Source organism: Nonomuraea sp. NPDC050786 (assembly GCF_040654115.1).
GTDB lineage: Bacteria > Actinomycetota > Actinomycetes > Streptosporangiales > Streptosporangiaceae > Nonomuraea.
This window is the reverse complement of the sequence record NZ_JBFAHJ010000022.1, coordinates 56,446-112,510: the sequence shown is the minus strand read 5'-3', so window position 1 is coordinate 112,510 and position 56,065 is coordinate 56,446. Positions and strand designations below refer to the sequence as shown.

The window sequence follows — 56,065 nt, the reverse complement described above, 5'->3', positions numbered from 1 at the left end:
TGGGGAAGGTCGCACGTGCTGCTGGTGGTGGTCGCGGTCTCCTTCACGCCCCAGTCGATGCCGATCACTCGGCACGTGTCGGGCAGAGGCTCGGATCGGGCAAGGACGACGAAGGATGCGTACCAGTGGCCGAGGCTGTCGCGGTACACCCGCACCGACGACGGCTCGCCGGGCAGATCCCGCGACCACACCACAGTCACCACAATGCCGCCGGCCAACTGCAGACGGCCGTCCTTGAAGCGGAAGCCGCGCTTGGTGTAGTTGAGGCTCGGGCCGGCCAGGTCCTTCTTCTTAAAACGGGGCATCCCGGCCCGCTGCCGCACCGGCAGGCGTTCAATGATGTCCTTCACCGCCTTGGCCCGGGACTTGCCGAAGTCCCGGATGATCTGCTGCTACGGCACGCAGGAACCCGCGCGCAGCCACGGCGTGATCCGGCGGGCCTCGGTCAGCATCTTGTCGAGCTGGGCCGGGCCACAGGTCCGCTTGTCGCCGGGGTCGGCCTTGTTGTGCAGGTAGGTCTGCTGGGACTTGGCGACGCACTCGTTCCAGACCCACCGGCAGCGGTCCCACTCGGCCAGCAGCGCCGTCCGGGCGGTAGACGACACGCGAAGCCGGTAGGCGTACCGGGCGCTCCCGGACCCCTCCCACCCTCCTCCAGCGTCATCACGGCGGAACCGTACCACTACACCCGGTGACATGGATAAAGAAGTGCGCATCACCCTCAGACTCCCAGCGGACCTGCACAAACGCCTGACCACCGAAGCCCGCACCGACGGCGCTCCCTCAACTCCCATCTCCTCCACCCGATCGAGACCAGCCTCGCAACTCCCACGACAGACGACGAACCACCCTGACGGCGATCCGTCTCTTCCTGCCCTACTCCGCAGGAATCCGAATCCTCCCCGGCGCCTCTTCAAAGGACCTTTCACAGCGCCTGGGCCAGGGCCGCGCCGCAGTAGGCCGCGCCGAGCCCGGCCACCACGCTGGCGGCGGCGTTGGCCACCGCGTGGAAGCGCGCGCCCTCCTCCATCAGCCGCACCGTCTCGTACCCGAGCGTCGAGTACGTCGTCAGCGCCCCGCAGAACCCGGTGCCCGCCAGCGCCATGAACCCGCCCTCCGCGGGCAGCGCGACCAGGAAGCCGAGCAGCGCCGACCCGGCCACGTTCACCGCCAGCGTCCCCCACGGGAACACCGTGTCGTGCCGCGCCTGCACCGCCCGGTCGGCCAGATAACGCAGCGGCGCCCCGGCCGCCGCGCCCAGAACGATCAGCAGCACCGTCATCGAACGCCCCCCACGACGGCGGTCAGCACCGTCATCGAACGCCCGCCGGTCTCCCGGCGATCCGCCGGGTCAGCCACATGCCCGCGGTCACGGCCACGAGCGCCGCGGCCATCGTGGCCGCCAGGTAGACCAGGCCCGTCAGCGGCGCGCCCGCCGCGACCGCCCGCTGCACGTCCACCGCGTACGTCGAGAAGGTCGTGTACCCGCCCAGCACCCCCACACCCAGGAACGGCCGTACGAGCCGGTGCGCCTGCCGCACCTCCGTGATCACCACCATCAGCACCCCGATCAGCAGGCAGCCCGACACGTTGACCAGGAAGGTCGCCCACGGGAAGTCCGCCGGCCCGGCGGGCAGCGCCGACTGCAGGCCGTAACGTGCCAGGGCGCCCAGCGCGCCACCCGCCGCGATGGCCGCGAGCACGGGCCAGTGCAGCTCGGTACGCTGCGCCGGGACGTGGAGATCGACGTCCGGGTCGATCGGGCGATCAGTCACACAACCCTCCCCGTGTCAAAACATGGGATGCCGGGAATTCTCTAGACAACCTTGGATGCGCGGAGGCCTGCTTGAGCACGAAGGACGCCATTGCCCTTCTAGCGGGAGCCATCATCGTCGTTTCCCTCGTCGGCACTTCCAAGACCCATCCGGCCACCGCGGCGAGCCCGCTCGGCAACGCCAGCGGCACGCTGCCCGGCCTGGCACCCATCATCTCCGACGCCGACAAGGCCAGAGCACGCGCCCTCATCAAGCGCCTGCGCGTCAAGGGCTTAGGCCCCAACACCGGCTACGAGCGCACCCGCTACGGCGCGAACTGGGCCGACAGCGCGATCGGCGTACCGTACGCGCGCAACGGCTGCCGCACCCGCGACGACCTGCTGGCCCGCGACGGGCAGAACGTGAAGTACCGGGCGGGCTCCAGTTGCGAGGTCGTCTCCATGGAGCTGACCGACCCCTACACCGGCAGGACCATCTACTGGCGCAAGGCCAATGCCGACGAGGTGCAGGTCGATCACGTGGTGCCGCTGAACTACGCCTGGCGCATGGGCGCGCCGCGCTGGCCGATGTCCAAGCGGCTGGACTTCGCCAACGACCCCCTGAACCTGCTGCCCGTGGACGGGGAGGCCAACGAGCAGAAGGACGCCTCGGGGCCGGCCGGCTGGCTGCCGCCGCAGCGGCGCATCCGGTGCGCGTACGTCACCCGCTTCGCGCAGGTCGCCCTCAAGTACGACGTGCCGGTCCGGGCGGCCGACAAGCGGATGATGCTCGACCAGTGCCGTTAGCGGGGGTCGATCCAGGTGAAGCCGTGCTCGAACGTGAGCTTCGCCAGGATCTGCTGTCCGGCCGTGTTCGGGTGGAAGTAGTCCCACTTGCTGACGTGGTCGAGCGTGAACGGGAACGAGAACACGGCCCCGCCGTCGGTGTGGCAGGCGGCGCCGAAGGCGGAGCACGCCTCGGCCGCCTCGTGGTTGTAGGCCATCACCCGCGCCCGCACCCGGTCGCGGCGCTGGGCGTCGGCCTGCTTGATCGAGTCGGGCCTGGCGAGCATGGTCTGGCAGATGCGGCCCACCGTCCAGAACGTCCGCGCCAGCGCGCTGGCCTTGCCGACCTTCCACAGCCGCCGCAGGTCGGGGATGCTGGCGATGAGCACCCTGACCTCGGGAAGCCCGGCGCGCAGCTCGGCCAGCGCCGTGTCCAGCCGCTGCCGGTACGTCGCGACGGGCGTCATGGCCTGCTCGGTGCGGGTGCACGCGTCCTGCGCGCCCACCATGATCGTCACGTAGTCGGCCTTGGCCTCGACCGCCTTGCGGACCTGGCCCAGCAGGTCGGCGCTGGTCGATCCGGGGACGGCGAAGTTGAGGTTGTGCTTCTGGAGCGTTCCAGACATCTTGGACAGGCGCAGGTAGTGGCTGGCCACCAGCTCGTTGTCGCCGGTCGACCACGAGCGCGCGGTGCAGGAGACGTACAGGCCGCAGGCGTTGAAGCCGGTGGAGATCGAGTCGCCGAGCGCGGCCATCACCGCGGGCACGGCCTCACCCGTCGCGGCCTGGGCCGGACCGGTGGAGGAGACGAGAATCACTGCGGCGAGCACGGAGCCCAGGCGACGGATCATGGACCCAAGGTAGGAAGTGGATCATCGTCCGGCTATGGCGTTCCGGCAAGGTCTGTGATTTCAGGACCGACTTCATATCGCCGCTTGACAGGCCGGACGCGATCAGGTCGGGGCGAATCCGGGTCCGGCACCCGCGCTTTTCCGGGTTGTTGTCCGTAACCTCGCATTCACGGGGGTCCGAGTCGAACGTGTTCAGTTCCCGCATAGAGTGTCTTGGGTGAGTGTCGCGCTCGGAACAACCCGCCCGCTGCCGGTTCGCACCACCCCCGTAGGTGACCCGGGCGACCTGCTGGCATCCCTGCCCAGGACGGCGCCCTACGCCTGGGTCAGGAACGGCGAGGGCCTCGTCGGCTGGGGACAGGCCGCACGGGTGACCGTACCCCCAGGCCCCGGCAGGTTCGCCTGGGCCCGCCAGTGGCTGGCCACGGTGTTCGGCGACGCCCACGTGGACGACGCCGTGCGCACGCCCGGCTCCGGCCCGGTCGCCTTCGGCAGCTTCACCTTCGACGAGGACGCTCACGGCTCCGTCCTGGTCGTCCCGCGCGCCGTGCTGGCCCGCCGCGGCGGCCACGCCTGGCTCACCACGATCGGCGACGCGCCGCTGGAGACGTTCTCCCCCATCCGCGACCCCGGCCGCATCCGCTACGGCGACGGCAGCCTGACCGCGCCGGAGTGGGAGGAGGTCGTGGCCAGGGCCGCCAAGCGCATCCGTGAAGGAGAGCTGGAGAAGGTCGTGCTCGCCCGCGACCTGGTCGCCACCGCAGAGCGGCCCATCGACGTGCGGCTGCTGCTCACGCGGCTGGCCCAGCGCTATCCCGAGTGCTACACCTTCTCCGTCGCCGGGCTGGTCGGGGCGACGCCCGAGCTGCTGATCCGGCGTACCGGCCAGGAGATCGAGTCGCTCGTGCTGGCCGGCACCACCGCCCGCGGCACCGGCCCGGCCGACGACTTCGCGCGCGGCGCCGCGCTGCTCGCCTCGGCCAAGGACCGCCACGAGCACGAGTGCGCGATCGCCTCGGTCCGCCAGACCCTCGCCCCGCTCTGCTCCCGGCTGGAGACGCCGGACGAGCCGGAGCTGCTGGTGCTGCCCAACGTGCAGCACCTGGCCAGCCACGTCAGCGGGCGGCTGGCCGACGGGGCGTCCGTCCTCGACGTGGTCGCGGCCATGCACCCCACGGCCGCCGTCGGCGGCACCCCGACCCGCACTGCGATCGAGGTCATCCGGGAGCTGGAGGGCATGGACCGGGCCGGGTACGCCGGCCCCGTCGGGTGGATCGACGCCCACGGCGACGGCGAGTGGGGCATCGCGCTGCGCTCGGGGCTCATCCAGGGCCGCCGGGCCCGCCTGTTCGCGGGCGGCGGCATCATGGGCGACTCCGACCCGGCCGCCGAGCTGGCCGAGGCCCAGGCCAAGTTCCGCGTGATGCAGTACGCCCTGGAGGGCTGATCAGGCGGGCCGATCAGGCCGGCCGATCAGGTGGGGACGTGGATGTCGTCGCCCACGTCCACGCGGGCCCGGCCGGCCGTCAGCGTGGCCACCCAGTCGGCGAACGGCGCCACCTCGTCTGCGCCCACCGCGACGGCGAAGGTGACCTCGCCCGCGTACGTCACGTCGCGCACCGGGTGGCGGGAGGCCCGCAGGTCGTTCTCCACCCGCCCGGCCTGGTCGTGCGCCACCGCGACGCGGACCAGCTTGGCCGGCACCATCCGCACCGGCTCGGCCCGGTCGAGGGTCTCGGTCACGGCGGAGCCGTACGCGCGTACCAGGCCGCCCGCCCCCAGCAGCGTGCCGCCGAAGTAGCGGGTCACCACGGCGACCACGTCGCTGAACCCCCTGCCCACCAGGGCCTGCACCATCGGCGTGCCCGCGGTGCCGCCCGGCTCACCGTCGTCGTCGCCCTTCTGTATGCGCTGCCCGATGACGTAGGCGGTGCAGTTGTGGTTGGCGCCGGGATGCTTCTGCCGCCGCTCGCCGATGAACGCGACCGCCTCCTCGACGCTGCGCGCGGGCGCCACGGCACAGATGAAGCGCGAGCGCTTGGCCTCCGTCTCGTGCTCGACGACGGTGGCGAGGGTGAGGTACGGCGCGGGCACATCCGACAGCGTATTGGGCGGTGCCGGCGGCGAGGGCACCGCCCGCATCCTGTGACGCCCGCCTGCCGCGTGGCATGCTCGTAGTCACACGCGAACTCACCCGAAGGTAGGCCCGCTTGTCCGGACAAGGCGAGAGCAGGTTGCTGGCCATCAGTGACCTGCACGTCGGCTACGCGGAGAACCGCGCCATCGTGCAGGAGCTGAAACCGGCCGGCCCCGGGGACTGGCTGCTGGTCGCGGGCGACGTCGGCGAGCGGCTGGCCGACATCGCCTGGGCGCTGGGGCTGCTGGCGGGCCGGTTCGAGCGGGTCGTGTGGGTGCCGGGCAACCACGAGCTGTGGACCCCGCCGGACGACTCGCCGGACCTGCGCGGCGCCGCCCGCTACGAGCACCTGGTCGCCATGTGCCGGGAGCTCGGCGTGCTGACCCCGGAGGACGACTACCCCGTGTGGGAGGGGGCGGGCGGGCCGGTCCGGATCGTGCCGCTCTTCCTGCTCTACGACTACACGTTCCGGCCGCCCGGCCACCACACCAAGGAGAGCGCGCTCGCCTACGCCCACAGCACCGGCATCGTCTGCACCGACGAGTACCTCCTGCACCCCGACCCGTACCCGAGCCGTGAGGCGTGGTGCCGGGCCAGGGTGGCGGCGACCGAGCGGCGGCTGGCCGGGCTCGACGACGTGCCGCTGGTCTTCGTGAACCACTATCCCCTGGTCCGCGAGCCGACCGACATCCTGCGCTATCCGGAGTTCGCCCAGTGGTGCGGCACGACGGCCACCGGAGACTGGCACACCCGCCACCCGACCGCCGCCATGATCTACGGCCACCTCCACATCCCCCGCGTCACCTGGTACGACGGCGTGCGTTTCGAGGAGGTGTCGCTCGGCTACCCGAGGGAGTGGCGGCGCCGGCCGGGCGGTCCCAAGCTGCTGCGCGAGGTCCTTCAGTAACCTCTGGTGATCCTCACCCCCGGCCCGATCTTCCGTGGCACCCCGATGCCGTCGATCAGGTTGCCGCTGGAGGCGACGGACATCGCCTTGCCTTCGCCGTCGCCCTTGGTGAGCAGGATGCCCGTCTCACGCCTGGTGCCGTGGCCCAGGATGGTGTTGCCGGTGATCGCCGCGTGGCCGGTGCCGTAGTTGACCGCGTCCAGCGCGAGGTAGACGAAGTTCACGTCCGGCGGCAGCGGCCCGGCGGTGGCCAGCGTGCGCTCCGGCGGCGCCGAGCCCTCCCGCCGGGCCCTGCCCAGTTCCATGCGCAGCGCCGCCAGCGCGTCCGGCGGCGGCAGGAACTTGTGGATCCGGTTGGCGGTGATCGTCGTGTTCGCCTCGCCCTGCAGGTCGCAGCGGATGCCGTAGTAGGTCTGCTTCGCCGTGCTCTCGGCGCCGAAGTCCTCGATGTAGTTGTTCTGGATCGAGGTGCCGAAGCAGCGGTGGGCGTCGATGGCGTTCTTCGGTGTCGCGTACAGGTGCAGGTCGCTGAGCGTCCAGCCGGCCGCGTTGTCGCTCTGGATGGCGTGCGTGCCGCTGAAGCCGATCCAGGAGCGCTGCAGCGTCCAGTCGGTGACGGAGTTGCCGGGGTCGACGACCCGCAGCCCCGCCTCGGCGGCGCCCTCGATGTAGACGTCGCTGATGACGCTGTTGACCATGGTGTTCTTCAGCAGCGTGCCGTTCTGCGACGGGTTGCTGATGCGGATGCCGTCGGAGGGCGTGCCGTAGATGTCCACGTCGTACACGCGGGTGTTCCAGGAGCGCAGCAGCAGCCCGACGGTGCCGGTGTTGTGGTCCCGGTTGCCGTCGATCGTGAGCTTCTCGACGCGGATCGTGTCGCCGCTGTACTCGGTGTTCTTCACCCACCCCTCGGAGGCGAGCACCGCGGGCAGGTTGGCGCCGTCGGCCTGCCTGAGCACCGCCCCGGCCTTGGCGTCGCCCCGGTACGTGCGCCGGTCCGGCAGGCTGATCGTGGCGTTGATCAGGCACGGTCCCTTGATGACGATCTCGTCGCCCTCCTTGGAGGAGTCGATCGCGGCCTGCAGCATCCGGGCGTCGGCGGCGGTGTCGGCGCAGACCGCCTCGACCCTCGCGGCCGCGGCGGGCGCCGTCGGCATGAGGATGGCGGCCCCCGTCACGGCCATGGCGAGAGCGGCGCCGCCGGCGAGCAGGCGGCTCGGTAAATGACGCACTGTCGGTCCTTCCGTCAGAACGATGTCACCGGGGACGCGGCACCCCCGAGCGTCCCCGTGTCGATCATTCTCACCGGGCGGGGAGCCGGTGTTGATCTCTTTTCGGGCGCGAAAACCGCAAACACTTCTTCGCGAAGAACTCTTTGCGAAGAAGTGTTTGCGGTTTAACCTTCTGGCATGACGCCATCCCCTGAGAGCGTGGTCGTCCTCGACGCCAAGGGTCTGCGGGCCCTCGCCCATCCCGTGCGGGTGCAGCTCGTGGACCTGTTGCGCAAGCACGGCCCGTCGACTGCCACCCGCCTGGCCGAACGCCTGGGGGTGAACTCGGGGACGGCCAGCTATCACCTGCGCAGGCTCGCCGCCGCCGGGTTCGTCGAGGAGGACGCCGAGCGCGGCAACGCGCGGGAGCGCTGGTGGCGCTCGGTCCACCGGACGACGCGCCTCACGGACGAGGGCGGGCTGTCCGAGCGCGAGCCCGAGGCGGTGCTGGCGTACCTGCAGTCCATCGCCGCGCTCTACAACCTGCGCACGCAGCAGGCGCTCAACGAGATGCAGACCATGCCGGAGCCGTGGCGGCGCGTGCTCGACCTCAGCTCGTACGCGTTCCGCCTCACCCTGGAGGAGGCGGGACAGCTGCGGGAGGACCTGGGCGCGCTCGTCGCGCGCTACCGGCGTGACGGGGAGGAGGCGCCGCCGGACGCGGTCCGGGTCTACCTGATGACGCAGGTCCTGCCCGAGCCGGAGGATGCGGAGGAGTCGTGATGGAGCCGCGCCGGTCCTTACGGCCGATGGCAGGGGTCCTCGCGGCCATGACCGTGTCGATGACCGCGACCCGCGTGTCGGCCATCGCGCTGCCCTGGTTCGTGCTGACGAGCACCGGGAGCGCCGCGTTGACGGGGGTGGTGGCGTTCGCGGAGATGGCCCCGTACGTGCTGGTTAAGGCGCTGACCGGGCCGCTCGTCGACCGGGCCGGGCCACGCCGGATCTCGTGGGTCTGCGACGTCGTGAGCGCCTCGGCCGCCGCCGCGGTGGTCCTGCTGCACGCTGCCCACGTGCTGCCGCCGGCCGCGCTCATCGCTCTCGTCGCGGTGATCGGCGCGGCCCGGGGGCCCGGGGACCTGGCCAAGGAGATCATGGTCCCGGAGGCGGCCGAGCGCGGGCGGGTGCCGCTGGAGCGGGCCACCGGGCTGATGGGCGTGACGGAGCGGCTGGCCTCGACGCTGGGTCCCGGGCTGGGCGGCGCGATGGTGGCGCTGCTCGGCCCGCTGGCCGGCCTGGTCATCAGCGCGGTCTGCTTCGCGCTCGGCTCGATGGTCGTGGCCGCGGCGCTGCCAGGCGGCATGGGACACCGCGCGCCCGCGTCAGGAGAGCAGCAGGAGGGATACTGGCGGCGGTTCGGCCAGGGCTTCGCGTTCCTGCGCGGCGAGCCGCTGCTGCTCGCGATCATCGTCATGGTCGGCGTCACCAACCTGCTGGACGCGGCCTTCAGCCAGGTTCTCGCGCCCGTGTGGGCGAAGGAGTCCGGCCACGGCCCCGCCGTCCTCGGGCTGAACAGCAGCGTGACGGGGCTGACCGCGGTCGGGGGCAGCCTGGTGGCCGCCATGGTGGCGCACCGGATGCGGCGCAGGCCGGTGTTCTTCGTGGCGTTCCTGATCGCCGGGCCGCCGCGCTTCCTCATCCTGGCCACGGACGCGCCGGTCTGGGCGCTGGTGTCCGTGTTCGCGGTGTGCGGGTTCGCCGCCGGTTTCCTCAACCCGATCCTGGGCGCGATCTCTTACGAGCGGGTGCCCCGCCACCTGCTCGGCCGGGTGAACGCCCTGCAGAGCTCGCTCGCCTGGGCCGGCATCCCGCTGGGCGGGCTGCTGGGCGGGGCCGCCGTGACGGCGGTGGGCCTGGCGCCCGTCCTGCTGGTGTCCGGGGTCGCCTACGGGCTCACCACGAGCCTGACGGGGCTGCGTCGCGAATGGCGGGAGATGGACCGGCTGCGCGGGCAGGGTCCGCCTGCCGTACCGGCGCCGGAGGAGAGCGCCGGTACGGTGGGTGACCGGCTCAGCGGGTGATCATGCCCTGGGCCAGGTCAGCGGCCGTGGCCGTGTGGGAGCGGCGCCCGGCGGGGCCGTAGCCGCCGCCCCCGCCCGTCTCGCAGCGCAGCACGTCCCCGGCCTTGACCGGCAGGGCGTTCACCTTGAGCAGCTCGCGGGCGTCCGGGGTGCCCGGGTTGAGGATGACGCGCGGCGGCGCGCCCGCCTCCCCGCCGGCCAGGCCCCAGGCCGGGGTGACCGAGCGCTCGAACCACAGCGACAGCGACGTGTCGCCGCAGAACTCGTACTCGCGCACCGCCCCGTTCCCGCCCCGCCACTGCCCCGCGCCGCCGGTGCCCGGACGGACCTCGTAGCGGCGCACGCGCACCGGGAAGAGGGTCTCCAGCACCTCGATGGGCATGTCCCGCAGGGCGCCGTTGACGTTGTTGATCAGGCAGTCCTCGCCGTCGCCGCCCTCCCAGGCGCCCCAGCCGCCGACCGTGGCCTCCTGGGAGACGTACAGCTTGCCGGTCCGCGGGTCCGTGCCGGTGAACTGCACGATCATCGAGTCCCCGTACGAGGCCGCGGCCGCCTTGCCCGGCAGCACGGGCGCCAGCGCCTTGACCACCAGGTCGATGAGGAGCCCCAGGTGCGAGTAGTAGTACTGGCAGGCGGCGGGCGACTCGGCGGCCAGCATCGAGCCCGGCCGCGTCTCCACCGACAGCGGCCGGAACGAGCCCCCGTTGAGCGGCACGTCACCCGAGACCAGCAGCTTGTAGCCGACGCGGACGGCGGCCACGGCCTGGGCCGCGCCGCAGTTGACCGGGCCGGTCGCCTGGTCGGCGCAGTCGGTCAGGTCGACGCGCATCGACTCGCCCGACACCGCGACCGTGACGTTGACGGGCAGGGGCGTGTCCAGGTCGATGCCGTCGTTGTCGAGGTAGCCGGACGCCCCATAGACGCCGTCGGGGATGGCTGCGATGGCCGCGCGCTCCATGCGCTCGGTCTGGGCGAAGATCTCGTCGCGGGCCGCCAGCACCGTCTCCAGGCCCCATCGGGAGACGATCTCCTTCAGCCGCCGCTGCCCGGTCATGGCGCAGCTCACCTGAGCGCGCAGGTCGCCGAGCGTGGCGTGCGGGAAGCGCACGTTGCGGGCGATCAGCTCGTGCAGGTCGCGGCAGGGCTCGCCGCCCGCGTACGCCTTCACCGGGCCCATCCGCAGGCCCTCCTGGAAGATCGACGTCGAGTCCATGGAGCCGCCGGGGTCCTTGGAGCCGACGTCCAGCCAGTGGGCCCGCGACGCCGCGAACCCCGCCGGCTCACCGTCCACGAAGATCGGCCCGTAGACGGTGACGTCGTTGAGGTGGGTGCCGCCGATGTAGGAGTCGTTGAGCACCCACACGTCGCCCTCCTGCCAGACCTCGCGCCCGTACAGGCGCTCGGTCTCGCGGGTGCACACCTCCAGGTTGCCCAGGAAGATCGGCAGGCCGGACGACTGGCCCAGCACGTTGTGGTCGCGGTCGAGCAGCGCGACCGCGCAGTCCTTGGCCTCGTAGATGACGGGGGTGTAGGAGCTGCGGATGAGGGTGGTGTTCATGTCCTCCGCCGCCTGGAGCAGGGCGCAGCGGATGATCTCGGTGGTGACGGGGTCGATCACAGGGAGTCCACCTTCACGATGAGGAAGCCGTTGGGGTCCACGGCGGCCACGCAGCCGGGCGGGATGACCGTGGTCGCGGTCTCCTCGACCACGATCGCGGGTCCGGACAGCTCGCCGTCCAGGGCGGAGCGCCGCAGCACGGGCGTGCGGTGCACGGTCCCGTCGAAGATCACGTCCCGTACGTGCCCGGCCTGCTCCTCGGGGGCCTCCGGCACGGCGGCGGCGGTGCGCGGGAACGAGCCGAACCCGGTGCTGCGCAGCATGACGAACTCCACCGGCGCCTCCGGGGTGGCGTGCCCGTACCGGCCGGTGTGCGCCTCGGCGTAGCGGGCCGCGATCGTCTCGAGGAAGCCGGGGCCGGCGGGCTCGGCCGCGTCGCGCAGGGGGATGGTGAGCGTGTAGTCCTGTCCCTCGTAGCGCATGTCCACGGCGTGCTCGACCCGGCGCCGCTCCTCCGGCACGCCCTGGGCGGAGAGCGCCGCCAGGGCCTCCTCCCCCAATGTCGCGAAATTTCGTGCCATGTCAGCGCCGTCGAGCACGTCCTGCGGCCGGAAGTACGGCTGCGTCAGATCCCGGCGCACGTCGGCCTCCAGCATCCCCCACGCCGAGAACGCCCCGGGGAAGCGCGGCACCACCACCTCGGAGATCCCCAGCTCCCGCGCGATGAACGCGGCGTGCATCGGCCCCGCTCCCCCGAACGCCACCAGCGCGAACTCCCGGGGCTCGATCCCGTGCTCCACCGTCAGGGTGCGGATCGCCTGCGCCATCTTGGCGTTGGCCACGTCGCAGATCCCCTCGGCGAGCAGCAGCGGATCGAGGTCCAGCTCGCCGGCCAGCGCGGCGACCGCCGTACCGGCCGCCTCCACGTCCAGCGTCATCAGCCCGCCCGCGAACCACGCCGGGTCCACCCGCCCGAGCACCACGTTGGCGTCGGTCACCGTGGCCCGCGTGCCGCCCCTGCCGTAACAGGCCGGTCCGGGCACGGCCCCGGCGGACGCGGGCCCCACGCGCAGCGCGCCCGCCTCGGAGTAGGCGAGGGAGCCGCCGCCCGCGCCGATGGTGTGCAGGTTCACGATCGGCATGAGCACCGGGTAGCCCTCGATGCGGGCCTCGGCGCTGACGTCGGGCCGCCCGTTCACCACGAGCGACACGTCGAACGACGTGCCGCCCATGTCGATGCAGATCGCGTTCTCCCTGCCCATGAGCCTGGCCGCCGCGACCCCGCCCATCGTGCCGCCCACCGGCCCGGACAGCAGCGTCTGCAACGGCCTGCGCATCGCGTACGAGGCGTTGACCAGCCCGCCCGACGACTGCATCACGTGCACCGGCACCGCCAGGCCCCGCTCGGCGAAGCGCCGCTCGATCCTGGCCAGGTAGCGGCGCACGACAGGGCCGGTGTACGCCTCCAGCACCGCCGACGAGGTCCGCTCGTACTCCCGCCACTCCCGTGCCACCTCGTGCGAGAGCACGACCAGCACGTCCTCGCCCAGCTCCGCGCGCAGGATCTCGCCCGCCCGCAGCTCGTGCGCCGGGTTGGCGTAGGAGAACAGCAGGCACACGGCCACCGCGTCGAACCCCTCCGCGCGCGCCCGCCGCGCCGCCGCCCGCACCGCCTCCTCGTCGAGGGGGACGAGCTCCTGCCCCCGGTAGTCCAGCCGGCCGCCCGCCTCCATGACGTCCTGGCGCGGCACGAGCGGCACGGGTTTGCGATAGCGCAGGTCGAACATGCGGTCGCGGTTGCCCCTGGCGATCTGGTAGACGTCCCTGCCGCCCTGGCTCGCCAGCAGCAGCACCCGGGCGCCCTTGCGCTCGAGCAGCGCGTTGAGCCCCTGCGTGGTGCCGTGCACGAAGAACGAGATCTCCGCGGGGTCGTCCACGACCCGGCCGAGCGCGGCGAACACGCCTTCGGCCAGATCTCCCGGAGTGGTGGGCGCCTTCGAGGCGGTGACGGCCCCGCTCCGCTCGTCGTAGCACACGACGTCGGTAAAGGTGCCGCCGATGTCCATGGCGACGCGATAACTCATGCGCTGCACCGTACGCGCTCCCGCGGGCTTCCCGCATGTGCGGCCCGCACAGGCGGAGGCGCCTTCCAGCGCATCCTGTAAGCCTGTGCGGCCCGCCCTGCGGCTCGCCTCAATGGCGTAATAACGGTCCCGGAGGCACCGCCGCCGGCGCGTACATCGAGTACGCCCTGATCTGCCGCACGGTGCCCTCCCGGGTGCAGGTACACGTCGAGGGATTTGTGCCTTTTTGTGCCCCCAGTTCACCGCCGGAAATCGTCAAGTTCTGGCCAAGAAGTTCACTCCCGCCGCAGCTCGTGCGCCAGCTCCTCCAGCTCCGCCCCGCCCGCCATCAGGGCGGTCAGCTCCTGCGGGGTGATGTCGCCCCTGCCGTACTCGCCCACGCTGGCGCCCCGGTTGAGCAGCAGGAACCGGTCCCCCACCGGGTAGGCGTGGTGGGGGTTGTGGGTGATGAAGACGACGCCGAGCCCGCGGTCGCGCGCCCTGGCGATGTAGCGCAGCACGACGCCGGCCTGCTTGACGCCGAGCGCGGAGGTGGGCTCGTCGAGGATGAGGACGCGGGCGCCGAAGTGGACGGCCCTGGCGATGGCCACCGACTGCCGCTCGCCGCCGGAGAGCGTGCCGACCGGCTGGTCCACGTCGCGGATGTCGATGCCCATGGCCCGCAGCTCCTCCCGCGCCACGCGGCGCGCCCGCGCCACGTCGAAGGCCAGGCCCTTGCGGGGTTCGGAGCCGAGGAAGAAGTTCCGCCAGACCGACATGAGCGGGATCATCGCCAGGTCCTGGTAGACGGTGGCGATGCCGCGGTCGAGCGCATCGCGGGGGCCGGCGAGGCGTACCTCCTGTCCGTCCACCAGGAGCGTGCCCGCGTCGTGCTGGTGCACCCCGGCGAGGATCTTGATGAGTGTGGACTTGCCCGCGCCGTTGTCGCCGAGCACGCAGGTGACCTCGCCGGCGCGCACGCCCATCGACACCTCGCGCAGCGCCAGCACCGAGCCGAACGTCTTGCCGATGCCCCTGGTCTCGAGGATCAATGCCGCACCTCCTCGGCGTACCGCCGGACCAGGCGGTTGGCCAGCGTCGCCAGCAGCAGCATCGCGCCCAGGAAGAACTTGAACCAGTCGGCGTTCCAGCCCAGGAAGACGATGCCCTTGTCGGCCATGCCGAAGATGACCGCGCCGATGGCCGCCCCGATGGCGGAGCCGTACCCGCCGGTGAGCAGGCAGCCGCCGATGACGGCGGCGATGATGTAGATGAACTCCTGCCCGATGCCGATGTTGGCCTGGACGGACGTGTAGCGCAGCGCCAGGATGGAGCCGACCAGCCAGGCGGCGAACGCGGTGGTCATGAAGAGCGCGATCTTCGTACGGGCGGCGGGCACGCCGACCGCGCGGGCGGCCTGCTCGTTGCCGCCCACCGCGAAGATCCAGTTGCCGGCCTTGGAGCGCATGAGCACCCAGGTGGCCGCGGCGGTCGCCAGGACCCACCACAGGATCGCCACCCGGAACGAGGTGCCGCCGATCTCGACGGTCCCCGCGAAGACCGCGTTCGCGCCCTCGAACCCCGAGGCCCGGCGCAGGCCGCTGACCTGCACGGTCCCGGTGATGGCCTTGGTGACGCCGAGGTTGACGCCTTGGAGCATGAGGAACGTGCCCAGCGTGACGATGAAGCTGGGCAGCCTGGTCCTGGTGACGACCAGGCCGTTGGCGAACCCGATGCCGAGCGCCACGACCAGCCCGACCAGCATGGCCGTCCACACGTCGAACCCGAAGCGGGTGGCCAGCGTGACGAGGATCAGCCCGCTCGTGCCGGTCAGCACGCCCGCCGACAGGTCGAACTCGCCGCCGATCATCAACAGGGCGACCGCGACGGCCATGATGCCGAGCGTGGCGGCCGGGTCGAGCCAGTTCGCGATGCCGGCCGGCGACCGGAACACCGGCGACTGGGCGGCGAAGAAGACGAACACCACGACCAGGCCGACCACCGCGCCCAGCTCGGGCCTGATCAGCAGGCGCCGGGCCAGGCCGACGTCGGCGACCCGCTCGTCGGCCGCGATCGTCATCGCGTGCCCGCCTCGGCCAGCTTGGCCACCTGGTCGGCGTTGTCCTTGGTCACGAAGCCGGGTCCGGTGTTGACGGGCAGCCCGCCACCGACGGTGTTGAGGTTGTCCTTGTACAGGTTGAGGAACGTGATCGGCAGGTAGCCCTGCAGGTACTGCTGCTGGTCCACGGCGAACAGGATCTCCCCGTCCTTGATCGCGGACACCACGTCGGCCGACAGGTCGAACGTGGCCAGCTTGGCCTGCGACCCGGCGTCCTTGACGGCGTCCCTGGCGGCGACCGCGACGGCCGGGTTGAGCGCGAGCACGCCGTTGACCTGCTTGTCCGACTGGAGCTTGGCGGTGACCTTGGAGGTGACGTCGGCCAGGTTGCTCACGTCCACCTGCAGCCGCTCGACCGTGCCGCCCAGCGTCTGCTCGGCGCCCTTGCAGCGCTGGTCGAGGCCGACGTTGCCGGCCTCGTGGATGACGCAGAGCAGCTTGGTGACGCCGGCGGCCTTGAGCTGCTCGCCCGCGCCGCGCCCGGCCACCTCCTCCGACTGGCCGACGTGGGTGATGGCACCGAAGGCCTTGGACGAGTCGGCGCCCGAGTTGATGGTGATGACCGGGATCTTGGCGGTGACGGCCTTGCCGATGGCCTCCTTCAGCGCGTCGGGGTTGGCCATGGAGACCACGATGCCGTCCACCTTCTCGGAGACGGCCTGGTCGATGAGTTGCGACTGCTTGGCGGGGTCGCCGTCGCCCTGGTAGGTGACCTTCACGCCGTACTGCTTGCCCGCGGCCTCGGCGCCGTTCTTGACCACGTCCCAGAAGGAGTCGCCCGGGGAGGCGTGGGTGATGACGGCGTAGGTGGCGCTCGCGGGGGCCGCGGCCGCGGAGCTCGCGGGGGCGCTCTGCGCGCTCTGTCTCCCCGCGGAGGAGCAGCCGGCGACGGTGAGCGCGCCCAGCAGGGCCAGCACGATCGGGGTACGTCTCATAGGACACCTCCAAGACCAACGGGCTCGCCCCGGTTGTATCCCAATATCATCTCTATGTATAGACATGCTGACTTATCACCCGTAGAACGGAACTATACGTTCCGATAGTATGGGGATATGACGAGCGCACCCATGAGTGGCCGCAAGGCGCAGGCGGCCCGCAACGACGAGTTGATCCTGCAGGCGGCGCGGGCCGTCTTCACCGCCGATCCCGGCGCGCCCATCGCCGCCGTGGCCGAGACAGCGGGGGTCGGGATCAGCGCACTCTACCGGCGCTACCCCAGCAAGGAGGCGCTGCTGCAGAAGCTCTGCGGCGACGGCCTCAAGCTCTACATCGAGGTCGCCCAGCGGTCGCTGGCCGACGACGGCGACCCCTGGGAGGCGTTCGCCGGCTACATGCGCGGCATCGTCGACGCCGACACCAATTCACTGACGATCAAGCTGGCGGGCACGTTCACGCCGACCGAGGAGCTGGGCCGCGACGCGGTCAGGGCCTCGGAGCTGGCCACCGAGGTCCACCACCGTGCCGTGGCGGCCGGCGTGCTGCGGCCGGACGTGACGGTGGCGGACATCGCGCTGCTGTTCGAGCAGATGGCCTCGATCAAGCTCGGCGGCGAGGAGCGCACCTCCCAGCTGCGCCACCGTTACCTGGCGCTGGTGCTGGACTCGCTGCGGATCCCACCGGCCCACCGGGACCTGCCGGGGCCCGCGCCGGTGGACGAGGAGCTGTCGGTCCGCTGGTACCCGTCCTAGTCCTCGCCCGCCTGCCACCGCCGTTCCAGACAACGATGATCGCGATGTGGGCGATGAGCGCCCATACGGCGATTCCCATGGCGAAATGACCTCCCATGGGGAAAGGGGTGGGGTGGTTCGGCGGCTATGGGGCGCTCGCGGGCCGCTCGGCCAGGCGGTGGGCCAGGGCGAGTGTGCGGCGGGCTCTGGCGACGATGGGGGCGTCCACGAAGCGCCCGTCGGGCAGGGCGACCGCGCCGGCGCCCGATCGCTCGGCCTGTTCGGCCGCCTCGACGATCTCGGCCGCCCTGGCCGCCTCCTCCTCGGAGGGGCGGAACGCGCGCCGGATCACCGGGATCTGGCGAGGGTGGATCGCGGTCCTGCCGAACAGGCCGAGCGCGCGACCCGCCAGGCAGGAGGCGAGGAGCCCGGCCTCGTCCTTGACGTTCGGGAAGACGGACATGGGCACCGGCGGCAGTCCGGCCGCGGCGGCGGCGAGGACCACCTGGAGCCTGAGATGGTCCATGGCCCGCTCGTCCGTGACGGCCAGCTCGGCGGCGAGGTCCTGCTCGCCGAGCGCGACGCCGGCCACCTTGGGGTGCGCCGCGATCTCCCGGGCCGCCACGATCCCGGCCGCCGACTCCAGCAGCGCGTACGCGGGGGCGCCGGTGATCGCGTCGAGCACGGCGGCCGACTCGACCTTGGGCAGCCGCACGCCGTCGGCGAGGTCCCCGACGGCCTCGAGGTCGGCCCGCCCGCGCTCGGTGCCCAGGTCGTTGATCCGCACATGCACCCGCGTCACCGCACCATCGCCCGGCCCATGAGGGCCCTCACCCATGGCGCCCTCAGGACGCGGATCGGCGCGGCGGGCGCGCAGGTAGGCGACGGCGTTGGCGCGGGCCTCGTCCTTGCGGGCGGGCGCGACCGCGTCCTCCAGGTCGACGATGACCACGTCCGCGCCGGAGGCGACGGCCTTGTCGAACCGCTCGGGCCGGTCACCGGGCACGTACAGCCAGGTCACGGGGACGTTCACGCGATCACCCCGGCCTCGCGCAGGGCGGCGATCCGCTCGTCCGGGTAGTCGAGCTCGCCGAGCACCTCGTCGGTGTCGCGCCCGAGCCGCCGCCCCGGCCAGCGGATCTCGCCGGGCGTGTCCGACAGGCGGAAGAAGACGTTCTGCATGGTGAGCGAGCCGAGCTCCTCGTCCGGCACCTCCTGGAACGTCCCGAGCGCCGCGTACTGCGGGTCCTCGGCGATGTCGGTGACGTCGTAGATGGGCGCGACGGCGGCCTGCACCTCCTCGAAGCGGGCGATGACCTCCTCGGCGTCCCGCTCGGCGATCCAGGAGGCGACCGCCTCGTCCAGCTCGTCCACGTGCTGCACGCGCCCGTGCCCGCTGGCGAACCACGGCTGCTCGACCAGGTCGGGCCGCCCCACCAGGGTGATCACCCGCTCGGCGATGGGCTGGGCGCTGGTGGAGATGGTCAGCCACCGCCCGTCGCGGGTCCGGTACGTGTTGCGCGGCGCGTTGCTGCTGGACCGGTTGCCGGTCCGCCGGGGCACGGCCCCGAGCGCCTTGTACGCGGTCATCTGCGGCCCGAGCAGGCCCATGATGGGCTCGATGATCGCCAGGTCGATGACCTGGCCGCGTCCGGTCCGCTCACGGGCGCGCAGGGCCACCATGATCGCGTACGACATGGCGAGGCCCGCGATGCCGTCGGCCAGGGCCAGCGGCGGCAGCGTGGGCGGCCCGTCGGGCTCCCCGGTCATGGCCGCGAAGCCGCTCATGGCCTCGGCCAGCGTCCCGAACCCCGGCTGCCTGGCCATCGGCCCGAACTGCCCGAACCCGGTCATCCTCGCCACGATCAGCCGCGGGTTGAGCTTGAGCAGGTCTTCCGGGGCCAGGTTCCACCGCTCCAGGGTGCCGGGGCGGAAGTTCTCGATCAGCACGTCGGACCGCTCGGCCAGGCGGCGCAGGATCTCCTGCCCTTCGGCGTGCGACAGGTCCACGGCCGCGGTGCGCTTGTTGCGTGAGAGCGTCTTCCACCACAGCCCCACCCCGTTCAGGGAGGCGCCGTGCCCGCGCGAGGGGTCGCCGCGCCGGGGGTGCTCGATTTTGATCACGTCGGCGCCGAAGTCGCCCAGCATCATCGCGGCGGAGGGACCGGCGAACAGCGTCGCCGCGTCGATGACCCGCAGGTCGGCGAGGCTCGTCATGGGTATGTAACTTATAAGAAATATGTCATAGGTCAACCAGCCGACGATCTGCGAGACACTTGTCGTCATGTCGCCCACGGAGCCGCGGCCGCCCATGAGCAAGGCCGAGTACGTCTACAGCGTGCTGCTCGACGAGATCCGTACCGCGCGGATCCCGGGCGGCACGGCGCTGCGGGCCGGGGAGGTGGCCCGCCGGCTGGGCGTCTCGGTCACGCCCGTGCGCGAGGCGCTGCGCAGGCTGGAGAAGGACCGGCTGATCAGCTACGAGGCGCATCGCGGCGCGACCGTCGTGGACCTCGGCGACGAGGCCCTGACCGAGTACTACGGCCTGCGCGCGGTGGTCGAGGGCCTGGGGGCGCGCCTGGCGGCGGAGAAGATCACCCCCGAGGAGCTGGCCGGGCTGCGCGAGCTGCACGCCTCCATGGCCGACGACGCCGCGCACGGCAGGCGTGACCGGCTCGGCGACCAGAGCAGGCGATTCCACCTGCGCATCGTGGACATCGGCGGCCCCGCCTTCCTGGGCGCGCACGCCAGGTCGGTGCGCAACAGCTTCCCCGTGCCCGCCGAGGCGTCGCTGTGGCTGGACGACACCCAGGTCAAGGCCCAGCTCGAGGCGCACGAAGGCATCCTGGCCGCCCTGGAGTCCGGCGACGCCGAGACCGCCGAACGCATCATGATCGACCATGTGCGACGGGCCGGGGACTTCCGCAGGCAGCACTGACCCCCGGGCCTCCGCCGTGGGCGTGGAGCCGCTTTCTCCTAAGATGAACGGCATGTCCCCTCCCCACCGGAGCCTCGCCGACGGCCGCCGCCGTGGGAGGGCTCCCGAGATCACTGCTGGAGGCCCGCGGTGACAGCGGCCCTGCCGGGCATCAAGGGCGTGCTGTTCGACCTGGACGACACGCTGCTCGACCACCGGGGCGCCGCCGACGCCGCGATCGTCGCCTGGGTGTCGGCGCACTCGCCCGGCCACCCGCGGCTGGACGAGGTGGCCGTGCTCTGGGCCGGGCTGGAGGGGCCGTACCTGGCGATGTGGCACGCGGGCACCTGCTCGCTGCAGGAGCAGCGGCGGCTCCGCCTGCGCGCGCTCTGCCAGGAGCTGGCCGTGCCGGCCCCCGTTGATCTGGATGTGGCCTACGCGGACTTCTCCGAGCGCTACCGGCAGAACTGGACGGCCCACCACGACGTGGCGCAGGCGCTGGCGGAGCTGGACGGACTCGTCCTCGGGGTGCTGACGAACGGGACGCAGCGGTTGCAGGAGGCGAAGGTCCGCGCGATCGGGCTGGCCGGGCTGGTCGGGCCGGTGCTGACGGGCGAGGTGCTGGGCGGCCACTTCAAGCCGTCGCCCGCCGCGTACACGGGCGCGGCGGCGGCGCTCGGGCTGGCGCCAGAAGAGGTGCTGCTGGTGGGCGACGACGTGGACAAGGACGTGACGGGGCCGGCGCCGACCGGGATGCGGTCGGTCTGGCTCGACCGGCTCGGCGTCGAGCCGCCGCCCGCCGGCTTCCCGCGCATCACCACGCTGACCGACCTGCCCCCGCTCATCCGCTGACCCCGACGCCTCCCGACTCCAGGCACCTCCCCACTCCAGGCGCCTCCTACCGGGGCGTGCTCACCCCAGGCACCGCCTCATCTGGGCGCCACCTCGGCCAGCACCGAGCCGTCCAGGTCGAAGCCGCCCACATGGGCGAGATAGTCACCCTGGGCCAGCGGATCGCCGAGGTACACGCCACCGGCCTGGCGCACCAGCAGCGCACCCGCCGCCACGTCCCAGGGATGGGCCCGGGTGCCGTACGCGGCGTCCGACCAGCCCGCGGCCACGTGCGCGAGCTTGAGCGCGGCGCTGCCCGGCCGGCGCACGGCGGAGAACGACGTCAGGAACCGCCCGTAGCGCCCGAGCGCCGCCTCCGCGTCCACCTCCATGTCGCGGGCCGTCGGATAGCTCGTCAGCAGCATCGCCTCCCGGTCTCTCGAGGCTCCCACGCTGCGCAGTGGCGTGCCGTTGCACCAGGCGCCCTCGGTGGTGGCGCTGAACTCGTCCTCCCGTACGGGGTCGTACACCACGCCGGCCACCAGCTCGCCGCGCACGGCGGCGGCGATGGACACGCAGAAGAACGGCAGCCCGGTGGCGAAGTTCGCGGTGCCGTCAATGGGGTCGACGTACCAGACGAGGTCGCCGGAGCCGGTCGAGCCGCCCTCCTCGCCGACGATCGCACTCTCGGGCAGGCGGGTGGTGATGATCGCGCGGATGGTCTCCTCCGCGGCCCGGTCGTGCTCGGTCACGGGGTCGTGGAAGTCGATCTTGGTGGCCACGTCGGGCCGCGATCTGAACGCCTTGCGCAGCCGCGGGCCGACGGCTCTGGCCGCCTCGGTGGCGATGTCGAGCAGGTGTGTCGCGTCCATGTCTTCTCCAGCACAGGATCCAGCAGATCGTGAAGTCATCAGGACCCTCTATGCCCACGCCCGCGCCCACGCACCGTCCCGGGGCTCAGCGGTGCAGGGCGGTCTCCCGTCCCATGTGCGACAGCTTCTCGGGATTGCGTACGGCGTAGAGCCCGGCGATGAGACCGTCCTCGATGCGGACCGCCACGACGGTGTCGATCTCGCCGTCGAGCCGGACGATCAGCGCCGGATGGCCGTTGACCTGTGCCGTCAGCAGCGACGCCACGTCGGGGATCCGGCCCAGCACCTCGGCCACCCGGTCGGCTCCCGCGACGGGCGTCAGCGCGGCATGCTTGATCCCGCCGCCGTCGGTCAGCAGGACGACGTCCGGCGCGAGGACGTCGAGCAGGCGTTGCAGGTCGCCCGTTTCGATCGCCCGCTGGAACGCCGTGAGCGCGTCGCGGGTCTCGGCCGGGGAGACGACCCCGCGCGGCCGGCGCGCGGCGACATGCGCCCGAGCCCGGTGGGCGATCTGGCGGACCGCGGCCGGGCTCTTGCCGACGGCCTCGGCGATCTCGTCGTACTCCAGGCCGAACACCTCGCGCAGCACGAACACCGCCCGCTCGGTCGGCCCAAGCGTCTCCATCACCAGCAGCATCGCCATCGAGACGCTGTCGGCCAGCTCGACGTCCTCGGCCACGTCGGGCGTGGTCAGCAGCGGCTCGGGCAGCCACGGCCCGACATAGGACTCCTTGCGCCGGCCCAGCGTCCGCAGCCGGCTCAGCGCCTGCCGGGTGACGATCCGCACCAGGTAGGCACGCTGCTCCCGCACCGCGTCGAGGTCGACGCCCGCCCACCGCAGCCAGGCCTCCTGCAGGACGTCCTCGGCGTCGGCGGCCGAGCCGAGCATCTCGTAGGCGACGGTGAACAGCAGGTTGCGGTGGGCGACGAACGCCTCGGTGGCGGAGTCCACGCGGTCGTCCCCTTCCCTGCCCCCGCCGTGATCTTCGGGCGTGGTCTGCGACGTACCGGCCATTGACGGCTCCACTTCACTCTCGACTGTGTCACCCATCAGATGCCGGACCCCGCCGTTCTGTGACACCGAGACGGTAGTCGATCCCGGCCTTCCGCCGGTGACACTCCTGCCTGTGGCGCACATCACAGGATGACGCCGTCACAAATGCCGGCCCGCCGGCGTCGAGTGGTCATGAGTTCGACACTGGAAACCCTTCGCCGCGACTTCGGCGGCGACATCATCGAGCCGGGCGCAGCGGAGTACGAATCGGCCAGCCGCTCGGTGCTGGCCTCGGGCAGCCCGGCCTATGTCCTGCGGCCCAAGAGCGTCGTGGACGTGCGAGCGGCTGTCGGATTCGCCGCGGACGCGGGGCTCGCGCTCTCCGTGCGCGGCGGCGGCCATGCCTTCGCGGGCTTCGGCACCAACGACGGCGGCGTTGTGATCGACCTCAGCCTGCTCGCGACCGTGGAGATCGTCGACAAGGAGCGCCACCTCGTACGGATCGGCGGCGGCGCCACCTGGGGTCAGGTCGCGGCCGCCCTGGCCCCGCACGGCCTGGCGATCTCCTCGGGCGACACCAGGGGCGTGGGTGTCGGCGGGCTGACGTTGAGCGGCGGCATCGGCTGGAAGGTCAGGAAGTACGGCCTGGCCCTGGACAGCGTGGTCGCCGCGGAGGTGGTCACCGCCGGCGGGGAGGTCGTGCGGGCGAGCGCCGAGGAGAACCCGGAGCTGTTCTGGGCGATCCGCGGTGGCGGCGGCAATTTCGGGATCGTGACCGCCTTCGAGTTCGCGGCGCACCCGACGACGGACGTCTTCTTCGGCAAGATCGCCTTCCCGGCATCGGAGGCGGCCGGCGTGCTCCAGGGATGGGCGGAGTACCTGCGTACCGCCCCGGAAGAGCTCACCTCCATCGTGAGCTTCGCCAATCCCTTCGCCGGCGGGCCCGAGGCGCCGGTCGAGATCCAGGTCGCCTTCGACGGCGACGACCCGGAGCTCGCGGCCGAGGCGATCGACCCGATCCGCCGGCTCGGCACGGTGATCGACGACGACGTCGCGCTGAAGCCCTATGCGGAGGTGCTGGTGGACGGGTTGGTCCCGCCGCCCGGCATCCGGTTGCTCACCCGGAGCGCATTCGTCGGCAGGGAGTCGGTGCCGGAGGTCCTGCGCATCCTTGCCGAGGTCGGGACGTCGCAGGGGTCGCCGGCCATCTCCGTCCGCAGCGTCGGCGGCGCGGTGTCCCGCATCGCCGGCGACGCCACCGCCTACGCGCATCGCCGGGCGGAGCTGATGTTCATGACGACCACTCTGGGTCCCCAGCCGGTCGTCGAGGCCGCCCGCCCCGCGCTGGAAGCGATCTGGGGAAGGCTCGCACCGCACGTCGACGGCGCGTACGCCAACTTCCTCTCCTCCGCCGCCGACGAGGATGTCGCCGCGATCTATCCGGCGCAGACCTATGAGCGGCTCGCGGCGGTCAAGCGCCAGTACGACCCCGGCAACCTGTTCGCCGGCAACCACAACGTCCGGCCTCAGTAGGGCGCACGGCCCCCACCCCCGGGGCGGGTGCCCCGGGGGTCCGGAGAAGTACGGCGGGATATCTGCTGCTCGGATCATTTGTCAGGACATTCTGACCTGGGCTAAGCTGATCAGCATGACCGCGAACCTGGCCATCGACCTGGATCGATCCAGCCCAGTGCCGCTCTACTTCCAGGTGGCCGAGCAGATCGCCGAGGCGATCCGGCGAGGGGACCTGGCGCCCGGCTCCCGGCTGGACAACGAGATCCTGCTGGCCGACAAGCTGGGCCTGTCGCGGCCGACGATCCGCCAGGCCATCCAGTATCTGGTGGACAAGGGCCTGCTGGTGCGCAAGCGCGGTGTGGGCACGCAGGTCGTGCACGGGCAGGTCAAGCGCTCGGTGGAGCTGACCAGCCTCTACGACGACCTGCGCCGGGCGGGCCAGGAGCCGGCCACGCAGGTGCTGGCGCTGGAGCCGCGTCCGGTCCAGGAGGAGGTCGCCCCCATTCTGGGCGTGGAGCCGGGCACCGAGGTCCTCTACCTCGAGCGGCTGCGGTTCGCGGCCGGGGAGCCGCTGGCGGTGCTGCACAACTGGCTGCCGCTCGGCCTGGCCCAGCTGAGCTCCGCCGACCTGGAGGGCCGCGGCCTCTACGAGCTGCTGCGCGCCGCGGGCGTGCGGATGCGGGTGGCCAACCAGCGCATCGGCGCGCGGGCCGCGACCCAGGCCGAGGCCAGGCTCCTGGAGGAGCGCCGCGGCGCGCCGCTGCTCACGATGGTCCGCACCACGTACGACGACCAGGGCAGGGCCGTCGAGCACGGCTCACACGTCTACCGGGCCTCGCACTACTCCCTCGAGGTCACCCTCATCGAGCGCTGAGGCGGCCCGCCGCTTGAGGTAGAGCGTGGTGCAGATCCCGAACACCACGGCCACCGCGAGCCCCACCCAGGAGAAGCCCTTCAGCCACTTCTCGGCGACGAGCCCGAGATAGAAGATCACCGTGGTGGTGCCGCCCGCCCACACGATCCCGCCGAGCACATTGGCGACGGCGAACTTCCAGTACGGCATGCGCAGCGCCCCCGCCAGCGGTCCGGCCAGGATGCGCAGCAGTGCGATGAACCGGCCGACGAAGACCGCCCACACGCCGAACCGCTGGAAGTACCGCTCGGCCCTGGCCACGTGCCGCGGGCCGAAGTGCTTGGGGAAGCGCCGCCCGAGCCGCGCGAACAGCGGCGCGCCCCCCTTACGCCCGATCGCGTACCCGGCCGAGTCGCCCACGATCGCCCCGGCACTCGCGCACACGCCCACCCAGAGCGGGTGCACCACGCCCTTGGAGGCCAGAATCGCGGCGCTGACCAGCACGATCTCGCCCGGCAGCGGGATGCCGAGGCTCTCGAGCCCGATCACGAGCGCGACCATGGCGTAGATCCATCCGGCCGGGACCGCCTCCAACCACACGTCGATATGCACGCGCGCAACCCTAGCGCCGCCACATCACCACAAGGACCGCCATTGAGACCTTCCGCACCGGATGGTCAGCGTTCACTGTCGAGCATGGCCAGCTGCGCCTCGCCGTAGCGCTCGCCCGCGGCCGCCCCCGCGGGCACGGCGGCCTCGATCGCGGCCAGCTCCTCCGCCGTCAGCGCGACGTCCAGAGCCCCGAGCGCCTCGGCCAGCCGCTCGCGCCGCCGCGCCCCGACGAGCGGGACGATGTCGTCGCCCTGGGCCAGCACCCAGGCGATGGCCAGCTGCGCCACCGTGACCCCCTTGGCCTCGGCCAGCGTGCGGAGCGCATCCACCAGTGTCAGGTTGTGCGCGAGGTTGTCGCCGGAGAAGCGCGGGCTGACGGCGCGGAAGTCCCCCTTGCCCAGCTCGCGCTCCTTGGACCAGTGACCGCTGAGCAGGCCCCTGGACAGCACGCCGTACGCGGTGACCGCGACGCCGAGCTCGCGGCAGGCGGGCAGGATGTCCCGCTCGATCCCCCTGGACAGCAGGGAGTATTCGAGCTGCACGTCGGCGATCGGATGAACGGCGTTGGCCCGCCGGATGGTCTCCGCCCCGGCCTCGGACAGCCCGATGTGGCGGACGTGCCCCTTCCGGACCTCCTCGGCGATGGCCCCGACGGTCTCCTCGATGGGCACGTCCGGGTCCACCCGGGCGATCCGGTAGACGTCCACGTGGTCGGTGTCGAGGCGGCGCAGGGTGTAGGCGAGCGAGGTCTTGACGGCCGCCGGCCGGCCGTCATAGCCGAGCCAGTTGCCGTCGTAGTCGCGCTGCGCGCCGAACTTCACGCTGATCGTCACGTCGTCGCGCGAGCGGCTCTTGAGCGCCTCGCGGATGAGCAGCTCGTTGTGGCCCATTCCGTAGAAGTCGCCCGTGTCGAGCAGCGTGATGCCGGCGTCGAGAGCGGCGTGGATGGTGGCGACGGACTCGGACGCGTCGGCCGGCCCGTACAGGTCCGACATTCCCATGCAACCCAGCCCGAGGTCGGAGACGACCGGGCCGCCGGTTCCCAAAGTTCTCATGGGGCCAGCATGCCACATTGGAACTGACAGATTTCAATTTTTGTCAGTCGTCGCCACTCTGAGCGATCGACCTCCTGCGCAGGGTCACAGCGGCCTCAGGGTGTTGTCCCAGAAGTTGTCCTGCACGACGGCGGCTTTACGGCAGTCGGTCCACGCCCCATACGCACCGCTCTTGAGGGAGAAATTGCGCCCGAACCGATTTCCGATGACGCGGTAGTCGCGGCTGTGGTCGCGCGGGCAATACAGCGTGTACGCGCCCCCGGCGAGCAGGTTGTTCTCGACGAGCACGTTGGAATTGTTCGTGGGATGGCTGATGATCGCCGAGGTGCCGCCGGGCGCGTAAATGGTGTTGTGGATGATCCGGATATTGGAGCCGCCCGCGAGCTGAATGCCGTCGGCGTGCCCGGTGGCGCCTTCGTACAGGTCGTGGATGTAGGAATCGGCGACGGTAGTGGTGTCGTCGATGTCGAAACCGTTCTCGCACCCGTGGATGTTCAGCCGCCTGGCGGCCATCCCGTAGGAGCCGACGCCGGTGGTGTTGTGGTTGCGGCAGTCCACCTCGACGTCCTCGAGCAGCAGGCCGCCGCCCTTGTAGGACTCGACGAAGCTGCCGATGGCGTAGTAGCCGGTGCACGTGACCTTGGAGCGGCGGATGGTCACGTTCGGCGCTTTGACCTCGACGCAGCCCCTGATGTCCTTGCCGTCGACGACCGCGCCCGCCTTGGTGATGGAGAGATCGCCCTTCACCACCGTCAATTTCGTACCGGCCGGAACGCCGGTGTTGGTCGCGTCGGGATATCCGCATCTGGCGGGTGATATCGCGCAGCCGGCCTGCCGTGGGCTCGTATTCGGCGGGGCAGCCTGCGCATTCGCGGTGGCGCCGAGATTCGCGGCGGCGATGATCAGAACAATGGCGGCGGCGGGTCGTAAGTCGAGGGGCATGATCGGCTCCGGTGAAGGCGAACAGCGGGGATGTCGCACACCATAGAACGCATCCATCTCAATGGGCTCGAAAACGCGGCTTTTCATCTGACAGGCGGGTCGCCACCCACCTCCGGCCAGCACCCTTAGATGGTTTCGGTCCTGTTACGTTCGCGGGAAGCCCCATCCGTAACCCTTGGCAACAGGGCGCCCCGGCCCCTAGGGTGCAGTGCAATGCCACACATTACTGGGATGGTTCATGACGTCTAAGCAGGTCAAGCCCCTGGCCGGTGCCGTACGCACCGCGTCGGGGGCCGTGCGGCCGGTGTCCGGGGTGCGCATCACCGGCGGTCTGCTCCACCACTGGCAGCGTCGCAACAGCACGGCCACGATCCCGCACACCATCGATCAGCTCCGCGCCGCGGGCAACGTGGCGAACCTGAGCCGCCTGCTGGAGGACGACCCCGCCCCCTACCGGGGCCGGTATCCGTTCCTGGACACCGACCTGTACAAGACCCTGGAGGGCCTGGCGTACGAGCTGGGCGACGGCGACACCGCCACCAGGGAGTTCTTCGACGAGGTCGTCGGCCTCCTCGAACAGGTCCAGGCCCAGGACGGCTACCTCAACTCCTTCTTCCAGGACCCGGCCTCGTCCAAGCAGCCGTGGGAGGACCTGACCTGGGGGCACGAGCTCTACAACCTCGGCCACCTCATCCAGGCCGCCGTCGCCGCCAACCGGCGGATGGGCGACGACCGGCTGCTGCGCGTGGCGGTGCGCTTCGCCGACCTGGTGCTGGACAGGTTCCGCGACCGGGGCGTCTGCGGGCATCCCGAGGTGGAGATGGCCCTGGTCGAGCTGTTCAGGGAGACGGGCGAGCGCGGCTACCTGGCCATGGCGGCGGCCTTCGTCGACCGCAGGGGCACGGGGCAGCTCGAGCACCGCACCTTCTCCGGCGAGTACTTCCAGGATCACGTGCCCTTCCGCGAGCTGCCGTCGGTGACCGGGCACGCCGTGCGCATGGCGTACCTGGCGGCGGGCGCGACCGACGTCCTCCTGGAGACCGGTGACCGGTCGCTGCTGGAGGCGCTGGAGCGGCTCTGGGACGACATGGTGGCGACCAAGCTGTACGTCACCGGCGGCCTGGGCAGCCGGCACTCCGACGAGGCGATCGGCGACAGGTACGAGCTGCCGTCCGAGCGGGCCTACAGCGAGACCTGCGCGGCCATCGCCGTGATGCAGTGGGCCTGGCGGATGTTCCTGGCCACCGGCGGCGCGAAATACCTCGACGTGTTCGAGCGCGTGCTCTACAACGCCTACGCCGTGGGCCTGTCGGCGGACGGCAGGGCGTTCTTCTACGACAACCCGCTCCAGCGCCGCCCCGACCACGAGCAGCGCAGCGGCGCGGAGCCGGACGGCGAGCCGCTGCGGCGCGCGTGGTTCGGCTGCCCGTGCTGCCCGCCGAACATCGTCCGCTGGATGGCCCAGCTCGCCGACTACGTGGCGGCCGAGCGGGACGGCGCCGTGCTGGTCGCCGCCTACACCGAGGCCACGATCCGGACCGACGAGCTGGACCTGGCGATGGAGAGCGCCTACCCGTGGGACGGCGACGTGCGCATCGCCGTCGAGCGGGCCCCCGACCGCCCGTACGACCTGGTGCTGCGGATCCCCGGCTGGGCCAGGGACGTGACGATCACCGTCAACGGCGAGCCCTGCGACGCGCGGGCGTCGGGCGGCTGGGTCACCCTGCACCGCGCATGGTCGGCGGGCGACGAGGTACGCCTCACCCTGCCCATGCCGGTCAGGGCACACGGCTCCCACCCCTACCTCGACGCCACCAGAGGCGCGGCCGCCCTGGCCCGCGGGCCGCTGGTCTACTGCGTCGAGCAGCACGACAGCCCCCAGGCCCCGGTCGACGACCTGGTGGTCGGGGCCCGTGACGCTGTCAGCGCGTACATCGAGCGGCGGGACGAGACCGTCGTGCTGCGCGTGGACGCCGGCGCGGCGCCCCCGCCCTCCGCCGAGCTCTACCCCGAGCTCCCTCTTGACGACGCGCTCCCGGAGATGAGGGTCGCGGCGACCTTCGTCCCCTACTTCCTGTGGGGCAACCGCGGACCCCAAGCCATGCGGGTCTGGGTCAGGACCCCCTGAACCAACGGAAAGAAGGCAACATGAGGAGATCTGCGGCGCTCGCGAGCGTCACCATGACCGCCGTGCTGGCGCTCACCGCGTGTGGCGGAGGCGGCGGCGCTGGGGGCACCGGCACGGGCGCGGGCACCGGTGCGGGCACGTCGAGCGGGCCGGGCGCGCCCGCCGCCACGGGCGGCACCGTCCACATCCTGGCCAAGGCGGACTTCTCCCACCTGGACCCGGCGCGCGGCTGGGACGGCGGCGTCAACAACTTCTACCGACTCATCTACCGGGGGCTGACGATGTTCGGCGCGGGTCCGGGCGCCGAGGGCACGAAGGTGGTGCCCGACCTGGCCACCGACACGGGCACCCCCTCCGACGGCGGCAAGACCTGGACCTACAAACTCAAGGACAACCTGTTCTTCGAGGACGGCACGCCGATCAACAGCGAGGCCGTGAAGTTCGGCTTCTCCCGCACCTTCGACCCGGAGGCCGGGATCGGCTCGCCGTACGGCAAGCTGCTGCTGGACGCGCCGAAGGACTACAAGGGCCCGTACCTCGACGGCGACCTGAAGACCATCGAGACGCCCGACGACAAGACGGTCGTCTTCCACCTGAAGAAGCCCCTCGCCGACTTCCCGAGCGCGCTGGCGATGGTCAACTTCACGCCCTTCCCCAAGGGCACGGGGGCGGGCGCGGCGTTCGACACCAAGCCGATCGCGAGCGGGCCGTACAAGGTGGCGAGCTACCAGCGCGGCGTCTCGCTGAAGCTGGAGCGCAACCCGCAGTGGAAGCGTGAGACCGACAGCGTGCGGGCGGCCAAGCCGGACGCGTTCGAGTGGACGTTCGGCCTGGACCCGGCCACGATCGACGAGCGCATGCTGGCCGGGCAGGGCACCGACGCCGACGCCCTCGGCCCGTCGATCCAGGCGGCGACCGTGGCGCGGGTGCAGCAGCCGCAGATCAAGCAGCGCACGCTCTCCGGGCTCAACGGCTGCACCACGTACATGGGCCTGAACACCACCAAGAAGCCCCTGAACGACGTGCGCGTGCGCCAGGCGATCAACTACGCGATCAACAAGGACACCGTGGTCGCGGGGATGGGCGGCGGCGCGCTGGCCGCCAAGGGCACCTCGATCCAGCCGCCCACGATCGCGGGCCGGGTCGACTACGACCTCTACCCGTACAACCCCGAGGAGGCCAAGAAGCTGCTGGCCGAGGCCGGCCTCGCGGACGGGTTCTCCCTGACGCTGGACACCCGCCCGGACCCGAAGATGGCCGCGGTGGCGGTGGCGATCCAGGACGCGCTCAAGCAGGTGAAGATCGACGTCAAGATCAACAACATCGACACCTCGACGTTCTACGAGGTCATCGGCACGCCGGCGCAGCAGCACGACGCCGCCGTCACCGGCTGGTGCCCCGACTGGGCCTCCGGCGCGACGTTCCTGCCGCCGCTGTTCGACGGCCGCAACATCACGCCCAAGGGCAACTCGAACCTCGCTCAGCTCAACGACAAGGGGATCAACGAGCGGATCGACGAGATCGCCGCGATGACGGACGTCAACCAGGCCAACGCGGCCTACGGCGAGCTGGACAAGGAGATCATGAAGCTGGCGCCGGTGGTGCCGCTGGCGTACGAGAAGCTCATCCTCCTCGTCGGCTCGAACATCGCGGGCGCCTACCAGTCCAACTCGTTCTCCGGCGGCATCGACCTGATCTCCGTCGGACTGGCGAAGCCGACGAAGTAGATGACCGTCGCAGCTCTTTCCCCTGCCACGTCGGGCCGGCGGGTCGCGAGCGCGCTGCTGCGTGATCGGGGCGCGGTGCTGAGCACCGCGTTCCTCACGCTGATCGTGCTGATGGCGATCTGCGCGCCGCTGATCAGCGCGATCACCGGTCACGGGCCGAACGACTTCGACACCGCCGCCGTCGACACCGACCTGGGCGGGGTGCCGCGCGGGTCGCTCGGCGGCATCAGCGCCGACCACCTGCTGGGCGTCGAGCCGCAGAACGGCCGCGACATCCTGGCGCGCATCGCCTACGGCGCGCGCGTCTCCCTGCTGATCGCGGTCTCGGCCACGGCGCTGACGACCCTGCTGGGCGTGGTGCTGGGCATGCTGGCCGGGTTCTACCAGGGCTGGGTGGACCAGGTGATCTGCCGGGTCATGGACTTCCTCATGGCCTTCCCGGCGCTCATCTTCATGATCGCGATCCTGTCCTCGCTCCCGCAGGGCAACCGGCCGGTGCTGCTGGTCCTGGTGATCAGCTTCTTCGGCTGGCCGTACCTGGCGCGGGTGGTGCGCGGGCAGACGCTGACGCTGGTGAACAGGGAGTTCGTGGAGGCAGCCCGCGCGTCGGGCGCATCCACGCGCGCGCTGGTGTTCAAGGAGATCCTGCCGAACCTGCGCAGCTCGCTGATCGTGATGACCACCCTGGCCGTGCCCGGCTACGTCGGCACCGAGGCGGGGCTGTCCTTCCTGGGCGTCGGCGTGACGCCGCCGACGCCGTCGTGGGGACAGATGATCTTCAGCTCGGTCGGCTGGTACGCCGTCGATCCGATGTACTTCGCGATCCCCGGCGCGTTCCTGTTCCTCACCGTGCTGTCGCTGACGGTCCTCGGCGACCGGCTGCGGGCCACGCTCGACGCCGGGGAGGCCTCCTGATGGCGCGTTACCTGGCCGGACGGCTCGCCTGGGTGGTGCTGATCCTCTTCCTGGTGTGCCTGTTCACGTTCATCATCTTCTTCACGCTCCAGCCCGACCCGGCCGTGATGATCTGCGGGAAGACCTGCACGCAGGAGCGCATCAACCAGATCCACGCCGTGCTGGGGCTGGACAAGCCGCTCCTGACGCAGTTCTTCGCCTTCCTCTTCGGAATCTTCGCCGGGCGCGACTACGGCGAGGGCGCGAACCTGGTGCACTGCGGCGCCCCGTGCCTGGGCTACAGCTTCCAGACCGGCCAGTCCGTGTGGGACATGGTGGTCGAGCGGCTGCCGGTCAGCGCCACGGTGGCGATCGGGGCCGCGGTGCTGTGGCTGCTCATCGGGGTCACCGCGGGCCTGGTCAGCGCCGTCAAGGAGGGCACCTGGTGGGACCGCGCCGCCATGGGCCTGGCGCTGGGCGGCTCCAGCATCCCCAACTACGTGCTGGCGCTGGCGCTGCAGTACGTGCTGGTGGTGCAGCTGCAGGTGCTGCCGTTCCCGCGGGCCGTGACGTTCGGCGACGATCCGGTGGTGTGGTTCCAGTCGTACCTCATGCCGTGGGTGGTGCTGGCCACCGTCTACGCCTGCCTGTACGCCCGGCTGACCAGGGCGAACGTCATCGACACCCTTGCCGAGAACTTCATGCGCACGGCCAGGTCCAAGGGGCTGAGCCCGGCGCTGACCCTGCGCAGGCACGCGCTGCGCCCGGCGCTGACGCCGATCGCCACGATCTTCGGCATGGACTTCGCCGCGCTGCTGGGCGGCGCACTGATCACCGAGACGGTGTTCGGGCTGAACGGTGTCGGCAAGATGGCCGCCGACTCGATCTACAAGAACGACCAGCCGGTGATCATGGCGGTGACCCTGCTGGCGGCGTTCTTCGTAGTGGTCGGGAACCTGGTGGTGGACATCGTCTACGCGAGGCTGGACCCGAGAGTGAGGATCGCGGCGAAATGAGCGAACTGCTTGTCGTGGAGGACCTCACCGTCACCTTCCCGACCACGCGCGGCCTGGTGAACGTGGTCAATGGCGTGTCGTTCACGGTCGGACGGGACGAGACGGTCGGGATCGTCGGCGAGTCGGGCTCCGGCAAGTCGATGACGAGCCTGGCGGTCATGGGGCTGCTGCCCAAGGGCGCCAGGACCAGCGGGAGCATCCGGCTGGACGGCATGGAGCTGCTCGGCCGCTCCGACCGCGAGCTGCGGCGGCTGCGCGGCGAACGGATGTCGATGATCTTCCAGGACCCGCTGTCGTCCCTCAACCCGTACTACACCGTCGGCCTGCAGATCGAGGAGATGTACCGCGCGCACCGCGGCGGCTCGCGCGGCGCGGCCAGGAAGGTCGCGATCGAGGCGCTCGATCAGGTCGGCCTGCCGGACGCGGAGCGGCGGGTGGACTACTACCCGCACCAGTTCTCCGGCGGGCAGCGGCAGCGCATCATGATCGCCATGGCCCTGGTGTGCTCCCCCGAGCTGCTGATCGCCGACGAGCCGACCACGGCGCTGGACGTGACCGTGCAGGCGCAGATCCTGAAGCTGCTGGCCCGCCTGCGCGAGGAGCGCGGCATGGGCATGGTCTTCATCACGCACGACCTGGCCGTGATCAGCTCGATCGCCACGCGCGTGCTGGTGATGCGCCAGGGCGAGCAGGTCGAGTACGGCACGGCCGAGCAGGTGTTCGCCGAGCCGCGCCACGACTACACCCGGATGCTCTTGGAGAGCATCCCGCGCATCGACGACCCAGTAGACGGTGGAGTGATCGCATGACCCTGCTGCGCGCCCGTGACCTGACCAAGCGGTTCGTCTCGCGCGGGCCGCTGGGCGCCAAGGCCGAGTTCACGGCGGTCGACCAGGTCAGCTTCGACGTACGGCTCGGCGAGACGCTGGCGGTGGTCGGCGAGTCCGGCAGCGGCAAGTCGACGACCGCCCGCATGATCGCCAAGCTGATGGACCCGAGCGAGGGCACGCTGGAGTTCGACGGCGAGGACGTCACCCACGCCAAGGGGGCCGACCTGGCCCGCTTCCGCGCCAACGTCCAGGTCGTCTTCCAGGACCCGTTCTCCTCGCTCAACCCCCGTCACACGGTGGAGCGGATCCTGATGGCGCCCCTGGTCTACCAGGGCATCGCGCCCAACGGCAGCCGCCGGGCGCACGCCAAGGAGCTGATGGAGCGCGTCGGCCTGAACCCCGATCACTCCCTGCGCTACCCCGCGCAGTTCTCCGGCGGGCAGGCCCAGCGCATCGGCATCGCCCGCGCGCTGGCCGTCAACCCCAAGCTGGTGATCTGCGACGAGGCCGTCTCGGCGCTGGACGTGTCGGTGCAGGCCCAGGTGCTCGAGCTGCTGCGGCGGCTGCAGCGCGAGAGCGGCTTCAGCTACGTGTTCATCGCCCACGACCTGGCCGTCGTCCGGCAGATCGCCCAGCGGGTCGCGGTGATGAGCAAAGGGAAGATCGTCGAGCTGGGGGAAACCGAGCAGGTCTTCGGCGACCCCCAGGACGAGTACACGCGGACGCTGCTGGCGGCCATCCCGCGCATCAACCCGGAGTGGGACCGCCGCAGGAGGGAGAAGGTGTGATCACCGCGACCTACACGATCCCCGGGATGCGGGTACGCGACCACGTCGTCGAGGTACCGCTCGACTGGTCCGATCCCGAGGCCACGATCAGGGTGTTCGCCAGGGAGCTGGTGGATCCCGTACGGGACGGCGACGACCTGCCGTGCCTGCTCTACCTGCAGGGCGGCCCGGGCGGCAAGGGCCCGCGGCCTGTCGGCACGTCGGGCTGGCTCGGCAAGGCGCTGGAGACGTACCGGGTGATCCTGCTCGACCAGCGGGGCACGGGCCGCAGCTCGCGGATCGACGGGCGGGTGATGAGCGCGCTCGACCCGCAGGAGGGCGCCGACTACCTGGCCCGCTTCCGCGCGGACTCGATCGTGGCCGACGCCGAGCACCTGCGCAGGACCGTCTTCGGCGGCCGGCGCTGGTCGACGCTCGGGCAGAGCTACGGCGGCTTCCTGACGCTGACGTACCTGTCGAACGCGCCCGAGGGCCTGAGCGCCTGCTACGTGGCGGGCGGCCTGCCCGCGCTGGACCCCGACGCCGCGGAGGTCTACCGGCGCACCTATCCGCGGGTCGCGGCCAAGAACGCCGAGTTCTACCGCCGCTACCCGCACCACGTGGAGACCGTGGCCCGCCTGGCCGACCGGCTGGCGCAGGGCGACGTCCTGCTGCCCGACGGCGACGTGCTGACCGTGCGGCGGCTGCAGTCGCTGGGGATCGACTTCGGCATGAAGCCGGGCTACGAGCGCATGCACTGGCTCCTCGACGAATCCCTGCCGGACAAAGGGGGCGAGCTGCCCGAGACGTTCCTGCACCAGGTGCTGGCCCGCTCCTCCTACGCCGACAACCCGCTCTTCGCCGCGCTGCAGGAGAGCATCTACGGCTCCGGCCCCGGCGCGACGGCCTGGGCGGCGCAGCACGAGCGCGCCCGGCACCCCGCCTTCGCCGAGGACGCCAGGCCGCTGCTGTTCACCGGCGAGATGATCTACCCCTGGATGTTCGAGGAGATCCGCGCGCTGCGCCCCTTCCGCGCCGCCGTCGATCTCCTCGCCGCGCGTGCCGACTGGCCCGTGCTCTACGACCTGGACCGCCTGGCGGCCAACGAGGTGCCGGTGGCGGCGGCCGTCTACTTCGACGACATGTACGTCGACTCCGGCCTGCAACTGGACACCGCGTCCAGGGTCGGCAACACGCAGGCCTGGGTCACCAACGAGTACGAGCACGACGGCATCGGCGAGGAACGGGTCTTCGCCCGGCTGACCGGGCTCGTACGCGACATAGGAGGAGGAATCACGGGTGAGTGATGGCAAACCCCCCAAGCTAACCGAGATCCCCGCGTTCTTGGACTACATCGCCCAGGGCTGGGACTCCCCCGCGCGCACCCCGACGTTGGTGCCCGGCGCGGCCGAGGCCGCCGCCGCGCACCGGGAGCGCCTGGCCGCCGCGCTCCCCGGCAGGACCGTGGTCGTGAAGGCCGGGCGGGCTCCGGTACGCAACAACGACACGTACTACGACTTCCGCGTGGACAGCGACTTCTACTGGCTCACCGGCTGCGCCGTGGAGAACGCCGTGGCCGTGATCGCCGACGGCGCCGCCACCCTGTACCTCCCTCCGCCCGCCCGCCCCGGCGAGATCGGCTTCTTCGCCGACGCCGCGTACGGGGAGCTGTGGGTGGGCCCGTCCCCGTCGGTCACGGAGTGGGCGGCGGCGCTCGGTGTCGAGGTGCGGCCGCTGAGCGACTTCACCGACCCCGCGCAGCCGCAGGACGACCTCCCGCGCGTGCTGGCCGAGCTGCGCATGATCAAGGACGAGTGGGAGATCGGCCAGCTCCGCGAGGCCGTGGACCGTACCGTCGAGGGCTTCGCGGCGGTGCTGGCCGAGCTCCCGGCGGCCGTCGAGGGCGCGGGCGAGCGGTGGCTGCAGGGCACGTTCGACCGGTACGCCAGGGCGTATGGCAACGGCCCCGGCTACCCCACCATCGTCGGCAGCGGCCCGCACGCCCCCACCCTGCACTGGGTCCGCTGCGACGGCCCCGTCCTGCCCGACGAGCTGCTCCTGCTCGACATGGGCGTCGAGGTACGCAGTGGCTACACCGCCGACGTCACCCGCACCTTCCCCGCCTCGGGCACCTTCTCCCCCGTCCAGCGGCAGGTGCACGACCTGGTGGAGAAGGCGCACCGGGCGGGCATGGCGCAGGTCGGCCCCGGCCACCGCTTCACCGACTTCCACCACGCGGCCATGGAGGTCATCGCGCGCGGCCTGGACGACTGGGGGCTGCTGCCGGTCTCGGTGGACGAGGCCCTGTCGGACCAGGGCCAGCACCACCGCCGCTACCTGATCTGCGGCATCGGCCACCACCTGGGCCTCGACGTGCACGACTGCGCCCGGTCCCGCCCGGAGGCGTACCAGGGGGCGGTCATGGAGGCCGGGATGGTGCTCACCGTCGAGCCCGGGCTCTACTTCCACGCCCACGACCGCACGCTCCCGCCGGAGCTGCGCGGGATCGGCGTCCGGCTCGAGGACGACCTGCTGGTCACCGCGTCCGGCGCCGAGATCCTTTCGGACGCCCTGCCCATCGACGCCGACGGCCTGGAGCGCTGGACCAAGCAGGCCTCCGCCTGACACCCCGTCCCCTGCCCCCGGCGGATGTCGCCCGGGGGCAGGTGCCCGCGTCCTTCGGGGCGCCGGGCCGGCGGGCCGTGGCGCGGCGTCGCTCCGCGCGGCGCAGGCGCCCGATCAGCCGGGCCGCCCACCGATGACCGGCGCGCGATCGAGCCGTCGCTCGGCGCGACGCACGCGCCCGATCAGCCGGAGGCGCTGTAGCGGGCCTGGCGGGCAGCCGCCGTAAGGGCGGCGGCCCGGGCGGCCTCCGTCGGGGTGAACGGCAGCTCCGGCCGCCGGATCAACAGCGCCCGGTCCGGGTTGACCGAGATCACCATGGTGGTGTTGAGCTCGGCCCCCTCGTCCACCGTGTCCCCGGGCCGCCGCCACTCCACCCGCGAGACCCGCAGCAACTCCCCCATCGCCTCGGGCAGCCGGTCAGGATCCGCGCTGACCCGCTGCGCCAGCACGAGAGCCTGCACGCCGGGATCGGTGAGGTCCTTGACCTGGGCGGGCACGATCACCACGTCGTGCCCGCCCGCCTCGCTCAGCGCCCCGGCCAGCGCGTCGAGCGCCAGCCCCGGCGGCGCCTCGATGACGAACTCGTCCAGCGCGTCACACCCGGCGGGCGTGATGGCGCTGCTGCCGGTCGGCGCGATGTGCAGCGCCAGGATGTTGCAGCCCAGCCGCCCGAACGCGCCCGCCACGGTGGCGAGCCGGCCGGGCCGCTCCACCACCCGCATGCGGATGCGCCACAACACCATCGGCGAGCCCGCGCCGCCCTCCACGGGCAGCGGGGCCGCCTTCCGTACGGGCCGGCGGCCCAGCCGCCTGTGCAGCGCCGCTCCGGCGATCAGCGCCACTCCGAGCCCGACCAGCACGACAGGGCCGGGCTCCTGGTGGCCGAGCAGGGTCGCGAGCAGGTGCGCCAGGCCGACCGCGAGGAAGAGCGCGGCCAGCTCGGCGACCTCCCGCCGCCAGGAGCGCCGGTTTCCGTCCAACACCTTGGGTGCATCGCTCATGCCGCCCAGTGTGTCCGCGGCTTGTTACCCGATCACGAACGGCGCGGTTGCGGCGGCATTAAACCGCCTTCACCGCATGACCCTTACGTGACCCGGCTTCAGACCTTCTCGACCTCGATGACGAGCGCGGTGGTCGGCCGCAGCGCCGGGGCGGGCAGCCCCAGCTCACCCAGGACCGCGCCGCTCAGCCGCACCGGACCGGCCATCCACCGCGGTGTCGACCACTGCGGCATGTTCGACGCGGGGGTCTTGGGCACGGCGACGCGCACCTCGTACGTGCTCGCCGGGTCGAGCCCGGGCAGGCGCAGCGGCGCGGGGCCGATGGACACCCTCGAGCTGAGCTGGGCATAGGCGAACACGCCGCGCTCGGGCAGCACCACGCCGTGCAGCAGCGCCGTCGGGTCGGGATGGTCGGCCCGCACCACCCGGCCCGCGTGCAGCACCGGCCGCAGCCGCTTGTGCAGCGCGATCCACTCGGCCAGCTCCTCCAGCTCGGCCTCGCTCGCCGAGGTCAGGTCCCACTCCACGCCCATGTGCCCGAACAGCGCGGTCGCGGCGCGGAAGGCCAGCGGCAGCGAGCGCCCCGTGACGTGGTCGTGCGGGGCGCCGACGTGGCTGCCCATCCGCTCCGGCGGCACGAGCAGGCCCGTCCAGCGCTGGATCGACTGCCGGTCGAGCGCGTCGTTGGAGTCGGACGTCCACACCCGGTCGGTACGCGCCAGGACGCCGTAGTCGATGCGCGCGCCGCCCGACGAGCACGACTCGATCTCCAGCCGGGGGTGGCGGGCCCGCAGCTCGTCCAGCAGCCGGTACGTGGCCAGGGTCTGCGCGTGCACCCCGGGCACGCCGTCGTGGACGGGCTCGGCGATGTCGCGGTTGTGGTCCCACTTGATGTAGTCGAGCTCGTACTCGCTGACCAGGCTGTCCAGGCGCTCCAGCAGGTAGTCGTACGCCTCGGGCCTGGCCAGGTCGAGCACCTGCTGGTGGCGCTGCGGCGGCGGCATGCGCTCGGCCTGGCCGAGGACCCAGTCGGGGTGCGCGCGCAGCAGGTCGGAGTCCGGGTTGACCATCTCGGGCTCGAACCAGAGCCCGAACTGCATGCCGAGCTCGCGCACGTGCTTGGCCAGCGGGTGCAGGCCGTTCGGCCACACGCCCTCGTCGACGTACCAGTCGCCGAGCCCGGCCCGGTCGTCGCGGCGGTGGCGGAACCAGCCGTCGTCGAGCACGAACCGCTCGATGCCGGCCGCCGCGGCCTTGTCGGCCAGCTCCAGCAGCCGGTCGAGGCCGTGGTCGAAGTAGGTGGCCTCCCAGTTGTTCAGCGTGACGGGCCGGACCGGCAGCGGCCGTGCGGCGCGCAGGTGGTCGTGCAGGCGGGCGCTCGCCTCGTCCAGGCCGCTGCCCGACCAGGTGAAGTACACCAGCGGCGTGCGGTAGCTCTCCCCCTCGGCCAGGACGATCTCGCCGGGCTCGAGCAGCTCGCCCGCCGCCAGCAGCGCCGGCCCCTCGGGCAGCCGCTCGGCGTAGTGGACGTGGTTGCCGCTCCAGCCCGCGTGCACCGCCCACACCTCGCCGCCCCTGAACCCGAACCCCTCGGTCCCGGCCACCAGCAGCCCCGTGCCGTCGTGCCCGGTCCGGCCGCGGCGGTTCTCCCTGGACCACACGCCCTGGCCGAACGCCGTGCGCTGCGGCACCTTCTCCAGCGCCCACCGCCCGGTGAAGTCCAGCAGCTCGCCGGCGCGCGCCGGCACCGGCAGGGCACAGGTCAACCCCTCCAGCCGGTACGGCGAGGCGGCGGTGTTCGTGACCGTGTGCCGCATCGTCACCAGGCCGCGGGCGTCCATGGCCAGCTCGCTCACCAGCTCCAGACCCGCCCTGGCGTCGGAGACCACGACGGTCACCGTGCCGCCCCGCCCGGGGGCGGCGTCCACGTCGAGCCGGTCCAGCGTCCAGCGCACCGGCCAGTGCTCGCCCGCCCGGCCGCCCGACAGGCCCGGCCGGCCGAACCAGCTGTCCGCCTGGGCGGGCAGCAGCGGCTGCGCGGGGGTCAAGGACGCCAGTGCGGGCAGCAGGTCGGACCCGTCGGCGGGCCCGAGGTCGGCGCCGAAGTGGCGCACCATCGGCAGCCCGGGTCCGTCGAGGACGAGGGCAGTACCTGCGGCGGACAAGATGAGGGGTGTCAAGTCGAGCTCCTCAGTCAGCAGACGCTGGTCGATACCACGCGAACCTATCGGAACGAGGCACTCGGCTGATCACCGGGAGGCCCCCTCAGGGGGAGCCGCCCATGACCCGTCTCAGCTGGGCTGGAGCACGATGTGGAGGTCCTCCTGGGTGGGCGGCCGGGTCCAGGTGAGACCAGGATCGCCGGCTTCGATCAGGCGCTGTGCCGCATCGCGCAGCAACTCCTCCGCCGGGGCGTCCGGCTGCCCGTCTCGGGCCTCGCGGTAGAGCTCCAGCATTCTGGCCAGGTCCAGCATCATCGTGTTGGAGTCGCGCACGGCCACCTGCAACGCTCCAACAGTCACGTCGGCGGACGCGGAGCACCCGCCGGCCACGGCCTTCTGCGCCGCCTCGGCGAAGCCCAGGCGGTCCATGCCGTCCACCTCGCCCTCCAGCCAGTCGGCGCGCAGGTGCAGCACTCCCGGCCGTTCCACCGCCGCGAGCTGCGCGACCAGGGCCGCGACCGCCCCCTGCGGATCGTGCAGCGCGGCGTCCCCCCTGGCCGCGAAGGCGTCGGCGAGCAGGTGCAGGGAGATCAGCCGGGGCGGCTCGTACGTCGTGAGCACCCCGCGCCATACCTGCGCCCGCAGCGGGTAGGCCCGCAGGCCCTCCATGAACGCGGGCTCGGTCTCGGGCGCGAGCCCGAGATCCACGTCCACCTCGAACGGGTCTCCGGCCCCGCCGGCGACCTGGTCACGACGGAGCCACCAGACCACCGCGCCCACGACGGCGGCCGCTAAGACTGCGACGGCGATCCACACGATGTCGTCTGCTTTCCCCTCGTAGCTGACAGCGGTAGCAGCGTAGTGTCACTGACCACGATTCAGTGCCATTTATCGGGATACGGACCGCCGCATCACGCACAGCTCCATGGGCTGACAGAATTGGAAATATGACAGACGGCATCCTGACGGCGGATCAGATCCTCACGGCGGCTCAAGACGTCCTGCGCCGCTACGGGCCCGCCAAGGCGACGGTCGTCGACGTCGCTCGGGCGCTCGGCGTCAGCCACGGCAGCGTCTACCGGCACTTCCCGAGCAAGGCGGCCCTGCGCGAGGCCGTCACCCAGCGCTGGCTGGACGAGTCGCACGCCGAGCTGGGCGTCGTCCTGGCCTCCGACGCGCCGGCCCCCGTGCGGCTGCGCGAATGGCTGAGCGCCCTGTTCCGCGCCAAGCGCAAGAAGGCGCTCGACGACCCCGAGCTGTTCGCCACGTACACGGTGCTGGTGAGCGAGTCCAGCGAGGTCATCGACCGGCACCTCGCCGACCTGGTCGGCCAGGTCCGGCAGATCATCGAGGCCGGCGTCGCGCGAGGCGAGTTCGCGGCCCCCGACCCGGCCGCGGCGGCCCGTGCCGTGTTCTACGCCTCCGTCCGGTTCCACAACCCGGCGCACGCCGCCCACTGGAGCCTGCCGGACATCGAGGACGACTTCGCCGCGCTGTGCGATCTCCTCCTTCGCGGGCTGGAGCCCCGCTGACGGGTGTCATGTTTTTCCCTCTGGGTAAGCGGAACCGGTCCTCGCGGATCCGTCCTGTCCCCCGGAACCACGGTTCACGCCTGACCAGGCATGTACACTCTGAGTCAAACACCGTCGCACTACGTGACGCGCCATGACTCTGGTGCCCAAGGCAGGGACCGGCCCGCGCAACCGGCAGGAGGTTCCGGCCCTGACAAGCGCGGAGCCGACATGCAGCCACTGCACCTGACCACCAGCCACCGCGACGAGACCCTGACCGTCAGCGTGTCCGGAGACCTCGACATCGCCACCACCGAGCAGCTTCGCGGTTACCTGTTCGGCCTGCTGCGGGAGGCGGGGAGCGCCCCGCGCAGGCGGGCCACGCTCCTCCTCGAGGTGAGCGGGCTCACCTTCATCGACGCGGCCGGGCTCGGCATCCTCGTCTCGGTCCGCAACCACGCCCTGCGCCTGCACACCGCGATGCGCCTCACCGGCGTCCCGCCGACGATGCGGCGGCTGCTGCGGATCACCGGCCTGGAGGGCCACCTCACCTGATCGGCCGCCCTGTAGGTTGGCAGAGTGATTCAGGTTCCCGATCAGATACCCCTGAAGCTGGAGGACGGGTTCGAGCGCGTCGGGCGGGAGTTCGGCCTCCCGGACGACTTCCCCGGTGCCGTGCTCGACGAGGCCGCATGGGTGGCGCGAGTGCCCCGGCTCGACGCCGAGGACCTGTCCGAGGTGCCGTTCGTCACCATCGACCCGCCCGGCTCGATGGACCTCGACCAGGCCCTCCACCTGGAGCGGGTGCGCGGCGGCTACCGCGTCTGGTACGCGATCGCGGACGTCGGCGCGTTCGTGCGCCCCGGCGGCGTCATCGACACCGAGGCGCGCGCCAGGGGCGAGACCGTCTACCTGCCCGCGGGCAAGGTGCCGCTGCACCCCGGGGTCCTGTCGGAGGACGCGGCCAGCCTGCTGCCCGGCGCGCTGCGCCCGGCCGCGGTGTGGCGGATCGACCTCGACGCCGACGGCCGCACGGTCGGCGCCGACGTGCAGCGCGCGCTCGTACGCAGCCGTGAGCGCCTGGACTACGCCTACGTGCAGGCGGCGGTCGACACGGGCACGGCCGATGGCGTGCTGGGGCTGCTGGCCGAGATCGGCCGCCTCCGGCTGGCGCTCGAGCGTGAGCGCGGCGGCGTCACCCTGCCCACGCCCGAGCAGGAGGTCGTCCCCGGCGACGACGGCGCCTACCGGCTGGAGTTCCGGCTGCCACTGCCCGCCGAGGCGTGGAACGCGCAGATCTCGCTGCTGACCGGCATGGCCGCGGCCGCGATGATGCTGGACGCCGAGATCGGCATCCTTCGCGTGCTGCCCCAGCCGCACGCCGACGACCTGGCGAAGGTCCGCAGGGTTGCCCAGGCGCTGGACGTCCCGTGGCCCGACGGGGCCTCCTACGGCGCCGTGGTGCACGACCTGGACCCGAAGAACGCGCAGCAGGCGGCGTTCCTGCACGAGTCCAAGGTGCTGCTGCGCGGCGCGGGCTACGTGGCCTTCGACGGCGCTCCGCCCAAGCTGGCCGAGCACGCGGCGGTGGCGGCGCCGTACACGCACGTCACGGCGCCGCTGCGCCGCCTGGCCGACCGCTACGCGACGGAGGTGTGCCTGGCCGTGGCGGCCGGCGAGCCGGTCCCGTCCGACATCAGGGCCGCGCTTGCGAGCCTGCCCGGCATCATGACCTCGACCGGGCGGCGGGCGGGGGCGGTGGAGCGCGCGTGCGTGGACCTGGTGGAGGCGTTCCTGCTGCGGGAGCGGATCGGGCAGGCGTTCGAGGCGGTGGTGATCGACGTGGACGAGCGGCGCGGCGGCGGCCAGGTGCAGCTCGCCGACCCGGCCGTGATCGCCCGCTGCGAGGGCCCGCTCCCCCTGGGCGAGCGGGTCACGGTACGCCTGACGCAGGCCGACCCGGCGACCCGCGAGGTCCGCTTCACGCTGGCGACCTGACCCGTGGGAAGCCGCGCACGGACGCTCCGCGCGCGGCTCCCGACTTGGCATCACCTCTTCAGCGGGGTCCATCCCGCGCCCACGCCCATCAGGTGGAGCGCGACGCAGAGCAGCCCGGCGGTGCCGAGCGTGGTGGCCGTGATCACGCTGCCGACGGCGAGGCCGGCGATCTCGAAGATGAGCGCGAGCACGAACAGTACGGCGGCGACGAGGGCGAACATGGCTACCTCCAACGGCCGGCCCGGACAGCGCGCATCCGAGGGGACTGGCCTCGGCGGGTGCGTCCGAGGATGTCTCTGACATGGAGATTTCCAGCGCCAACGCCCGAAAAACTGCCCCGAAGGTGACGATGTGTGAGCGCCTGACAACACCACCTTGACCGACCGGTCAGTGGCCAGGGCACGGCGGGCCGTCACGGTAAAGAATGGCCCGCGCCTCAGGTCACGCCCGCCACTGCCGGACGGCGCCATGCTCTACCCGCGCATCACTTGACGGGGCGGCTCGGAGACCTGAACGGTGTGAACGGTTCGGCGCCGCCTTTTTCACCGGCATTCGCGGCGGGCAGCGGACCGGGCGGCACGCTTTACCCGGGAGCCGCCGCCGGCCGGAAAGCTCCGTCACGGGCGGGGCGGACGGCAAAAAGCCGCACCGCCGCCCTGGAAATTCCTTTAGCGATGATGACGGCGCATGTCAGCGATGTAGCGCACCGTGACCGAGGGCCTTCCGGCCATTCTTGTAACGCGCTTCAGAGCAATTTCTGGCTGCCGCGAGTTTTGCCTCCGCCGGATGACGTGGCCCGCGCCCTCGACCTAGCTTGAAAGGTGATCCGAAGGCCGTATCGATCTCTCCAGGACCGATATGGCGCCAAGAGAGATCCGGGCACCGCCCGGAATTCCAACCCTCAAGAGGTGATCTCTCGTGATGAAGACTCGCAACCTTCTCGCCGCCTGCGCGATGGCGGCCACGGCCCTTGCTGCCCCTGTGGCGGCATCGGCTCAGTCCACCGTCACCGAGCCCACCGTCCAGAAGGGCACCACGCAGCTCAGCAAGCAGCAGCCGTGCCGCAACGCCAGGAACCGCGCTAGGTGCATCCGCCGCTTCGGCGGAGGCGGAGGCGGCGGCGGAGGCGGCGGAGGCGGCGGCGGAGGCGGCGGAGGCGGCGGCGGAGGCGGTGGTGGCGGCGGCGGTCGTCGTGACGGCGGAGGCGGCGGAGGCGGAGGCGGCGGCGGCATCCGTGACGGTGGCGGCGGCGGCGGTGGAGGCGGCGGCGCCATCGACGGAGGCGGTGGCGGCGGCGGAGGCGGCGGCGGAGGCGGCGGAGGCGGCGGTGGAGGTGGCTGATCCGTTGCCCGCACCGGTCCGAGCGCTCCGCCCATGCGGCACCTGAGCCGACGAACCCAGGTGTTCCTGGCCGGTCGCCCACACCGGAATAGCAGGAAATGAGGGCCGCACCGGGGTTCCGGTGCGGCCCTCCACAATGTGCCGGTGATGGAAGTGGTCAGGTGGCGCGGGACAGCGAGTGCGGGCGGTGGGCGCCGCGCTTCAGGCGGATGCGCTCCGGCGGCCGGGGCACGGGTGACAGCTCCACCACCCGCGCACCCTCCGGCAGGTGCCGCAGGTCGTGCGTGATCAGGAGCGTCGTCCGGCCGGCCATGAGCCGCAGCAGCGGCCGCATGACCTGCGTGGCCGTGGCCTCGTCCAGGCCGGTCATGGGCTCGTCGAGCACCAGCACCGGCGTGTCGCGCAGGATGGCCCTGGCGATCGCGATCCGCTGCCGCTGCCCGCCGGACAGGAGCCGGCCCCGCTGCCCCACCGGCGTGTCGTACCCCTGGGGCAGCGCCTTGACGAAGTCGTGCACGCCTGCCGCCCGCGCCGCCCCGACGATCTCGTCGAGCGAGGCGTCCGGGCGCCCGTAGGCGATGTTGTCGCGTACCGACCCCGAGAACAGCAGCGTCTCCTGGTGCAGGACCGTGATGTTCTCGCGCAGCGACTGCCGCGTCAGGCCCCGGATGTCGGCCCCGTCCAGCAGGATGCGGCCCGCATCCGGGTCGTAGAACCGCAGCAGCAGCTTGACCAGCGTGGACTTGCCGGCCCCGCTGGGCCCGGCCACGACGACGACCTCTCCGGGCGAGGCGGTGAACGACAGCTCCCGCAGCACCTGCCGCCCCCTCCTCGGGTAGGCGAACCCGACCCGGTCGAACTCGACCAGGCCGCGGCTCCTGCCCGCGGGCACGGCGCCGGCGGCGTCGGTGACCGCGGGCTCCACCCGCAGGATCTCGATGACCCGGTCGGCCCCGGCGGCCGCCTCGGACACCGTCAGCGCCAGCTCGCCCAGCGCCTGCACCGCCGGGTACAGCAGGGCCAGGTACGCGGCGAAGGCGAGCAGGCCGCCCAGCGTCAACCGGCCGGCGGCGATCTCCCACGCGCCGAACCCGAGGATGACGATCAGGCAGACGGTCTCGATGATCTGGACGGCGGGGCCGTACAGGCTGGACAGCCAGGCCTGGGCCATGTTGGCGCGCAGCCACGTGCGGCCCTCGCCGTGCAGGCGCCGCGACTCGGCCCGCTGCCGGTTGTACGCCTGCACGAGTGGCTGGTTGGCCAGCCCTTCCTCCAGGACGCTGTTCATGGCGCCATTGCTGGCGCGCTCCTGCGCCGCGGCGGTCCTGAACCTGGCCGCGAACGCCCTGGAGACGACCAGGAAGAGCGGGATCAGCGCCATCGTGACGAGCGCGAGGTCCCAGCGGATGAAGAACGCCGCCCCGGCGAAGAACACCACGCTGGCCGCGGTGGTGAGCGCCTTGACCAGCCCGGACCCGACGAGCTCCTCGATGGCCTCGATGTCGTCGGTCAGCCGTGCCATCAGGTCGCCGAGGCGCCGGCTCTCCGAGAAGTCCGGCGCGAGCGTCTGGACGTGCGCGTACACCCGGTCGCGCAGGGCCAGCAGGAACCGCTCCGCGCCCAGCGCCGTGGCGTACGCCGCCACGAACGACGTCACCCCGGCGACCGCGGCCAGCCCCAGCCAGGCCAGCGCCGGAACCCAGAACTCGGCCAGCCGCCGGGTGGCGAGCACCTCGTCGGTGATGTGGCCGAACAGGCGGATCGCGGCGACCTCGCAGAGCGCGGCCAGGACGGCGAAGCCGACCCCGGCCGCGAACAGCCGCCGCAACCCGCGGGTGTCCGGCCAGAACTCGCGGAAAGTGCGGCGAAGGGAAATCGCCGGTGCGAGTTCGCGGCCGGAGACAGTCAATGAGAGCCGACGGCTGTGCCGCCGGCTCTCAAGGGTGTTGTCAGACACCCTCACCTAGCACCCCCACCACCGTCGACGGCAGCACCCGTCCCACCACCTACGGCGACAGCAACGCCTGCGGCGGTGACAGCCCCAACCCTGCTGGAAGTCGATGCGTGCGAGCTGAGTGCCGGCCATGATTCCTCCCCCGTTTGGCGACTTGCACAAATCGCACGTTATCACCAGATTTGCGATAAAGCAGTTGAATTCGATAATTCCAAAGAGATTTGACCAGTAAAACCAGCGGGCAACGGCCATTCAGCGTGCCCGTTAAATCGCTTGTAAAAGAACACAACCGCCAAGCGGAGTCACAGGAATGCCAAAGATGCTTCTCAGAGCTGGTTCCAAGGTGCAGGTCACCCGATACTTTGGTCCGATGGCTGGGACGGCCGCAGCCGGGATCATCGACGTATGGCATTCATCGGCGTTCTCCTCATGATCCAGGGCTTCGGCGGCCTCATCGCCGAGCACGTCTTCGGCCAGAGCTTCGGCCTGCTGCATCGCTGGCTCGACGGCACCGCGCTGACCGTCGTGAGCGCGGTGACGGGCGTCGCGGGCCTGGCCCTGACGATCTACGGCGTGCGCAAGGAGGAGTCGTAGCGACGCCGGAGGCCTTCAGAGAGGCCCAGGGGCTCTCAGAGAGGCTGTGGGTCTACGGGGCGGCTGGAGGCCGCCCGCCGGACGGGCGGCGCCTCCAGCCGCGCGCTCAGGTGAGCGAGGAGTAGGCCACCACGCCGCGCCGCATCCCGTCGATCGCCTTGCCCGCCGTCTGCTTGATCTTGCTGCCTGCCGGTGCCGCGTCGCCGAGCTGGCTGAGCAGGTCCATGAGCTGCTTGATCCACCGCACGAAGTCGCCGGCCGCCAGCTCGTTGCCGTTGACGCCGTCCCTGAGCACCGCGTCGAGGGTGTGCCCCTTCGTCCACCGGAAGGCCGCCCAGGCGAAGGCCATGTCGGGCTCCCTGATCGTGGAGAGCCCGTGGTCGGACTCGATGCCCTCCAGCTCCCCCCACAGCCGGACCATCGCCGACAGCGCCTCCTGGGTGCGCCCGGCGGGGACCTTGGGACGGCGCGCGTCGTCGGACGCCCGCGACTCGAACACCAGCGCCGACACGCACGCCGCCAGCTCGGCCGGGTCGAGCTCCTCCCACAGGCCCTGGCGCAGGCACTCCGCGGTCAGCAGGTCGAGCTCGGTGTAGATGCGGCCCAGGCGGCGGCCCTCGTCGGTGACGGCCTCACCCTGGAGGTAGCCCAGCTGCTCCAGCACCGAGCAGATGCGGTCGAACGTACGCGAGATGACATGCGAGCGGCCCTCGACGCGACGGCGCAGCCCCTCGGTCTCACGCAGCAGCTTGTAGTAGCGCTCGGCCCAGCGGGCGTGGTCCTCGCGCTCGTCGCAGCCGTGGCACGGGTGCTGGCGGATGCGCCGGCGCAGCTCGTTGACCTCCTCGTCCTCCACCGTGTGGTCGCGCGCCCTGACCGGCTTGCCCAGGTCGCGATCGCCGATCTTGGCGAGCAGCGTGGAGACGAGGTTGGCGCGCTCCTTGGGCGAGCGGCCGTTGAAGTTCTTCGGGATGCGCAGCTTCTCGAGGGGCTCGACCGGGACGGGGAAGTCGGCGGGGTCGAGCTTCTTCACCTGCTTGCCGATGGTCAGCACGAGCGGGCTCGGCCCGGTGTCGCCGCCACGGCCGCGCGGGTTGCGGCCGGGATCGAGCACGATCGCCAGCCCCGCCCTGCGCCCGCCGGGCACCCGGATGACGTCGCCCGGCTCCAGCGCCTCCAGCGACCGCACGGCGGCGGCCCGGCGCGCCGCGCCGCGCTGCTTGGCCAGCTCGGCCTCCCGGTCGGTGAGCCTGCGGCGCAGCGCCGCGTACTCGGGGAAGTCGCCCAGGTGGCACGTCATCGCCTCCTGGTAGCCCTCCAGGGCCTCCTCGTGCTTGCGCAGCTGCTTGGCCAGCCCCACGACCGCCCGGTCGGCCTGGAACTGCGCGAACGACTCCTCCAGCAGCGTCCTGGCACGCTCCCTGCCGAACTGGCCGACGAGGTTGACCGCCATGTTGTAGGAGGGCTGGAAGCTGGAGCGCAGCGGGTACGTACGGGTGCCGGCCAGGCCCGCCACCGACAGCGGATCCATGCCCGGCTGCCACAGCACCACCGCGTGGCCCTCGACGTCGATGCCCCGCCGCCCGGCCCGCCCGGTGAGCTGGGTGTACTCGCCGGGCGTCAGGTCGGCGTGGGTCTCGCCGTTCCACTTGTCGAGCTTCTCGATCACCACGCTGCGGGCCGGCATGTTGATGCCCAGGGCGAGCGTCTCGGTGGCGAACACGGCCTTGACCAGCCCGCGCGTGAACAGCTCCTCCACGACCTCCTTGAAGGCCGGCAGCATGCCCGCGTGGTGCGCGGCCAGCCCGCGCTCCAGGCAGTCACGCCACTCCAGGTAGCCCAGGACGGCCAGGTCCTCGTCGGGCAGGTGGGCGGTGCGCTCGTCCACGAGCTGCCTGATCTCGTGCTGCTCGCGGTCGGTGGTGAGCCGGATCCCGGCGTACAGGCACTGCTGGACGGCGGCGTCGCACCCGGCGCGGGAGAAGATGAACGTGATCGCCGGCAGCAGCCCCTCGGCGTCGAGCTTCTCGATCACCTGCACCCGGTCCGGCGGGCGCGAGCGCTGCGGCCGGCCGTAGCCGCGCCTGCCCCGCCCCGCCATGAGCCGCTCGGCGTCGCGCGTCACCCGCATCAGCGTGGGGTTGATGCGCAGCGTCAGGTCGTCGTTCATGAACATGTCGTAGAGGCGGTTGCCGACCATCATGTGCTGCCACAGCGGCACCGGACGGTGCTCGTCGACGATCACCGTGGTGTCGCCGCGCACCTCGCCCATCCACTCGCCGAACTCCTCGGCGTTGCTCACGGTCGCCGACAGCGCGACCAGCCGCACCGACGCGGGCAGGTGGATGATCACCTCTTCCCAGACCGCGCCGCGGAACCGGTCGGCCAGGTAGTGGACCTCGTCCATCACCACGAACCCGAGCCCGGCCAGCGTCGCCGACCCGGCGTAGAGCATGTTGCGCAGCACCTCGGTGGTCATGACCACGATGGGGGCCTCGCCGTTGACGCTGTTGTCGCCGGTCAGCAGGCCGACCTTGGCGGTGCCGTAGCGCTTGACCAGGTCGTTGTACTTCTGGTTGGACAGCGCCTTGATGGGGGTGGTGTAGAAGCATTTGCGGCCCTGCTCCAGGGCCAGGTGAACGGCGAACTCGCCGACGACCGTCTTGCCCGACCCCGTGGGCGCCGCCACGAGGACCCCGTCATCGGCCTCCAGTGCCCGGCAGGCGTCCAGCTGGAAGTCGTCCAGCTCGAAGTCGTAGAGACCTCGGAACGATCTCAGCGCGGCCCCGTCGTCCCCGTGTCTCTGACGGAAGGCCGCATAGCGTTCCGCTGGCGTTGTCATACCCGCCAGCCTACCGAAATCGCCATTCCGGTCGGTCCCGCCGTACTCCCCAAGGTCATCCGGCTCCGGCCGGGCGCCTTTACAATGTAGATCTCAGACGATCACCCGCAGCGCCCCGGGGCGTACCTCGCAGTGCACCGGCGCGGGTCCCACGCGTTCACCGTCGGCATAGGCGACCACGTCGGGAGCCTCCAGCCGCACGCTGCGCACGCGCCGCACCGACACCGCCGGATGCCCCACGTGCGTCCCCCGGTACACGCTCGGGAACACCCGCAGGAACTCGGCCTTCGAGACGGCGTCCAGCATCATCACGTCCAGCAGCCCGTCGTCCGGCCGCGCGTCCGGGCACACCCGCATCCCCGCCCCGTAGGAGCGCGTGTTGCCCACGGCGACCAGCATGACCTCCCGCTCGACGACCTCGTCCTCGTCCAGGGTCACCCGGAACGGGATCGGCCGGAAGGAGCGCAGCTCCTGCGCCGTGGCCAGCACGTACCGCCCCATGCCGGGCGGCCAGGTCAGGCGGTTGGCCCGCTCGTTCACGCGGGAGTCGAAGCCGCAGCACATCACGCCCGCGAACAGCTCGTCGGCCGATCCGGCGACGATCCGGGCGGCGTCGAAGAGGCGCGACCTCATGCGCAGCACCGTGCGGGCGGCGGCCACGGGGTCCTTGCAGGGCAGCCCGAGCGCGGCCGCGATGTCGTTGCCGGTGCCCGCCGGGATGATGCCGAGCGGCACGCCGGTGCCGGCCACGGCCTGGACGGCCAGGTGGACCAGCCCATCGCCGCCGAAGGCCACGAGCGCGTCGGGGCGCTCGGCCACCGCGGTGCAGGCGCGTTCGAGCGCGTCCGCGGCGTCGTCGCCGACGATCACCGACAGCTCGGCCCCTCCGGCACGCAGCCGGCGCGCCACGGGCTCCAGCAGGCGCACCGTGCGGCCGCCACGGGCGGCGGGGTTGACGAGCAGGGCGAGGTGAGGGGACACGCCCGGAACTTATCGCCTATCGCGCCGAACCGGAATCCTCCCCGGACCGCTCGTCGTCGCGCGGGGCGGCCTCCTCAACCAGCGGGTCCTCGACAAGCGGCGAGGCCTCGTCGTCGGACAGGTGGGAGAAGTCCTCGGTGGCGGGCATGCGCTTCTCGCGCATGTACATGAAGAACTCGGCCAGGAAGTAGAGCACCACCATGGGTGCGGCCAGCGCCATCATCGTCAGCGGATCGCCGCCGGGCGTGATGACCGCGCCGAAGACGAACATGGCGAAGACCACCCAGCGGCGGTTCTTCTTGACCGTGGCGTGGGAGAGCACGCCGATGATGTTGAGGAAGACCAGCAGCAGCGGCAGCTCGAACGAGACGCCGAAGATCACGATCATGATGAGTACGTAGTTGACGTACTCGTCGATCTGGATGACAGGCAAGGTGTCGCTCGGCGCGAACCCGAGCAGGATGGCCAGGCTGGTGTCCATGATCATGTACGCCAGCACGGCGCCGATCGCGAACAGCGGGACGGCCAGCCCGAGGAAGGCGATCGAGTAACGCTTCTCGTTACGGTAGAGGGCCGGCGTGACGAAGGCCCAGATCTGGTAGAGCCAGACGGGTGAGGACACGAGGACGCCGACCACCGCGGAGATCTTCAGGGTCAGGAAGAACGACTGGAAGATGCCGCCGTAGGTCAGCGTGCACTGGCCTGGGCGTAGCTGCTGGGCCTGCGGCGTCTCGCAGAACGGCTCCTTGATGAACGCCCAGACCGGATCGAAGAAGATCCACCCGATGATGATGCCCACGACGACGGCGACAGCCGCGATGAGCAGCCGGTTGCGCAGCTCGCGCAGGTGCTCCATGAGGGGCATGCGGCCCTCGGGGTCAGGCGCGGGCTGGCTTGACCGTTTGAGCAGCGCCATCTATCAGTCCAGGTGACGAGGAGGGATGGGAGGGTCAGGCGTGCTTGTCCGCCTGGGCGGCGCTGGCGCGCAGCTTGGCGGCCTGCTCCTCCAGCTGCCGGGCCTGCTCCTCGACGGAAAGGGCCGGCGGGGCCTGGATCGGCGCGGGCTGCGGCTGGGCGGGCTGCGGCTGAGCGGGAGCCTGTGCCTGGGCCTGGACGGTGTGGGTGTCGTCGTCGTCCTCGCGCAGCTTGGCCGTCTCGGACTTGAAGATGCGCAGCGACCTGCCGACGCCGCGGGCCATCTCGGGCAGCTTCTTGGCACCGAACAGCAACACGAGCACCAGCGCGATGATCAGAAGTTCGGGAACTCCGAGATTCGACATGAAACGCCCTTTTCTAGCGAGTGCCTGTTTCAGCCACGATCGTACGCTGCCTGGGGCGTGGTCTCATCCCCTCGGCCCGTCAATCTGGCCCGCCTCGGCTCCAGCTGGGCCGTCGCCTCGGCGATTTCCCTTTTCAGGGTACGTGCCGCCACGGCGACCCGGGCACCCGCGACCCCGAGCACGGCCAGCCCGCACCCGCACAGCCCGATCGCCACGTAGATCCACGTCATGACTGGTGAGCGTACAGGGCCAGGGCGCGCTCGGCCTCCTGCCGTACGGTCTCGGCCATCTCGGGCGGCGAGACGACCCGGCCGGTGTCGCCCAGGCGCAGCGCCAGCTTGAGTATCCAGTCCTCGTCGCGGGCCCGCAGCGCCACCCGCAGCCGCCCCTCGCCCAGCTCGGTGACCTGCTCGCACGGGTAGTACTCGGCCACCCACCGCCCGGCGGCGCTGAGCTCCAGCTCGACCAGCTCGTCGGTCGGCGACGGCCGGAAGACGCCCCGGGTGACGTCGATGGGCTCGGCCTCCTCCGGCGGGTCGGCGGGCACGTCGAGCACGTCCACGCCGAGCATCCGGTCGAGCCTGAACAGCCGCATCGCCTCGGCGCGGTAGCACCATCCCTCGAGGTAGGTCCGGCCGTCCACGACCACGATCCGCATGGGGTCGACCTCGCGCGGCGTCACCTCGTCGCGCCCGGGCACGTAGTAGCGCAGCGACAGCCGCCGTCCGCTGGTGAGCCCTTCGCGCACGCGCGGCAGCGCGTCGGGGGCGGCGTCCACGTCGACCGCGAGCTGGCTGCTGACGGTGGCGGCGCCCTCGCCCGCGGCCCGCTCGAGCTTGGCCGTCACCCGGGGCAGCGCGTCACCGGGCACCTCGGCCAGCTCGGGGGTGGCGGCGAGCATACGCAGGGCGACCAGCAGCGCGCTGGCCTCGTCGATGCCGAGCCGCAGCGGCCTGGCGATGGTGTCGGCGTTGTCGATGACGATCTCGCCGCCGTCCCAGGAGACGTCGATGAGGTCCCCCGGGGTGTGGCCCGGCAGGCCGCACATCCACACGAGCTGCAGGTCGTCGATGAGCTGCTTCTCGCTCAGCCCGAACACCGCGGCCACCTCGTCGACCTGCGCCCCCGGGTGGGACATCAGGTACGGCACCAGCGCCAGCAACCTCGGCAGCCGGTCAGCAGAACCGCTCATGCCCCCTCCTTCGTCGGCCGCATGAGCGGGCCGCTGCTGCGTCCATTGGTTCGTTCGCTGCGCTCACTCACGAGGCGCCAGCCCCTTTCAGTCGGCGGATGACGGCCTCGCGGGCGTCCGGCGGCTCGACGACCTCCACGTCCGCGCCGAGGCTGGCCATCCAGCCGGCCAGGCGTTCGGGGTCGAAGAAGGGCAGCTCGGCCTCGTCCCAGCCACCGTCGGCCTCGCGCACGGCCGTGGCCAGCTGGCGCAGCCCTTCGCAGGTGCCACGGCGTACGCGGATGACGGCCACGCGCTCTTCCGGCGAGTCGTCGGGAAATCCGACCATACCCCGCAGGTCCACCCCTTCGGGCACCTCGAACGCCCCCGCCCTGCCCAGGACGGTGACCTCCCCCGTGATCCGGCTGAGCCGGAAGACGCGCGGCGCCTGCCTGCCGCGGTCGAACCCGGCGAGGTACCAGCGGCCGTTGCGGCTGACCACGCCCCACGGCTCCACGGTGCGGGCGCGCACGTTCTCGCTGCCGGCGCTGCGGTAGTCGAAGCGCACCGCGCGCCGGTCGCGCACCGCGTCCCAGAGCGCGGGGAAGGCCGGGTCACGGGTGTCGACCCGCAGCTCCAGCGCGCCGCCTCCGATGAAACCGCCCATGGACCCGCCGACGGGCTGGTCGGTGGCCACGCCGCCGGCACGCAGCTTCAGCAGCGCCCCGGAGGCGGCCTCGGCCAGGCTGGCCCGCTGCCACACCTGGGCGGCCAGGCCCAGCACGGCGGCCTCGTCGGGCTCCAGGGTGATCTCGGGCAGCTCGTACGACTGGCGCTCGATCCGGTAGCCCGGCTCGTCCTCCCAGGGGTCGCGCACCACGTCGATGGGGATGCCGATCTCGCGCAGCTCGTTCTTGTCGCGCTCGAACATGCGCTGGAACGCCTCGTCGCCGTCGCGGTCGTAGCCCGGCACCGCGTGGCGGATCTGCTCCGCCGACAGCGGCCGCCGGGTGGCGAGCAGGCAGATCACCAGATTGAGCAACCGTTCCGTCTTCCGGCGCGACATCTGCCTCACTCCTCCTGCATCGACGCTACCCTGCCCCCGTGATCAGATGGCGCAAGGGCGAGGTTGTACGGATCCGACGCGAGTGGCCGGGAGCGGTGGAGCTGGACGTCGCCGTCCCCGAAGGGGAGTGCCGGGCGCTGGCGTATCCGACGTTGGTCGGCCGCCCGGAACCCGGTGACGAAGTGCTGCTCAACACGACCGCGCTCGCGATGGGTCTCGGTACGGGAGGTTACGCCATGGTGGTGGCCGTCCCGAACCGTTTGCCGCAAGATCCTGCGGGTCCCGGGCACCTGGTGAAGGCGAGGTACACGCCGCTGCAGGCCACCGTGCTCGGCGCCGACGAGCAGGACTCCCCGCATCACGAGCGGTTGCGCGAGGCCGACTCGCTCGACGGCATGCCCGTCGTCGTGGCCGACCTGCACTCGGCGCTGCCGCCCATCCTGTGCGGCCTGT

55 protein-coding genes (2 of these 55 running past the window's edge) are annotated in these 56,065 nt (G+C 71.6%); 24 read left to right on the top strand and 31 right to left on the bottom strand.

Features of this window, described 5'->3' with window-relative positions:
* The 4 genes from AB0H84_RS33490 to crcB (AB0H84_RS33475) form a co-directional block, all read right to left on the bottom strand.
* Positions 1 to 383, bottom strand: partial view of a transposase gene (locus AB0H84_RS33490; RefSeq protein WP_357613427.1) — the beginning only. The gene continues 559 nt to the left of window position 1, outside the view; the window shows 383 of its 942 coding nt (coding positions 1–383); it begins with the start codon at positions 381 to 383; its stop codon lies off the left edge, out of view.
* A gap of 9 nt (positions 384 to 392) precedes the next feature.
* Entirely contained in the window at positions 393 to 605 is a 213-nt protein-coding gene (locus AB0H84_RS33485; RefSeq protein WP_357613219.1) for a hypothetical protein, read from the bottom strand.
* 320 nt (positions 606 to 925) lie between these two features.
* Positions 926 to 1,282 (bottom strand): fluoride efflux transporter CrcB, encoded by a 357-nt coding sequence (crcB, locus tag AB0H84_RS33480; protein WP_357613216.1) that lies wholly within the window; start codon positions 1,280 to 1,282, stop codon positions 926 to 928.
* Positions 1,283 to 1,313: 31 nt separating this feature from the next.
* Positions 1,314 to 1,775: a fluoride efflux transporter CrcB gene (crcB, locus tag AB0H84_RS33475; RefSeq protein WP_357613214.1), complete on the bottom strand. Its 462-nt coding sequence runs from the start codon at positions 1,773 to 1,775 to the stop codon at positions 1,314 to 1,316.
* A gap of 71 nt (positions 1,776 to 1,846) precedes the next feature.
* Here crcB (AB0H84_RS33475) and AB0H84_RS33470 point away from each other — a divergent pair, with 71 nt between their 5' ends.
* Complete coding sequence (locus AB0H84_RS33470; protein ID WP_357613211.1) at positions 1,847 to 2,560, top strand: HNH endonuclease family protein; 714 nt, start codon at positions 1,847 to 1,849, stop codon at positions 2,558 to 2,560.
* On the opposite strand, the gene AB0H84_RS33465 is transcribed toward AB0H84_RS33470, so the two are convergent.
* Positions 2,557 to 3,390 (bottom strand): SGNH/GDSL hydrolase family protein, encoded by an 834-nt coding sequence (locus AB0H84_RS33465; protein WP_357613208.1) that lies wholly within the window; start codon positions 3,388 to 3,390, stop codon positions 2,557 to 2,559. The two genes, AB0H84_RS33470 and AB0H84_RS33465, sit on opposite strands and share 4 nt — an antisense overlap.
* A 217-nt stretch (positions 3,391 to 3,607) precedes the next feature.
* Here AB0H84_RS33465 and AB0H84_RS33460 point away from each other — a divergent pair, with 217 nt between their 5' ends.
* Positions 3,608 to 4,837, top strand: a complete 1,230-nt coding sequence (locus tag AB0H84_RS33460) for an isochorismate synthase (RefSeq protein ID WP_357613205.1) — start codon at positions 3,608 to 3,610, stop codon at positions 4,835 to 4,837.
* A 26-nt stretch (positions 4,838 to 4,863) separates the two neighbouring features.
* On the opposite strand, the gene AB0H84_RS33455 is transcribed toward AB0H84_RS33460, so the two are convergent.
* Positions 4,864 to 5,484 carry a YigZ family protein gene (locus AB0H84_RS33455; RefSeq protein WP_357613203.1) on the bottom strand — a complete coding sequence of 207 codons (621 nt, stop codon included), beginning with the start codon at positions 5,482 to 5,484 and terminating at the stop codon, positions 4,864 to 4,866.
* A 116-nt stretch (positions 5,485 to 5,600) separates the two neighbouring features.
* Between AB0H84_RS33455 and AB0H84_RS33450 the strand changes: the two genes are divergently transcribed.
* Positions 5,601 to 6,434, top strand: coding sequence for a metallophosphoesterase (locus tag AB0H84_RS33450; RefSeq protein WP_357613201.1), 834 nt, complete (start codon positions 5,601 to 5,603; stop codon positions 6,432 to 6,434).
* On the opposite strand, the gene AB0H84_RS33445 is transcribed toward AB0H84_RS33450, so the two are convergent.
* Positions 6,428 to 7,666: a right-handed parallel beta-helix repeat-containing protein gene (locus AB0H84_RS33445; protein WP_357613198.1), complete on the bottom strand. Its 1,239-nt coding sequence runs from the start codon at positions 7,664 to 7,666 to the stop codon at positions 6,428 to 6,430. The two genes, AB0H84_RS33450 and AB0H84_RS33445, sit on opposite strands and share 7 nt — an antisense overlap.
* 177 nt (positions 7,667 to 7,843) lie before the next feature.
* On the opposite strand from AB0H84_RS33445, the gene AB0H84_RS33440 reads away from it, so the two are divergent.
* Both AB0H84_RS33440 and AB0H84_RS33435 read left to right on the top strand, forming a co-directional pair.
* A complete protein-coding gene (locus tag AB0H84_RS33440) occupies positions 7,844 to 8,428 on the top strand; it encodes a helix-turn-helix domain-containing protein (protein ID WP_357613195.1) in 585 nt (194 codons plus the stop codon).
* Positions 8,428 to 9,726, top strand: coding sequence for an MFS transporter (locus AB0H84_RS33435; protein WP_357613193.1), 1,299 nt, complete (start codon positions 8,428 to 8,430; stop codon positions 9,724 to 9,726). Before AB0H84_RS33440 ends, AB0H84_RS33435 begins: the two co-directional genes overlap by 1 nt.
* On the opposite strand, the gene AB0H84_RS33430 is transcribed toward AB0H84_RS33435, so the two are convergent.
* From AB0H84_RS33430 to AB0H84_RS33410, 5 genes are all read right to left on the bottom strand, one after another.
* Positions 9,716 to 11,344, bottom strand: a complete 1,629-nt coding sequence (locus tag AB0H84_RS33430; RefSeq protein ID WP_357613190.1) for a hydantoinase B/oxoprolinase family protein — start codon at positions 11,342 to 11,344, stop codon at positions 9,716 to 9,718. The two genes, AB0H84_RS33435 and AB0H84_RS33430, sit on opposite strands and share 11 nt — an antisense overlap.
* Entirely contained in the window at positions 11,341 to 13,368 is a 2,028-nt protein-coding gene (locus AB0H84_RS33425) for a hydantoinase/oxoprolinase family protein (RefSeq protein ID WP_357613187.1), read from the bottom strand. The genes AB0H84_RS33430 and AB0H84_RS33425 overlap by 4 nt, the downstream gene beginning before the upstream one ends.
* A gap of 275 nt (positions 13,369 to 13,643) precedes the next feature.
* On the bottom strand, positions 13,644 to 14,399 hold the full coding sequence (locus AB0H84_RS33420; protein ID WP_357613184.1) for an ATP-binding cassette domain-containing protein: 756 nt from the start codon (positions 14,397 to 14,399) through the stop codon (positions 13,644 to 13,646).
* Positions 14,396 to 15,427, bottom strand: coding sequence for an ABC transporter permease (locus AB0H84_RS33415; RefSeq protein WP_357613181.1), 1,032 nt, complete (start codon positions 15,425 to 15,427; stop codon positions 14,396 to 14,398). Before AB0H84_RS33415 ends, AB0H84_RS33420 begins: the two co-directional genes overlap by 4 nt.
* The gene (locus tag AB0H84_RS33410) at positions 15,424 to 16,401 is read right to left on the bottom strand and encodes a sugar ABC transporter substrate-binding protein (RefSeq protein ID WP_357613178.1); all 978 of its coding nucleotides are present in this window, start codon (positions 16,399 to 16,401) and stop codon (positions 15,424 to 15,426) included. The genes AB0H84_RS33415 and AB0H84_RS33410 overlap by 4 nt, the downstream gene beginning before the upstream one ends.
* A gap of 117 nt (positions 16,402 to 16,518) precedes the next feature.
* On the opposite strand from AB0H84_RS33410, the gene AB0H84_RS33405 reads away from it, so the two are divergent.
* Complete coding sequence (locus AB0H84_RS33405) at positions 16,519 to 17,154, top strand: TetR/AcrR family transcriptional regulator (RefSeq protein WP_357613176.1); 636 nt, start codon at positions 16,519 to 16,521, stop codon at positions 17,152 to 17,154.
* A 124-nt stretch (positions 17,155 to 17,278) separates the two neighbouring features.
* On the opposite strand, the gene AB0H84_RS33400 is transcribed toward AB0H84_RS33405, so the two are convergent.
* Positions 17,279 to 18,166, bottom strand: a complete 888-nt coding sequence (locus tag AB0H84_RS33400; protein ID WP_357613173.1) for a CoA ester lyase — start codon at positions 18,164 to 18,166, stop codon at positions 17,279 to 17,281.
* A complete protein-coding gene (locus AB0H84_RS33395) occupies positions 18,163 to 19,350 on the bottom strand; it encodes a CoA transferase (protein ID WP_357613170.1) in 1,188 nt (395 codons plus the stop codon). Before AB0H84_RS33395 ends, AB0H84_RS33400 begins: the two co-directional genes overlap by 4 nt.
* A 67-nt stretch (positions 19,351 to 19,417) precedes the next feature.
* Here AB0H84_RS33395 and AB0H84_RS33390 point away from each other — a divergent pair, with 67 nt between their 5' ends.
* The gene (locus AB0H84_RS33390; RefSeq protein ID WP_357613168.1) at positions 19,418 to 20,071 is read left to right on the top strand and encodes a GntR family transcriptional regulator; all 654 of its coding nucleotides are present in this window, start codon (positions 19,418 to 19,420) and stop codon (positions 20,069 to 20,071) included.
* Positions 20,072 to 20,200: 129 nt separating this feature from the next.
* Complete coding sequence (locus AB0H84_RS33385) at positions 20,201 to 20,902, top strand: HAD family hydrolase (protein ID WP_357613164.1); 702 nt, start codon at positions 20,201 to 20,203, stop codon at positions 20,900 to 20,902.
* A 77-nt stretch (positions 20,903 to 20,979) separates the two neighbouring features.
* On the opposite strand, the gene AB0H84_RS33380 is transcribed toward AB0H84_RS33385, so the two are convergent.
* Positions 20,980 to 21,753 carry an inositol monophosphatase family protein gene (locus AB0H84_RS33380; protein WP_357613162.1) on the bottom strand — a complete coding sequence of 258 codons (774 nt, stop codon included), beginning with the start codon at positions 21,751 to 21,753 and terminating at the stop codon, positions 20,980 to 20,982.
* 85 nt (positions 21,754 to 21,838) lie between these two features.
* Positions 21,839 to 22,768, bottom strand: coding sequence for an RNA polymerase sigma-70 factor (locus tag AB0H84_RS33375; protein ID WP_357613159.1), 930 nt, complete (start codon positions 22,766 to 22,768; stop codon positions 21,839 to 21,841).
* A gap of 171 nt (positions 22,769 to 22,939) precedes the next feature.
* On the opposite strand from AB0H84_RS33375, the gene AB0H84_RS33370 reads away from it, so the two are divergent.
* Positions 22,940 to 24,280 carry an FAD-binding oxidoreductase gene (locus tag AB0H84_RS33370; protein WP_357613156.1) on the top strand — a complete coding sequence of 447 codons (1,341 nt, stop codon included), beginning with the start codon at positions 22,940 to 22,942 and terminating at the stop codon, positions 24,278 to 24,280.
* 115 nt (positions 24,281 to 24,395) lie between these two features.
* The gene (locus AB0H84_RS33365) at positions 24,396 to 25,136 is read left to right on the top strand and encodes a GntR family transcriptional regulator (protein ID WP_357613153.1); all 741 of its coding nucleotides are present in this window, start codon (positions 24,396 to 24,398) and stop codon (positions 25,134 to 25,136) included.
* Here the strand turns inward: AB0H84_RS33365 and AB0H84_RS33360 are convergent.
* The 3 genes from AB0H84_RS33360 to AB0H84_RS33350 form a co-directional block, all read right to left on the bottom strand.
* The gene (locus AB0H84_RS33360) at positions 25,080 to 25,727 is read right to left on the bottom strand and encodes a DedA family protein (protein WP_357613150.1); all 648 of its coding nucleotides are present in this window, start codon (positions 25,725 to 25,727) and stop codon (positions 25,080 to 25,082) included. The two genes, AB0H84_RS33365 and AB0H84_RS33360, sit on opposite strands and share 57 nt — an antisense overlap.
* Positions 25,728 to 25,792: 65 nt before the next feature.
* A complete protein-coding gene (locus AB0H84_RS33355; protein ID WP_357613147.1) occupies positions 25,793 to 26,782 on the bottom strand; it encodes an aldo/keto reductase in 990 nt (329 codons plus the stop codon).
* Positions 26,783 to 26,866: 84 nt separating this feature from the next.
* Positions 26,867 to 27,724: a hypothetical protein gene (locus tag AB0H84_RS33350; protein ID WP_357613145.1), complete on the bottom strand. Its 858-nt coding sequence runs from the start codon at positions 27,722 to 27,724 to the stop codon at positions 26,867 to 26,869.
* A gap of 238 nt (positions 27,725 to 27,962) precedes the next feature.
* Here AB0H84_RS33350 and AB0H84_RS33345 point away from each other — a divergent pair, with 238 nt between their 5' ends.
* From AB0H84_RS33345 to AB0H84_RS33310, 8 genes are read left to right on the top strand one after another with little or no spacing between them, the layout of a single operon-like run.
* On the top strand, positions 27,963 to 29,852 hold the full coding sequence (locus tag AB0H84_RS33345) for a beta-L-arabinofuranosidase domain-containing protein (protein WP_357613142.1): 1,890 nt from the start codon (positions 27,963 to 27,965) through the stop codon (positions 29,850 to 29,852).
* Between the two features lie 20 nt (positions 29,853 to 29,872).
* On the top strand, positions 29,873 to 31,579 hold the full coding sequence (locus tag AB0H84_RS33340; RefSeq protein WP_357613139.1) for an ABC transporter substrate-binding protein: 1,707 nt from the start codon (positions 29,873 to 29,875) through the stop codon (positions 31,577 to 31,579).
* Entirely contained in the window at positions 31,580 to 32,494 is a 915-nt protein-coding gene (locus tag AB0H84_RS33335; protein WP_357613136.1) for an ABC transporter permease, read from the top strand.
* Entirely contained in the window at positions 32,494 to 33,489 is a 996-nt protein-coding gene (locus AB0H84_RS33330; protein WP_357613133.1) for an ABC transporter permease, read from the top strand. Before AB0H84_RS33335 ends, AB0H84_RS33330 begins: the two co-directional genes overlap by 1 nt.
* Positions 33,486 to 34,298: an ABC transporter ATP-binding protein gene (locus AB0H84_RS33325; protein WP_357613130.1), complete on the top strand. Its 813-nt coding sequence runs from the start codon at positions 33,486 to 33,488 to the stop codon at positions 34,296 to 34,298. The genes AB0H84_RS33330 and AB0H84_RS33325 overlap by 4 nt, the downstream gene beginning before the upstream one ends.
* A complete protein-coding gene (locus tag AB0H84_RS33320; protein WP_357613127.1) occupies positions 34,295 to 35,107 on the top strand; it encodes an ATP-binding cassette domain-containing protein in 813 nt (270 codons plus the stop codon). Before AB0H84_RS33325 ends, AB0H84_RS33320 begins: the two co-directional genes overlap by 4 nt.
* Positions 35,104 to 36,393, top strand: coding sequence for an alpha/beta fold hydrolase (locus AB0H84_RS33315; RefSeq protein ID WP_357613124.1), 1,290 nt, complete (start codon positions 35,104 to 35,106; stop codon positions 36,391 to 36,393). Before AB0H84_RS33320 ends, AB0H84_RS33315 begins: the two co-directional genes overlap by 4 nt.
* Positions 36,386 to 37,711: an aminopeptidase P family protein gene (locus AB0H84_RS33310; protein WP_357613121.1), complete on the top strand. Its 1,326-nt coding sequence runs from the start codon at positions 36,386 to 36,388 to the stop codon at positions 37,709 to 37,711. Before AB0H84_RS33315 ends, AB0H84_RS33310 begins: the two co-directional genes overlap by 8 nt.
* Before the next feature lie 182 nt (positions 37,712 to 37,893).
* Here the strand turns inward: AB0H84_RS33310 and AB0H84_RS33305 are convergent, their stop codons facing one another.
* The 3 genes from AB0H84_RS33305 to AB0H84_RS33295 form a co-directional block, all read right to left on the bottom strand.
* The gene (locus AB0H84_RS33305; RefSeq protein ID WP_357613119.1) at positions 37,894 to 38,712 is read right to left on the bottom strand and encodes an ACT domain-containing protein; all 819 of its coding nucleotides are present in this window, start codon (positions 38,710 to 38,712) and stop codon (positions 37,894 to 37,896) included.
* 98 nt (positions 38,713 to 38,810) lie between these two features.
* A complete protein-coding gene (locus AB0H84_RS33300; protein WP_357613116.1) occupies positions 38,811 to 40,892 on the bottom strand; it encodes an alpha-galactosidase in 2,082 nt (693 codons plus the stop codon).
* 111 nt (positions 40,893 to 41,003) lie between these two features.
* Positions 41,004 to 41,690, bottom strand: coding sequence for a hypothetical protein (locus AB0H84_RS33295; protein WP_357613113.1), 687 nt, complete (start codon positions 41,688 to 41,690; stop codon positions 41,004 to 41,006).
* Positions 41,691 to 41,821: 131 nt separating this feature from the next.
* Between AB0H84_RS33295 and AB0H84_RS33290 the strand changes: the two genes are divergently transcribed.
* From AB0H84_RS33290 to AB0H84_RS33280, 3 genes are all read left to right on the top strand, one after another.
* Complete coding sequence (locus tag AB0H84_RS33290) at positions 41,822 to 42,406, top strand: TetR family transcriptional regulator (protein WP_357613111.1); 585 nt, start codon at positions 41,822 to 41,824, stop codon at positions 42,404 to 42,406.
* Between the two features lie 210 nt (positions 42,407 to 42,616).
* Positions 42,617 to 42,940, top strand: coding sequence for an STAS domain-containing protein (locus AB0H84_RS33285; RefSeq protein WP_357613108.1), 324 nt, complete (start codon positions 42,617 to 42,619; stop codon positions 42,938 to 42,940).
* Between the two features lie 24 nt (positions 42,941 to 42,964).
* Positions 42,965 to 44,383 (top strand): RNB domain-containing ribonuclease, encoded by a 1,419-nt coding sequence (locus tag AB0H84_RS33280; protein ID WP_357613105.1) that lies wholly within the window; start codon positions 42,965 to 42,967, stop codon positions 44,381 to 44,383.
* Positions 44,384 to 44,433: 50 nt separating this feature from the next.
* Here AB0H84_RS33280 and AB0H84_RS33275 read toward each other — a convergent pair whose 3' ends face one another.
* The gene (locus tag AB0H84_RS33275) at positions 44,434 to 44,604 is read right to left on the bottom strand and encodes a hypothetical protein (protein ID WP_357613102.1); all 171 of its coding nucleotides are present in this window, start codon (positions 44,602 to 44,604) and stop codon (positions 44,434 to 44,436) included.
* A gap of 953 nt (positions 44,605 to 45,557) precedes the next feature.
* Between AB0H84_RS33275 and AB0H84_RS33270 the strand changes: the two genes are divergently transcribed.
* On the top strand, positions 45,558 to 45,770 hold the full coding sequence (locus AB0H84_RS33270; protein WP_357613099.1) for a hypothetical protein: 213 nt from the start codon (positions 45,558 to 45,560) through the stop codon (positions 45,768 to 45,770).
* Positions 45,771 to 45,881: 111 nt separating this feature from the next.
* Here AB0H84_RS33270 and AB0H84_RS33265 read toward each other — a convergent pair whose 3' ends face one another.
* Positions 45,882 to 47,552, bottom strand: coding sequence for an ABC transporter ATP-binding protein (locus AB0H84_RS33265; RefSeq protein WP_357613096.1), 1,671 nt, complete (start codon positions 47,550 to 47,552; stop codon positions 45,882 to 45,884).
* Between the two features lie 531 nt (positions 47,553 to 48,083).
* Here AB0H84_RS33265 and AB0H84_RS33260 point away from each other — a divergent pair.
* Positions 48,084 to 48,272 (top strand): hypothetical protein, encoded by a 189-nt coding sequence (locus tag AB0H84_RS33260; protein WP_357613093.1) that lies wholly within the window; start codon positions 48,084 to 48,086, stop codon positions 48,270 to 48,272.
* Between the two features lie 106 nt (positions 48,273 to 48,378).
* Here AB0H84_RS33260 and AB0H84_RS33255 read toward each other — a convergent pair whose 3' ends face one another.
* The 7 genes from AB0H84_RS33255 to AB0H84_RS33225 form a co-directional block, all read right to left on the bottom strand.
* A complete protein-coding gene (locus AB0H84_RS33255; protein WP_357613090.1) occupies positions 48,379 to 51,114 on the bottom strand; it encodes a DEAD/DEAH box helicase in 2,736 nt (911 codons plus the stop codon).
* Between the two features lie 93 nt (positions 51,115 to 51,207).
* On the bottom strand, positions 51,208 to 52,095 hold the full coding sequence (locus AB0H84_RS33250) for a YegS/Rv2252/BmrU family lipid kinase (RefSeq protein ID WP_357613087.1): 888 nt from the start codon (positions 52,093 to 52,095) through the stop codon (positions 51,208 to 51,210).
* 16 nt (positions 52,096 to 52,111) lie between these two features.
* The gene (tatC, locus tag AB0H84_RS33245) at positions 52,112 to 53,011 is read right to left on the bottom strand and encodes a twin-arginine translocase subunit TatC (protein WP_357613084.1); all 900 of its coding nucleotides are present in this window, start codon (positions 53,009 to 53,011) and stop codon (positions 52,112 to 52,114) included.
* 34 nt (positions 53,012 to 53,045) lie between these two features.
* Positions 53,046 to 53,375: a Sec-independent protein translocase subunit TatA gene (tatA, locus tag AB0H84_RS33240; protein WP_357613081.1), complete on the bottom strand. Its 330-nt coding sequence runs from the start codon at positions 53,373 to 53,375 to the stop codon at positions 53,046 to 53,048.
* Between the two features lie 29 nt (positions 53,376 to 53,404).
* Positions 53,405 to 53,605 carry a hypothetical protein gene (locus tag AB0H84_RS33235; RefSeq protein WP_357613079.1) on the bottom strand — a complete coding sequence of 67 codons (201 nt, stop codon included), beginning with the start codon at positions 53,603 to 53,605 and terminating at the stop codon, positions 53,405 to 53,407.
* Positions 53,602 to 54,567: a WYL domain-containing protein gene (locus AB0H84_RS33230; protein ID WP_357613076.1), complete on the bottom strand. Its 966-nt coding sequence runs from the start codon at positions 54,565 to 54,567 to the stop codon at positions 53,602 to 53,604. The genes AB0H84_RS33235 and AB0H84_RS33230 overlap by 4 nt, the downstream gene beginning before the upstream one ends.
* Positions 54,568 to 54,634: 67 nt before the next feature.
* A complete protein-coding gene (locus AB0H84_RS33225) occupies positions 54,635 to 55,612 on the bottom strand; it encodes a WYL domain-containing protein (RefSeq protein WP_357613073.1) in 978 nt (325 codons plus the stop codon).
* Between the two features lie 38 nt (positions 55,613 to 55,650).
* Between AB0H84_RS33225 and AB0H84_RS33220 the strand changes: the two genes are divergently transcribed.
* A protein-coding gene (locus AB0H84_RS33220; RefSeq protein ID WP_357613070.1) for a DUF3866 family protein crosses the window boundary here: on the top strand, positions 55,651 to 56,065 show its beginning. The gene runs 653 nt beyond the window's last position; 415 of the gene's 1,068 nt are visible here — the first part of the coding sequence; its start codon is at positions 55,651 to 55,653; its stop codon lies beyond the right edge, outside the window.

Coding starts and splice junctions, on each gene's coding strand:
- AB0H84_RS33370 (WP_357613156.1), top strand. CDS start 22,940: ATGAGTTCGACACTGGAAACCCTTCGCCGCGACTTCGGCGGCGACATC.
- AB0H84_RS33395 (WP_357613170.1), bottom strand. CDS start 19,350: ATGACGAGCCTCGCCGACCTGCGGGTCATCGACGCGGCGACGCTGTTC.
- AB0H84_RS33410 (WP_357613178.1), bottom strand. CDS start 16,401: ATGAGACGTACCCCGATCGTGCTGGCCCTGCTGGGCGCGCTCACCGTC.
- AB0H84_RS33285 (WP_357613108.1), top strand. CDS start 42,617: ATGCAGCCACTGCACCTGACCACCAGCCACCGCGACGAGACCCTGACC.
- AB0H84_RS33375 (WP_357613159.1), bottom strand. CDS start 22,768: ATGGCCGGTACGTCGCAGACCACGCCCGAAGATCACGGCGGGGGCAGG.
- AB0H84_RS33275 (WP_357613102.1), bottom strand. CDS start 44,604: ATGTTCGCCCTCGTCGCCGCCGTACTGTTCGTGCTCGCGCTCATCTTC.
- tatC (WP_357613084.1), bottom strand. CDS start 53,011: ATGGCGCTGCTCAAACGGTCAAGCCAGCCCGCGCCTGACCCCGAGGGC.
- AB0H84_RS33405 (WP_357613176.1), top strand. CDS start 16,519: ATGACGAGCGCACCCATGAGTGGCCGCAAGGCGCAGGCGGCCCGCAAC.
- crcB (WP_357613216.1), bottom strand. CDS start 1,282: ATGACGGTGCTGCTGATCGTTCTGGGCGCGGCGGCCGGGGCGCCGCTG.
- AB0H84_RS33330 (WP_357613133.1), top strand. CDS start 32,494: ATGGCGCGTTACCTGGCCGGACGGCTCGCCTGGGTGGTGCTGATCCTC.
- AB0H84_RS33225 (WP_357613073.1), bottom strand. CDS start 55,612: ATGTCGCGCCGGAAGACGGAACGGTTGCTCAATCTGGTGATCTGCCTG.
- AB0H84_RS33260 (WP_357613093.1), top strand. CDS start 48,084: ATGGCATTCATCGGCGTTCTCCTCATGATCCAGGGCTTCGGCGGCCTC.
- AB0H84_RS33230 (WP_357613076.1), bottom strand. CDS start 54,567: ATGAGCGGTTCTGCTGACCGGCTGCCGAGGTTGCTGGCGCTGGTGCCG.
- AB0H84_RS33390 (WP_357613168.1), top strand. CDS start 19,418: ATGTCGCCCACGGAGCCGCGGCCGCCCATGAGCAAGGCCGAGTACGTC.
- AB0H84_RS33320 (WP_357613127.1), top strand. CDS start 34,295: ATGACCCTGCTGCGCGCCCGTGACCTGACCAAGCGGTTCGTCTCGCGC.
- AB0H84_RS33355 (WP_357613147.1), bottom strand. CDS start 26,782: ATGAGAACTTTGGGAACCGGCGGCCCGGTCGTCTCCGACCTCGGGCTG.
- AB0H84_RS33350 (WP_357613145.1), bottom strand. CDS start 27,724: ATGCCCCTCGACTTACGACCCGCCGCCGCCATTGTTCTGATCATCGCC.
- AB0H84_RS33415 (WP_357613181.1), bottom strand. CDS start 15,427: ATGACGATCGCGGCCGACGAGCGGGTCGCCGACGTCGGCCTGGCCCGG.
- AB0H84_RS33335 (WP_357613136.1), top strand. CDS start 31,580: ATGACCGTCGCAGCTCTTTCCCCTGCCACGTCGGGCCGGCGGGTCGCG.
- AB0H84_RS33305 (WP_357613119.1), bottom strand. CDS start 38,712: ATGAGCGATGCACCCAAGGTGTTGGACGGAAACCGGCGCTCCTGGCGG.
- AB0H84_RS33345 (WP_357613142.1), top strand. CDS start 27,963: ATGACGTCTAAGCAGGTCAAGCCCCTGGCCGGTGCCGTACGCACCGCG.
- AB0H84_RS33440 (WP_357613195.1), top strand. CDS start 7,844: ATGACGCCATCCCCTGAGAGCGTGGTCGTCCTCGACGCCAAGGGTCTG.
- tatA (WP_357613081.1), bottom strand. CDS start 53,375: ATGTCGAATCTCGGAGTTCCCGAACTTCTGATCATCGCGCTGGTGCTC.
- AB0H84_RS33465 (WP_357613208.1), bottom strand. CDS start 3,390: ATGATCCGTCGCCTGGGCTCCGTGCTCGCCGCAGTGATTCTCGTCTCC.
- AB0H84_RS33365 (WP_357613153.1), top strand. CDS start 24,396: ATGACCGCGAACCTGGCCATCGACCTGGATCGATCCAGCCCAGTGCCG.
- AB0H84_RS33325 (WP_357613130.1), top strand. CDS start 33,486: ATGAGCGAACTGCTTGTCGTGGAGGACCTCACCGTCACCTTCCCGACC.
- AB0H84_RS33380 (WP_357613162.1), bottom strand. CDS start 21,753: ATGGACGCGACACACCTGCTCGACATCGCCACCGAGGCGGCCAGAGCC.
- AB0H84_RS33290 (WP_357613111.1), top strand. CDS start 41,822: ATGACAGACGGCATCCTGACGGCGGATCAGATCCTCACGGCGGCTCAA.
- AB0H84_RS33255 (WP_357613090.1), bottom strand. CDS start 51,114: ATGACAACGCCAGCGGAACGCTATGCGGCCTTCCGTCAGAGACACGGG.
- AB0H84_RS33435 (WP_357613193.1), top strand. CDS start 8,428: ATGGAGCCGCGCCGGTCCTTACGGCCGATGGCAGGGGTCCTCGCGGCC.
- AB0H84_RS33235 (WP_357613079.1), bottom strand. CDS start 53,605: ATGACGTGGATCTACGTGGCGATCGGGCTGTGCGGGTGCGGGCTGGCC.
- AB0H84_RS33425 (WP_357613187.1), bottom strand. CDS start 13,368: ATGAGTTATCGCGTCGCCATGGACATCGGCGGCACCTTTACCGACGTC.
- AB0H84_RS33340 (WP_357613139.1), top strand. CDS start 29,873: ATGAGGAGATCTGCGGCGCTCGCGAGCGTCACCATGACCGCCGTGCTG.